The sequence below is a fragment of the Maribacter sp. HS genome (assembly GCF_048059195.1).
Taxonomy (GTDB): Bacteria; Bacteroidota; Bacteroidia; order Flavobacteriales; family Flavobacteriaceae; genus Maribacter; species Maribacter dokdonensis.
The window spans coordinates 1-57671 of sequence record NZ_JAYLVV010000004.1 but is presented as its reverse complement, the minus strand read 5'-3'; the positions used below and the strand labels follow the sequence as shown (position 1 = coordinate 57671).

The window sequence follows — 57671 nt, the reverse complement described above, 5'->3', positions numbered from 1 at the left end:
GGTTTTAGGCACTGCTTTTCCGTTTTTAATTAAAGGAACCTCATGGGCAAATGATTCAGATAGTGTTATTAAACTAACTTCTGGCATTACCGTTATGGGTGGTTTACTGTTGCTAGGACTTGTGCCTAACGGTCCCTATCGGGTAGCAAGTACGTCATTACAGTTCAACGCGGGACCACGACTTTTTAAGAATTATAATTTTAAGAAAGCAGCTTTTGGGTATTTTGGTCACATGTGGGAACTTTATGCCTTTTGGGCATTTACCCCTATTGCCATACAATGGTTTGCCATTGAAACCGGTAGTGATATATCGGTATTTTTATGGACTGGGATCGTGATCGCATTTGGCGGATTGTCTTGTGCGCTAGGCGGTACTATTGCTCATAGCTTAGGAAGCAAAAAAGTAGCATTAACTGCCTTAATTATGTCTGGTGTGTTCTGTTTTATTTCTCCTGTTTTGTTCCTATTGCCCCAATATCTCTTTTTGGCAAGCTGGTGCCTTTGGGGAATAGCCGTTACGGCAGATTCTCCTCAATTTTCCAATTTGGTGGCATCATCGGTAGCTCCGCAATTAAAAGGTACGGCATTAACCATTGTAAATTGTTTAGGTTATGCCATTACTATAATTAGCATTCAACTTCTAGGATTACTTCAAAATAGTATCCCGATAAATTTTTTATACATTCCACTAGGTCTAGGACCATTGCTGGGCGTTTATCACCTCATAAAAAAAAAACGAAATAACCCGTATTAAACAATGCTACAAAACTTTTTAAATACAATCTGGTAAGCTATAGATTTGCACATCAAATTATGGTCGCCCCTATATTTTACTTAATTTTAGAAACCGATTACCCAAACTAACTTTACTCACTCAAAAAAATTGAAATGAAAAAATTTTTACTACTCGCTTTATTCATATCGGCTATTCACCTTTCAGCACAAACGGACCAACGTATTTATGATATTATTGATGCGGTTTCTGCCGAACGTATAGAAAACGACGTTACCAAACTCGCAAATTTTGGAACAAGACATACATTAAGCGATACAGTTTCCAATACTAGGGGAATTGGTGCGGCAAGAAGATGGATCAAAAGTGAATTTGAAAAAACATCTGCAGCTTGTAACAGTTGTCTTTCTGTTTTTTTTCAAAAAGACTTGGTCAAAAAAGGTGCTAACAACCGTATTGTAAAAGATGTTGAAGTAGTAAATGTGCTTGCTATTCAAAAAGGAACAAAATACCCTAATCGTTACATTATTATGAGCGGTGATATTGACTCTCGCGTTAGTGACCCAACCAACTACACTGATGATTCGCCTGGTGCAAATGATAATGCAAGTGGCATGGCAGGTACGTTGGAAGCCGCTCGTGTACTTTCTAAATACACTTTTGAAAATAGTATTATCTACATGGGTCTTTCAGGTGAAGAACAAGGTCTTTTTGGCGGTGGCGGTATAGCACAATATGCCAAAGACCAAGGCTGGGAGGTTATTGGAATATTCAATAATGATATGATCGGAAATATAAAGGGAGTTGACGGCACCATCAGTAACGTTGATTTTAGAATATTCTCTGAACCCGTACCTCCTACAGAAACAGAGGAACAACGCAAAGCCAGAAGGTTTTACGGCGGTGAGGTGGACGGTGTTTCAAGACAACTGGCGCGCTACGTACACAAAAACGTAAAGCAATACATGCCAGAAATGAACCCAATGATGATCTATCGCTTAGATCGTTTTGGTCGTGGCGGTCATCATAGACCTTTTAATGATGCTGGTTTTCCTGGCATACGTATTATGGAAGCTCACGAAAACTATACGCAACAACACCAAGATATTCGTGTAGAGGATGGTATTGCCTATGGTGATGTGTTAGAGCATGTGAATTTTGAGTACGCCGCCAAATTGACCGCGGTAAACGCAATTAACCTGGCATCTATAGCATGGGCCCCACCTGCACCAAAAACGGTTAAAATTGGTGGTATTGTTGAACCTGCAGCTAAATTTCAATGGAGTAAGGTTGATGGTGCAAAAGGCTATAAAATTTACTGGAGAGACACCACATCCCCTACTTGGGATCATAGCAGGTATGTTGGCGATGTAACCGAATTTGTTTTAGACGGCATCGTTATTGATAACTATTTTTTCGGAGTTTCAGCGGTTAGTGAAGACGGATTTGAGAGTCCGGTCGTTTTTCCTAACGGAGTATTCAGATAATTTCTATTCAAACCATACATGAACAAATTCATACTTTTTCTTGCTTTGGGAACTTTGAGTTTCTCACAGGCACAGACATTTACCAAACAAGATACGTTAAGAGGTAGCATTACCCCAGAACGTGAATGGTGGGATCTAAATTACTATCATTTGGATATTGCCGTTGACCCAGATGAGAAATTCATAAGTGGGAGCAACACAATTCGCTATAAGGTGCTAAAACCCCATCAAGTGCTACAAGTAGACCTTCAACCTCCTTTAAGCATTGAAAAGGTTACTCAAGACGGAAAAGAACTTACCGTAACCCATAATGTAAATGCACATTTTGTACAGTTGACCAAACCCCAAGTAAAAGGAGAGTTCAATGAAATTGTTGTTACCTATTCAGGACACCCAAAAGAAGCAGTCAATGCACCATGGGATGGCGGATTTTCTTGGAAAAAGGATAATAATGGTAAAGATTTTGTGGCAACCTCTTGTCAAGGCTTAGGAGCCAGTGTCTGGTGGCCCAACAAAGATCATATGTATGACGAGGTAGATAGTATGCTGATCAGTGTAAAGGCTCCAAAAGGACTTATGAATATTTCTAATGGTAGATTACAAAGTGTACATAAAGAAACCAATACTTATAACTGGTTCGTGGGCAACCCCATCAATAATTATGGTGTAAATGTCAATATTGGTGATTACGTTCATTTTGATGAAGTATACCAAGGAGAGAAGGGTGCCTTGGATATGGATTACTATGTTTTAAAGGATAATCTAGAAAAGGCAAAGGAACATTTTAAAGATGCCCCAAAAATGATGAAGGCGTTTGAGCATTGGTTTGGTCCATATCCATTTTATGAAGATTCGTTTAAACTGGTTGAAGTCCCTTATCTGGGCATGGAACATCAAAGTTCGGTCACTTATGGTAATCAATACTTAAAGGGTTATTTGGGTAGAGATCTTTCACAAACCGGCTGGGGCTTAAAGTTCGATTTTATCATTATCCATGAAGCTGGCCATGAATGGTTTGCAAACAATATCACCTATAAAGATGCTGCAGATATGTGGGTGCACGAAGGTTTTACGTGCTATTCTGAAAGTTTGTTTTTAGATTACCACTATGGTACAGAAGCTGCCAATGCCTACGTTCATGGTATTAGAAACAATATTAGAAACGACAGACCCATAATAGGCATCTATAATGTAAATTATGAAGGCAGTGGAGATATGTATTATAAAGGTTCCAATATGCTACATACGCTACGTCAAATAGTAAATGATGATAAAGAATGGAGAACAATTTTACGTGGACTCAATTCTGAATTCTATCATAAAACGGTTACTACGGCACAGATTGAAGAGTATATCGCAACTAAAATGAAACGTGATCTTGATCCATTTTTTGACCAGTATTTACGAACTGTCAAAATACCCGTATTTGAATATAGGATCAAGGGTAAAAAAATATCTTATCGTTTTACTAATACGGTCAAAGACTTTACAATTCCATTAAAAGTTTTTGTTGATGACCAACCTGTGTGGTTGAACCCGTCTACAACATGGCAAAGCAAAAAGATAAAAGGCAACCTAGAATCCTTACGCGTAGATCCTAATTTTTACGTTGAAACAAAGAGTTGATATTAACACTTTGTCTACGTGAACTTTTAACGTTCATCAAATATTATTTACGGTCAATTGTAGTGCTTTTAAACACCTATTTTTGCTCAGCACCTAGACCAACATGAAAAAGACCCTTGCCAGATATAGAAATAGCGCTTTTAGAAGCTTTATTAGAAAGCACTCTAAGTATGCCCCTATTCTTTTCTTTATTGGTGGTTTTATTTTTGACACCCTAACCTTAGGTCGTATTGACCGTACCTATGATTTAACGGTTTTATGTTTACATATGACATCGTTATCCATCACACTATACTTATATAATTTGGTAGACGATGGCAAATGGCAGGGCACCTTACTAGAACGATATGAAGAATACCTACCGCTGGCCATTCAGTTCTTTTTTGGGGGATTATCAAGTGCCTATGTCATCTATTTTTCAAGAAGTGTGTCTTTATCCAAAACGGCATCATTCTTTATTATCCTTGTTTTATTACTAATTGCCAATGAGTTTCTAAAAAAACGAATCTCCAACAAATATTTACAATTTGGGGTGTACTACTTTATTAGCTTCACTTTTTTTACGTTCATGATTCCCGTATTTCTAAAAGAGCTCAATTCTACGATTTTTTTAATATCAGGTGCAGTTAGCTTAGTAAGCACTTTAGTGTTACTTACGTTCATTTATGGCAAAAGCCCCAGTACGCGTAAAGAAATAAAGCTAGGCAAAATAATCTTCATTATCATTGCCATATACGGTTTGATCAATCTTTTCTATTTTTTAAGATTAATACCACCGGTTCCCTTGGCGTTGGATAAAGGAATAGTAGCCCACAACGTTGTTCAAAAAAATGGCAACTATGAAGTAACCTATGAGTCTGAAGAATCACACATATTTTGGCGCAAACACAAACTAGATTTTAGTTATGCTCCAGACCAACGTGTGTATATCTTTTCTTCCATTTTTGCACCTACAGATTTAAAGAAGTCAATAATTCATCGATGGAGAAAATACAATGAACTTACCAATGAATGGGTAACGGTAGAAGATATTGGCTATGATATTACGGGTGGTAGAGATGGTGGTTTTAGAGGCTATACGTATAAATCAAATATTACTCCCGGTGAATGGGAAGTACAAGTACTGACCGAAGAAGAACAAGTATTAGGCGTTATTGGTTTCAATATAGTCTTGAACACCCATCCAAAACCCCTAAAACTTAAGACTTCAAAATTTTAATTATTTATTTATCAGCAATTTACATTCTTAAAATTACCATCTAACAATAGTTTATTTTTATGATTTTTGTATGAAAACTTAGACTACCTTCGCGCAACTTTTTAAACTACTTGTGAGTATATACCATAAAGTTCGAGCGGTAGACCGTATGTTCTACCAATTGGAAAAGGAGTTGGGCTCCTTTCAAAAATCCACAGGTTTAGGCTGCGTAGCCAATTGCGGAAATTGCTGCTTAAAACCGGATATTAATGCCACAGTGCTAGAATTTTTACCCCTAGCCTATCATCTTTTTAAACAAGGTGTAGCAGAAACTTGGTTGCAAGATCTTGAACAAGATACCTCAACCAAACTATGTCCCGTTTTAAACAAACTAATTGCCCCTGGAGCAAAAGGATTTTGTTCAGAATATGCCCATCGAGGTCTTATTTGCAGACTATTTGGTTTTTCTGCCATGTTGCATAAAAACAATACCCCTACTTTAGTAACCTGTAAACCTATAAAGGAACAAAAGCCGCAAGCCGTAGCAATGGCAGAAATTCATATTTCGTCTAAAAAGAACTATCCGCTTATTAGCAATTACTATATGCAGTTACGTTCAATTGACGAATCATTGGGCGCCGAATTGTTTCCTATACGAATTGCCATAGCAAAAGCGCTGCAAGTTGTTTTAGGTTACTACGCATACCGCAGACCACCGAGATATAGAAAAGTGGCGTAATGGTCTCTTTAAAGAAAGGAGATAAAATGTATCTTTACGATGAACAAGTCTAATATCGAACTATAACTTGGCGATATTAGAAAAGAACAGATTAATGAACGGCGTAAAAGAAATTAAATCAACCATACAATCAGAACTCGAAAAAGACGCCCCTAATTGGGAGCTTCTACTTAAGGTAATCTTGAATCATTTTGATTGTTCTACGGGTACCTTGCATTTTTTGGATGAAAACAAACTATTACAACTTCAGTCCCAAGTTGGTATTCCTGAATTCTTAATACCTAAATTAACTACCATTCCTATTGGTAAAGGCATGGCCGGTATTGCTGCTGAAAGAAGAAAACCTGTTGAAATGTGTAACCTACAAACAGATGATTCCGGTGTTGCCAGACCATCTGCAAAAGACACCAAGGTTGAAGGTTCCTTAGCCGCTCCCTTAATTTATAATGAAACACTTTATGGCACTATTGGTATCGCAAAGCCGATTCCCTATGACTTTACACAAGATGAATCAGATTTGATAATGGAGATAGGAGAACTAATGGGCAAAAGATTGGTTTAGCTTATGCTCTCCTAATATTATAACTAAAAAAAAGCCCGCTATACAGCGGGCTTTTCATTTCAATTAAGTCATTTCTATTTAAATACTGCTCCGGTAAGTGCTACTTGTGCCAGCTCTTTACCTTCTTCGCCTTTAAAGGTTATATAGTATGGACCATCACCCGATACTTTACCTGTTATTGGTATTGTAATCATAGTACCTTGTGACCCCTGTTGTTGTGCCGGCATTTGACCTTTGCCCAACAATGGACCATCAGTAGTATTTTCATGTATTTCAAAATCAAAATACATGTTTGGTGCTTCTTGCCATCCGGCAGTTAAACTAACGGACTTTACTCCTTTTAATGACATGTTCTCCAACATGAACCAACCGGCAGCCTTATTGATCAATAATAGGTCCATTCCACCAAACTGCATTGCTTGCATACCGTCCAATTTCATTTGATCATTGAACTTTACCGTGCTGCTAGGTATTGCAATGGTCTTAGAACCCGTCAAAGGAATAGTACCTTCTGCCCCAGCATCTGTATAACTTGCCGTTATCACTAACATGTTACCTGGTGCAGATGATTCTGCCGTAATTGTACCTTTTGCCGGTAACGACTTTTCTTTCTTTTCATCTCCGTTCAAGGAAAGTATGTAAAGAGCAATCTGTCTAGATTCATCGGTTGTAATATTTGGGTGTGCCGGCATGGTCACTTCTCCCCAAACACCATTTCCACCAGTTTTGATTTTGCCTTGAATATACTTTAACGCATCTCTACGTTCTTTATATTTTGCGGCAACATCTTTGTAGTTTGGTCCAATGGATGCTTCTGCTTCCTTATGACATGTTTTACAATCCATCGCTTGGGTTAAGGCTTTACCAGTTACCGCTGCCGATACTTGTTGGTGCCCCATACTCATAGCAACCTTATCCATACCTTCCAAATAATCCACACTTACAAAAATATTGTTTGGATTAATAGCTGTGCCATCTGGATCGGTAACCGAAACGTCGTATGAAATTTTCTGTCCCGGTAGGTAAAAAGCTGGTGCGCCACCGTCTATAGCTATAGCAACTTCTGGTCTAGAATTACCCGCAATAATACCAGTGATTTCACTTATAACTTCGGCTCCTTTATCGTCCGCTACAGTTACCTTTAGCTTGTAGGCTCCGGCATCCGCATAACTATAACTAACATTTGGCTCTGTAGTTTCTTTAGTATCTCCGTTACCAAAATCCCAGATGTACTTTATAGCGTCATTTTCACGATCACTTGCTTCAACAGTAGCGTTTACCGTTAACGGTGTTTTACCAGCCGTTTCACTTACAGTAATATTGTCTATTAACGGAGGTCTATTTCCGCCATTAAATTGAATATAGCCTAAAGCGGAGTTCGCATTTTGTGAAAACCAACCGCTACCATATTCCAAAAGGTAAATTTTACCATTTGGACCTACTTCCATATCAATTAAGTTGTTGACCTTAATATTTGGAGCAAACGGTTCCATTTTACTGAAATCCCCATTTTCATCTAAATGAACAGCGAACATCCAACCACGCATCCAATCGTAAATAATAACTTTTCCATCGTAATAGCTTGGCAGTTTTTCATCGCCTTGAAACATATCTGAATAATAGGTAGGTCCGGCCATGGCATTTCTACCTCCTGTTGCCGTTTGTGGAAAAGCTTGTGAATCATCATAAGGATAATAAACATAGGCTGGCATTGCCGGTGGCAATTCCGTTAATCCCGTATTGTTGCGTGAGGTATTCATTGGTTTGGCTGGATCATACTCCGGTCCGCTCTCACCTGTTTCGTAATTGTATTCATTATAGGCATAGTTATCGCCAATGAACATGGGCCAACCAAAATTCCCTGCCTTTTTGGCCTGGTTCATTTCGTCATATCCTCTAGGACCTCTTGTGCCTAAACTATCCGCTCTTGCATCTGGACCAACATCTCCCCAGTATACATAACCCCTTTTCATATCTACCGAAATTCTGTACGGGTTTCTATGTCCCATAGTATAGATTTCCGGTCTGGTCTTTTCCGTACCTACAGGAAACAAGTTTCCTTCAGGAATATCATAAGAACCATCTTCTTTTACTTTAATTCTTAAAATCTTACCACGTAGGTCATTGGTGTTACCTGATGAACGGCGAGCATCATACTGTTCATGACCTGGTATATCATTCATTGGTCCAAAACCACTATGAACATATTTGGCTCCTTTTTCGTTAAATGGCGTTGTATTATCCCCTGTAGACAAATAAAGTAAACCATCTGGTCCAAACGCAATAGAACCACCTGTATGGCAGCAAATTTCTCTTTGACTATCTACATCTAAAATAACTTGCTCAGAGTCCGTATCAAACTTACCATCTACAAATTTAAAACGTGATAAACGGTTGACCCACTGATCACCTGTTGGTGCATAGTATAAATAGATCCAGTGATTGTTTGCATAATCTGGATCTTTCTGCAAGCCCATTAAGCCTTCTTCGGCATTTACACCGGGCGTATTCAATGTTTTACTGTAAACATCTAACTTTAGAACCTCTGTAAGCTCTTGCGTTTGATCATTATACAGCATTACCTCTCCCCTACGTTGAGCCACTAAGACATCTCCGTTGGGCAATACCGCCATTTCGGTAGGTTCAAAAAACATACCTTCACTTAAGGTTACCTTAGTAAAACGATCTGCATCTGGTGGTATTTGCGAAGTAGCTTTTCCATAATCCAGTACCAAGTTCTCACCAATGGCATATTGAATACCACCTAATAAATGTTTTAAAAACAAGTCTTCTGAATAGCTGGCATCGGCATGTCCGCCACCCGTGTAAAATGCTCGTCCACCATCATAATCATGATACCAGGCTATGGGGTGAAAATCTCCGTTCTGCCCACCTTCATAAGAAGATTCGTCCAAAGTCATTAATACGTTTACATCTGGATTGATGTTCTTGTAATTATACAATTCATCCGTTCTGTTCCACACAGAGTCGGTAAAAAACTGTGTAGCAACAAAATTCTTGTCCTTGATAATAAAATCCGCATTTGGCATTCCTCTTGGGTGACTCAAAAATTGAGCTCCTGCTAAGTCATTGTACCAACCCCAGTCATATTCAGTATCTGCTGCAGCATGTACACCTACATAACCGCCGCCGGCTTGAATGTAGCGCTCAAAAGCCGCTTCTTGGTATTGGTCCAAGACATTACCCGTTGTACTTAAAAAGATAACAGCTGAATATTGCTTTAAATTTTCATCAGTAAACAGTTCTGCATTTTTGGTAGTATCTACTGCAAATCCATTTTCTGATCCTAGCTTTTGAATTGCTGCAACCCCCGCTGGTATAGATGCATGCTTAAAAGCCGTTGTTTTAGAGAACACCAATACCTTTGGTTCTCCTTCTCGTTTATTGCCACCACATGAGACAATAATAAGCGCAAAGCCCAAAAGCAGCGCATTGAAGATTTTTTTCATACGTTATTCGTTGTTGTTTAGTTGATTTTAGAATGCATAAAAATAGGGCGCGCAGTTGTATTAACCAATACTTTCTATATTAAACATTGTACATTTATGATAAATTAATGCCCTTTTAATAGAATTATGTTAGAAATACCCGAACTATACTTTAAAAATGACACTGAATTCAAAAATTGGTTACATAATAATCATTCCGACTATAAAGGTATTCACCTGATCTTCTACTCCGTTGCCCACGAAAACGAAAGTATGCGCTGGGAAGAAGCTGTTAGGGTAGCACTTTGCTATGGATGGATTGACAGTACGGTAAAAAGTTTAGGTGACGGTAAGCGAAAACAATACTTCTGCCCAAGAAAACCCAAAAGCGTTTGGAGCAAGGTCAATAAAAATCATATTAAAGAATTAAAATCCAACGGCTTAATGCATGAAGCAGGATTGGCTTCTATTAAAATTGCAAAAGAAAACGGATCATGGACTTCTTTAGATGATGTTGAAAACGGAGTCATACCGGAAGCATTACAAATTGCTTTTGAAAAAAATAGCCAGGCACATACCAACTTCAAGAACTTTACCCATAGTCAACGCAAAAGCTACCTATATTGGTTAAACCAAGCTAAGCGAGAAGAAACTAAGGCGAAACGTATAAAGGAAATTATACAACATGCCCATGAGAATATCAAATATAGAAATGGCGGTGGTTGGCAGGCTATTAAAAAATGAAATTAACCCGAGTTTTTTAATCACTTTGGTAATAAATAATACATTCATTACCAATGTCTAAAATGCCATAGGATATAAGGCTTAAACTATAATTTACCGCATATTCTTTTTACCTTACCCTTGCAAAACCGCATATATATGATGAGCGTATTGAAAATGATGAGAGCTATTGCCTTGTGTTTACTCATGGCAATTGTAAGCTGTAATAAAGAGAAAGAGGTTACCTTTGACACTTTGATCAAAAATGGTGCTGTCATCAATCTAGAAGACGGATCGGTCTCAACGGCACATATTTTAATTTCCAATAATAGGATTACCAAAATTACGAAAGACATTGATGCTGATCATCTAAAGGCCAATACGGTAATAGATGCCACAAATAAATTTATAATACCTGGTTTTTGGGATAATCACACCCATTTTAGGGGTGGAGATTCTTTAATTGATACCAATAAGAACTTTCTTAAGCTTTTTATTGCCAACGGAATTACTACGGTGCGTGATGCTGGCGGAGACCTAACCTCATCGGTTTTGAAATGGCGTAAGGCTTTTGAAAACAAAGAACTTGTTGGACCACGCATTTTTACATCTGGACCTAAAATAGACGGACCAAAAGGTACATGGGCAGGTTCATTGGAGGTTGAAACCGATGAAGATATTATCGCTGCCTTAGATTCTTTACAAGCTATACCGTCTGACTTTATAAAAATCTACGATAGCCGAATTTCTGGTGAAAATTATTTAAAGGTGATTCAGGAAAGCGAAAAACGTGGCTTGATCACTTCTGGACATATGCCCTTTACCGTTGAACTAGATGCTACTATTGATGCCGGTATAGATGCTGTAGAGCATTTATATTACATCATGAAAGGATGCTCAAGCAATGAAAAGGAAATCACCCAAAAACTGATAGACAAAGAAATCGGATTTTGGGATGCTATGCCCCTACTCCAGTCTTCATATGCCGACTCCACCGCATTAAAAACATTCGGCAAATTGAAAAGGAACAATGTATTTGTTGTTCCTACACTACACATTGGTAGGGTTCTTAGTTATTTGGATGAAGTTGACCATGCTGATGATGACTACTTAAAATATATGGGTCTTGGAATACAACAAACTTATAAAGGCAGAATTGACCGGGTAAAAAATGCTTCTGCAAAACAGGTTGCCGACAGAAAAGCACTAGATCAATTCTTTGGCGAACTGGCTTTTAACTTGAATAAAAACGGAGTAGCACTTTTGGCGGGATCAGATAGTGGGGCTTACAATAGCTTTACCTACCCAGGCATATCATTACATAAAGAAATGGAAGCTATGGTTGCTACAGGAATTTCTCCGCTAGAAGCCCTGAAATCATCAGCCTATAACGGAGCATTATTTTTAAAACAAGATGCGGACTATGGTTCTATTACCGAAGGTAAAATTGCCGATATTGTTTTACTCAACAGCAATCCGTTAGAAAATATTACAAACACACAAGATATTTATATGGTGCTATCCAACGGAAACCACCATTCCAAATCAGACCTGGACAGCCTTTTAACATCTGCTATTGTTCACTAAACCCACTATTGTTATGAAATCCTTTTTTATCGTACTATTATTCTCTTGTTATCTTGGTTTTTCACAAACACTCTTAAAACCAGACCGAGTATTTGATGGTACGGAAATGCATGAAAATTGGGTGGTTTTAGTAGAGGAAAATCTAATAACATATGCCGGTAAATTATCTGGCATAGATCTACCTGACCATACCACTGAAATTGAATTAAAGGGAACTACTTTAATGCCCGGTATTATTGAAGGGCATTCCCATATTTTACTGCACCCATACAATGAAACCGATTGGAACGACCAAGTTCTCAAAGAGTCTCCGGTTGAACGTGCCGTTAGGGCTACGGTACATGTAAAAAATTCTTTATTGGCAGGTGTAACCACCATGAGAGACCTTGGGGCCGAAGGTGCAGGTTATACAGATGTATACGTAAAGAAAACCATTGAAAACGGCATTATTGACGGACCGCGATTATTGGTTGCGGGACCTGCTATTGTAGCTACGGGAGCATACGGTCCAAAAGGTTTTCATGATGGCGTAACGGTACCCTTAGGTGCAGAAGCTACAAGTGGTGTTGACAATTGTATTACCACCGTTCGTAGGCAAATGGGTAACGGTGCAGATTTGATAAAAATTTATGCCGATTACCGATGGACACCGGGTGCCGGTTCTAAACCTACATTTCTTCAGGAAGAAATCAATGCAATGGTGGCTACAGCTACTACGGCGGGCAAATATGTGGTTGCCCACGCCAGTACCCCAGAAGGCATGAAAAGAGCCATTCTTGGTGGTGTGGAAACCATTGAGCATGGTGACGGTGGTACAGCTGAAATTTTTGAAATGATGAAAGAAAAAGGTGTTGGCCTATGCCCTACCCTTGCCGCAGGTGATGCCATTACACAATATAGAGGTTGGAACAAAAGCACCGATCCTGAGCCGGAACGCATTCAACAGAAACGAAAATCGTTTAAAATGGCGCTCGATTCTGGCGTGCAAATTGTTTTTGGTGGCGATGTAGGTGTTTTTCCTCATGGAGAAAATTATCGAGAGATGGAATTAATGGTGGATTATGGTATGAAACCCTTAGACGTTTTAATTTCCGCCACTTCTAACAATGCCAAAATGTTTCACTTAAATCAATTAGGAAACTTAAAAAAAGGCTTTCTAGCCGATATCATTGCCGTTGAAGGAAATCCAACCAAGGATATTTCCGTAATAAAGAATGTATCTTTTGTAATGAAAGATGGGGTGGTTTATAAGGAATAGTTGTTCGTTGTCCGTTCACTTCGGCTCCGCTCAGTGACCAAAAATCGTTTTTCGTTTTTCGTTGTTGGTTGTTCGCTATAACGAGCGCAACGCAGCTATTTCGAGACTATTAATCGTTGTACTTAATACTAATTACTTTGAACTTGATACTTTGTACTAAGTACTTAATACTATTTTCCCGCATCCTTGGTAATTCTCAACGCACTAGAAACTATAAATACGATGAAACAGGTTTCTATTATACGTTGTAAAATACCTCTATAGCCAGATTCGGGATTTGAGAATAGCGCGAATATGAAAATACCGCTGATGATTCCCGTAACAATCGCTATTTGAGATAAGCGATCGTAGTTCTCAGATTTCTTTAAACCCAACCCGATTCCCATCAAACAAATAGGAAAAAATATATACGTTAAAGATGCCACTGCATTATGTATGAGTTGAGCTAGGCTGGAGTCCATTACATCTGTTGGGCAACCTGCGTCACATGGAAATAATCCTACCAAAGTAGTTCCCAATCCGTAGAAAAGTGCCAAACCAAAAAATCCCGCTACCACTAACTTTGAGCTTAAAATTTTTTTGGGTGCACTAAAACAATATACCGTAAGGAGTATTCCGCTAGGTACATAACCCAAATACTGTAAATAGGTACCATACCTAGTATCAACAGCAAAAGATTCACTGATGTATTGACTTACTACGCTGTAATCTTCAATTAATAACGGCCCTACAATAGCGGCAATCGCAAATAAACTTACTCCTAAAATTCCTATATACGCTACTAGCTTATTGCTCATATTGAAAATTGAATTGGTTGGTTGGTTGTTTATAAGACGATAATCATTCGGTATTGTTACAGCAATTACAATTCCGCATTCTTACTTTCTTCCCATTCCTTCCGTAAATCTGTAGAAAGAATACTAGTGCCATCATGTTTCCAGCCCGGTGGTTTTGTCAAGTATTTGAACCTATTTACCAATGAGGTTTTTGAAGTAAAGAAATCGGTCAACATTTTGTACCACTCTCCAAAAGCAATTTTTATGGGATTATACGTGTTTATGTTCGTTACCAAACCGTATACCGGTTTTTCTACCTCTGGCTCAAAGGTGCCGAACAATCTATCCCAAATAATAAAAATACCGGCATGGTTTCTATCTAAATATTGCGGATTGGTGGCATGGTGTACCCTGTGGTGACTGGGCGTATTAAAAACAGCTTCAAACCATTTGGGCAGTTTGGTAATATACTCGGTATGAATCCAATATTGATAAATAAGACTAACGGACATCTGTACCAAAACCATCACCGGATGAAAACCGATGAGTATGAGCGGAGTCCAAAAAATGAAAGTGTAAAATCCGCCAGACCAAGATTGTCTCAAAGCCGTGCTTAGATTGTAATTTTTAGAGGAATGATGCACCACATGGCTAGCCCAGAAAAACCGACTTACATGACTGGTTCTATGAAACCAATAATAGCAAAGATCTTCTGCAAATAGGAGTACTAACCAAGACCACCACGCAAACGGAATTTCAAAAATATGATAGAAATTATACAGCAAATAAAAGAACCCTAATGCAATGCCTTTGGTTACCAAGCCAATGGCCACATTGCCCAACCCCATTACAATTGAAGTACCCGCATCTTTAAACTCATAATCATGTAGCTTGATTTTTACCGACAGTATTACTTCTAAAATTACCGTGACCGTAAAAAACGGAATGGCATAGTGTATTAAATTAGGTATTTCAGGTATTTGCATGGCGGTTCGTTATCTATATTAACCTTTCTAATTTACGAATCTATTTGGTCAACTACAATTGCTTAAAAAGACAACTTTTATCACTCATAAAAAATGATAGCAGTATAAGAAAATCGTATGGGTTATGTAACATTTGTCACCCATAAACAGGGGCTTTATTCGTAATTTTACATCAAGAAATTAAAACAACATACTTATGGAAACTTTACATAAAAACGTGGGAATAGACCAAGATTACAAAATAGAGATCAGTGATAAATTAAACCTTCTTTTAGCTAATTATCAAGTTCATTATATGAATTTGAGAGGTATGCATTGGAATGTAAAAGGAAGCAATTTCTTTCTTCTACATGAAAAATTTGAAGAGTTATACACCGAAGCTACTGAAACCGTTGATGAGATCGCTGAACGTATTTTGACCCTAGATCAACAACCTTTACATACGTTTGAAGATTATTTGGACAACAAGACTATCAGAATCATCAAAGAAGTGTCTGACGGTGCTACAGGTATATCTTTATTGATAGATAACTTGAACGAGTTATTGATTCAAGAGCGAGAAATTTTGGAATTTTCATCTGACAACAATGATGAAGGTACCGCTACGCTGGTTAGCGATTTAATATCCGGACAGGAAAAGCTAATCTGGATGCTTAAGTCTACCTTACAATAGCACATAGTTTTACCTAAATAAAATGGCAAAAGTCTACTTAGATTTTTGCCATTTTTTTATATCACTTTTCCACTTAAAAGATAGTAAGATTACTATGTATTTGTTGGGGAACGTTTTTCAATTTCCAAAGCGCGACTATAAAAGTCACGAAATTGGACTTTATTATATTTTGCGCGTATGGCGCTCAAAACATCAGATAGGCTAAGACTACACCAATCCCAAAGCATGGTATCAAAATTATAGGCATACATTTGTTTTTTCACTTCGGCTCTTATGGCATCGATTTCAGTGGTGGTAAATCCGTTTTCCAGAAGTCTCTCCAACACCCGTTGCTCGTTCTCCTTGGTAAATTCCGTATCCAAGTATGGTTCTAGAAGCCAATCCCAATTCCAACTATAGGGTATCAATTTTAAATTATGAACTTTGGTGAAATGCGCTAGCTCCTTCTTCTTTTCAGCGGACACAAAAACAATATCATCTTTTACATATACTTTACACACACCAAACTCTAAAGAAATAGCATCAATTTCATGGGCTGCTATGCTTGCTGAAGGATAAACGACCGAGGGTTCAAAAGGGTAATCCGTAATTTCAATACTGCTTTCTCCTATGCTAGATGTTCCAATACCACAGAGTAGCCTTTTAGCGGTTGCGGCATTTCTGGAAATGGTAAAACCGGTGAGCCCGTTTAACTTGAACATATTTTTTAAAAACTTCAGCACTATCTTCTTTGGTTTAAAATGTACCTATAATTAAGAAGCAGGTTCCAATAAATCCCATAGGTTGCCATATAGGTCTTTGAATACGGCTACCATACCATACGGCATCTTTTCTGGTTCTCTAACAAACTTTACACCTCTTTCTACCATGGCATAGTAATCTCGCCAAAAATCATCTGTATACAAAAATAGAAATACCCGTCCGCCTGTTTGGTTTCCTATCCTTGATTCCTGCGCTTCATTGTCCGCCTTTGCTAAAACCAAAGTGCATTGTCCATCACCTGGTGGCGTAACTGTAACCCAACGTTTATCCCCTTCTAACGGGGTATCTTCCACCAGTAGGAAGTCTAATTTTTTAATATAAAATTCAATGGCTTTATCGTAATCATCAACGACCAATGCTATACGTGCTATGGATTGCTTCAATATATTGTTTATTTTATCTGTTAGTTTCCTAAAATATGGGTTTCAAAACCATCTATACTTTTGGTATTCTTATTTTTCCAATATTCTTTGATCTTTTCCTCACCTTGCTTTTTAGACCAATCGTTTAAGGTAGTTCGTTCTTCTTTAAAATCCATGAACGGAACGGCGAATCCGCACGAGGTCTGTACCAAGTCCACTTGCATTTCTATAATTTGCCGGGATCCTGTATTTTCAGGAAAAAGGTTAATGTACTTTGAAAATTCTTGATCTCTTCTATGGTATATTTTAGCTACACCGTACAATCTCAAAATTATAGGTTTACCCTCAAAGGCACAGAACATAATGGTCATTCTATTATTCTTGATCAGGTGTGCAGCCGTTTCGTTACCACTACCGGTTAGGTTCAACCAAACAATTTTATTCTTGTTAATGACCCGAAAGGAGTCCGTACCCTTTGGCGATACATTTACATTGCCCTCTGCAGCCGCAGTACCCACAAAAAATATGTTCTGATGTTCTATAAATTCCTGTAATTGGGGTGTAATGGATTCTAATTTCTTTCCCATGGTTATTTGTTTGGTGGGTTTAGATTATATTTTATTTGACCAAAGTCAAACTATAAAATTCTAAAACAATATTAGAGATAATTCAAATCTATAAACATCCAAGCATATAATAGCAACTTCAAGGTCATTACTACAGCGAAAGAAGCTAGTAAACTATATAAAAACTTCTTCCTGTGATTTTTAAATTTACGGTTTATATAGTACACTTGAACAGGAATGAACAGTAACAAAGCAACAATAGCCAAGCCTATAGCTGTATATAAATAGAACACCATAACCATACCTTCAAGGATGTTAAATACTACATTGAGCGCTTCTAAAACATCGTCTACGGATTCAAATCCGCTACCGCTTGTAAAACCATCATTCGTAGTGAACAACACACTTACTTCAATAAAAAATAGCACTGCATTGAACAGTAGGTAAAGAATGAACCAGGATAGCTTTTTTAGTATTTTTCTTATCATTGATTTTATCTAAAAACCGACTAATATTTAAAGGAAGTTGTAGTACGATTTCGCCTTTAGATTTTATGAAACTAGAATAGTTCAATAAAAACTACATGTTATTCGTTTAACAACTTCTCTTCAATCATCATTTTCCTAGCCTTTTCAGTCTCATTCTGCCCATTGCCCATTATACCCGGCAACATAATTATACGCTTTTTAATAGCCCCATCCTCTTCAAAAACAACTTCAAATCTAGACCGGGTAATTACCAAAATCGCTTTCTTAAATTTTACACTTTTAATTTTATCTCTTTGGATAATTGGTGTGGCGGAATTATTCAGACTTTTAAAAATTCCATATACCAAAAACAGACCAACTATGCTATACACCACGGCAATAGGTATCTCTCCTTTTTGAAAACTTTGAAATGCCGAAAACAATAAAAATGCAGCTATACCACCGTAAATAATTAAAACTCCAGTGATACTTTTACCAACAGCAGCATTTGCAACATTACCTTTAACTCCATCCCTAGTAAGCAAAATTCTGTCCGGTAAAATATGGCAAAATCCAGTTTTGGTTCTAAATACTTTTTCGTTTTTCATTAATTCTAATTAACGCTTATGGTGACAAAATACATTTCATTGCTACTATTTTGCAACGAAGTTTATTGATGATTTAATGCGGTACTCCCTGTTCCCTCTTATTTTTAAAAAATAGAATGGTGATCAATGATGAAATCCCTATACCGATACAATTGGATATTTGAATATCCAATCCCAACCCAACATTTGGGTCATAAAATATGTAAGAACCCACAACACTGGTAATAAAAAATGCGGGCACCAAGGCTATTAAATAATACGTCTTCTTTTGATATAAATAAACTGCTCCGATCCACAGGGCAATAGCAGCCGTAACTTGGTTTGCCCATGAAAAATACCTCCACAATAGCTGAAAATCCATGTTAGTTAAAATGAACGAAATGATAAACAACGGAATTGCCACCATAAACCGATTCTTCAATACTTTTTGGTCTATCTTCAAATAATCGGCAATAATCATACGTGCAGCCCTGAACGAGGTATCTCCCGATGTTATGGGTAGCACAATAACGCCCAATACAGCTATGGTACCGCCAATGCTTCCTAATGAAATAATGGCAATTTTGTTTACCACGGCTGTAGGCCCTCCGTTTTGTAACAGCTCATTTAACTGGTCTCCATCTAAAATACTCATTGATGCCGCTGCCCACACCATGGCAATGGCAGCCTCAAGAATCATCATGCCATAAAACACTTTTCTTCCGTCTTTCTCATTATTGATGGTGCGCGAAATAATGGGCGATTGCGTGGCATGAAAACCCGACAAGGCGCCACATGAAATAGTCAAGAAAATAACCGGAAAGTAAGGAATGTTCTGCGGATGCATATTTTGAAACGTAAGCTCTGGAATAGGATTTCCAATAACGAACATACCTATGCAAATACCAATCGCACTCAGTATAAGTAACAAACCCAGCACGGGATAAATTTTACCTATGATTTTATCTATAGGCAACAAGGTTGCGACTATGTAATAAAAGAATATGGCAAAAAGAACTATGGTCAAATAATTGGTTTCCGAACCAATAACATCATTGATCATATTTGCGGGTGCGGTTACAAAAACGGTGCCCACCAATATTAAAAGTAATAAGGCAAAGAAATTTACAACGTGACTAAATGATTTCCCCAAAAACCGCGATGCCAATGCCGGCAAGTGTGCACCGCCAAAACGTAAGGAAATCATACCGGTAAGGTAATCATGAACGGCACCTGCAAAGATGGATCCAAGCACAATCCAAATAAAGGCTATGGGACCGTACAAAGCACCCAATATGGGACCAAAAATAGGACCTACCCCTGCAATATTCAAAATCTGAATAAATGCATTTCTATTACTGTTCATGGGCACAAAGTCTACCCCGTCTTCCATAGTGTGTGCAGGAGTATCTTTGGTTTCATTGGGCTGAAAGGTTTTATCCACGAACTTGCCGTAGAACATATACCCCAATACCAATAAAATCATTGACGTAATAAATGTAATCATGAGGTTATTTTAGACTTGGTATAAAATGAATTGAATGTTTGCTTTTACTAGTGACCGGTATAGGAATAAGAAGAATTTTCTAGCCTTAAGTCGAAGCAAATTTAATCCTATTTTTTTACCCTATCAATCCCAAACATTATAACCACAGACAAAATGGCCACAACAATTGCTTTTACCCAGTCAATTTCATCTTTTGCAAAGGCATCATAAATAATAAATCCGGTTGCGAAACCTAATACGAATTTTAATTATGAAGGGTGAATAGTTTTTTCATTTTGTGGTGGATTAGATAAAATAATGATGTTAACAATTACAACGGATACCATCGTAGTCCAATTTGCTCTAGCTGCGTAAAACGTTATTGGCAATAGTATTTTTTACTATTATCTCATTCAGTTTTTGAGAATCAGCTTCCTTAATTTCATTTAGGTCAAACGTAATTGTTTCTCCATTGTTCTTTGTAATTATTAATGTATTCTGAATTAATTCGGTCTTTTTAATTTGGTCAAAATTCAATGATTTTGAAATCCAAGAATTTATCCGAACAACAGCTCCTTTTTTGTTCCATTGAACATAATTCTTATACCAAAACATTTTACTGAAATAAACCAGTTGTAGAAAAAACCCAATAGCACTTATTCTTTTGTTCAGTTTTGGATTTTCAAATTCAAATAATTCAAAAAAACCCACCAAAATAAAAATTAGAGAAAGGAATAGAATGAATATCCAAATCCAGCTTTTCATATGGTCAAAATGTATCTTTTTCTTTTCCATTTGCGTTCAAATGCTATTATTGCTAACGGCTTCGTAAGAAAAGCAAGGCAATTGTGAGTGTTACTTTTCTAATGAAACACAAGACAAATTACTACATTTTATTAGTTGTTCTGTTATTCAAATCCAACAATTTTAATGCTTTGTGGTAGTTTTCTATTCTTGACAGTGCATTTCCGTCAATGAATAAAATGACCATTAACATGGAAAGAGTTGTAATACAGATTGCTCTCCAAGTTAGAGTATTCACATATAGTATTAATAATGCCGCAATGATGATTAGTATTGGAACAATTTTAAATACCGCCACAAATTGCTTAATAGTGGATTCAGAACGTTCAATTTCGGACTGATAAAAGGCAATTTCATCGGAATTAAAATCCTTTTCAAATTGTTTAATTCTTTTATTATTGGCATAGTTAGTGCCGCTACCAATTATTAAGAGTAAGATACCTACTACTAGCGTTGGAATGATATATGCCTTTGCTAAATCTGTTTTTCCCAATTGCCAAAATCCTACACTTGCTATAAAAAAGCCAATTGCAAAGAAAATAAAGAAACGTGTTGACAATACTTCGGCTTTTGCCCATTCTATTGCTAGTTTTAATACGTCCATAATTTCATTTTTTAATACTTATAATAGCTTGGCTAAACATCATATGAAGGTAAACAAACCTATTGTTTCCGTCTTCGTACAAATTATTTTTTCAATATTTCGTTGATGTATATGGAACGATATTTTTCTGGATATTCTACCTGTACTCCGTGTGTGCCATTCTCAAATAAAAACCTTTTTTTTTGAAGGTGCCCTAATGGAATCAAAATACATCTTTGTGAAAGAGGTTTCGGTAAAATGGTCATTGTCTCCTTGCAATATATACACGGGCACTTTAAATTCTGGGATATCACGCATTAAATTCATATCTATTGCAGTAGGTTGTAAAATCTTAGCTGCAGGATAATAAGATTCTGGACTATTGATCATATCCGTAAATTTTTACGCTAAACGTTAGTCCATTATCCAAAAACATACTTTTAATAAAACTGAAGTACAATCTTATGTTTTTTAACTTTATTCAATGATTTTTTAAATGTGTTACAACGCTTTTCCTGGAAGGTAATGTTAGGCTCGGTTTTATTCCACACCATATTTTTTAGCGATTTCCGTTCTTGTTTTTTTATCCGCTAAATCTACTCCCGACTGACTTCCAAATATTTGATACCCATTATTAATCCAATAAACCCTATCTATTAACATTTTAAATGGAACTACAGATAATTCTTCTTCTGTAACTGCATTTTGAATTATTGGTAGATATTTTTCCATCATTTCTATATTCGAATGCTGAATCACAGCCCACATCGCACTTTTGTATTTATCTCCAACTAAGGATTTTCCAATATAGGTTTTATAATTATGAAATAGAGAATCAATAATTTTTTGATTTTTAAAATCAATTTCATGTTGCTTTCCCATATCTACACTTCGAAACTTTTGGTCGTTTTCGGACACATTTTTTATAAGTTTAACAAGCTCCAAATCCAGTTGGTTTTTTTTTACATATTCAAAAAGGTTAAACTCTATTTCTTTTTGGTTAAAAAATGAACTACAATTCAGAATCAAATTGTCATAAAGTTCCTTAGAATCATTATAAAATTTTGCTTGTTCTTTAAATGACTCAAGATATTCACATCCATCTTTTGATTCTCCTAATTTTTTCAAAGAAATTTCCCAAATCTCTTTTTTTTCATTTAGAGCATATAAAGCATTAGTAACATTCCAATAATGTGCATAATTGAAATTTTCAGGTTTGTTGTTAATATTCTTTTTTGTTTCTACAACCACAAATTCTCCGTATGAAAAGTTTTTGTTTGAAACGTGCTCCTTTTTTGTCGGAACATACGATATGAATTTTGATTCAAAATTTTCATATGTCCAATCATTACCTTGTCCAATGCAATTGATTGAGATTACTAAAAATAGGATTGTAAATATTTTCGCTTTTATCATTTCATATCACTTAAATTGCGTCTAACGGTCTCGTATTACCATCACTTACGGATTAAATTAACGATTATTTTCGGTTTACCACGGGCGTAAGCAATTCCGAGTGGATTAGGACGAAGTCAAATCTGCCGTAATTGTGGTTATACATTTTTGTGTATAGCTTGATTATATATTTTCAAATTCATATTTAAACCAATCTTCTAAGTCTAATCGATTTATCACTGCTAAACAGTTTTTTCATAAAGGAAAATTCGTTTTTTAATGAAATTCCGATTATAGAACTATAATGATATTTTCTATAGTCTTAGTCTTTGGTTGATTTCAATCTTACTAACGTTTAAATTAGCATGATTTTAAAAAGAATAATTGAAATATCTTTTTAAGCTAAATAATCAGTATTAGAATTAGGCATTATGAAATTTAAAATAGTATAAATTATAAGTCCTGAAGCTCCTAATAATGTTGCGATTAAGAAAATTGTTCTTACGTGGTAGGTTTTCCAATCAAGATACTCAGCGATTCCGGAGCAAATTCCGGCTATCATTTTATCATTAGATTTTTTAAATCTTTTGTTATTCATATTCTTATTTTAGGTTAGGTCATTTAGTTGCACACAACGGTCTCGCATAACAGTTAGTTACGGATTAAATTAGCGATTATTTTCGATTTATCAAGGGCGTAAGCAATTCCGAGTGGATTAGCACAGCCTGTCCCAATCTTGTTTCAAGATAGTTGAATCTGTCTAAATTTCAATTACCTTGTTCTGCTGTCGTACTTTTTATTCCGATTTATGTACTTCGAGTTCTATTTCAACCATAAATTCAGGAAGTGCCAATCCTTTTACTTCTAGCCAAGAGCCAGTTGGAAATCCATTTTTATAAATTTCAGCACGATATGCTGATTTTTCCAACATTTGTGCCATATCAGTAGTAAAAACATCTTCTTTTACAACATCGTCAAATGTGCAACCAAAGTGTTTCAATATTTTTTCCAAATCAGCATAACAATTCTTCATCTGCTGTTCCATATTGCCAATAGCAGTTGGATTACCTTCATCATCCATACTTACAGCACCAGAAATTTTAATGCTATTCCCAATTTTCACAGCGTGAGAATATCCGTAAGCTTTTTCTACTTCTGGGCGCAATAGAAAATATTCAGGTTTCTCTGGTTCAACAATAACCTCTTCTTCCACTTCTCTAGTTTCCTCCTTTTGTTTTTGTTCACAACTTTGGAATACAAAAGCCATTGCAAAAAGTGTTGCCATTAATGCTAATCGGTTAGTTGGTATTTTCATATTTCTGATTGTTTAGTGCCTACAGTGGTCGGTTTTCGGCTTTCCCGTTTATATTATCCGTTTCGTTTTTCAGTATGAAGCACGTGACCTGTACTATGCGTAGTGGGGAAGTAAGGAAACTTTTCGTTTCCGCCTGCCTACCGGCAGGCAGGTCTACGCATGACGCTAAATTTTATAGTTTTGCTTTATTTTTTCTTATCTAAAGCTAAATCTATTCCCAATAGCTATCGGAATAGCGACTTTATAAATATACGCAGACTTTTGGACTTTACCTGTTAGTCTGCATTAGGTTTAGGCTTGGTTATCTAATGTATTTTATGTCGTAGTTGGCATTCATTAAAGACAGGAATATATCCGTACTATATTAGAACGTTATTTACTTAATACTTTTAATTCCTTTTCTTGGTCTAAAAACAAGTATATAAAACTAATCATCCAAGCTATATAACCAAATCCAACATAAACCTCCATATTTTTACCTCCAGCATTTTCAGGGAGTTCTCTTATTCCAATCGCAAACAATCCTAAAATTATTGCCGCACCAGACAATTTAATTTGAGTTTTCAAATTCAGTTTCGTAGCTAGTAAGCTAATTAAGTACAAAAAATTCGATATCCAAGACAGACTTATAAATAGGCTACCTACTAATATGCCTGCCCAGCCTAAAAATAATCCCATGATACCTAATAATAAACCTGCATTAAAAAAAATTGGCAATACCATTGAAACTAGATAATTTATAAAAGATGGATGTATTTCTTTATTGGCAATTTTCATATGTTTGGTATCGGTCTCGGTTATGATTACGATGTGGAATCATCCGCAGGGTTATAGCCATTATTGTAGCCAGTAATTATTTATTTCATTGACATCCATTTCTCCAAACTTATTTCCCTAATGGGATAAGCAGGGTTCTTAAAAGTCCATTCGTTGTCAATCCATTTCTTTACGGTGCTAAACAGAATTGAGTCAAGTCCGTTTGCAACCTCACTTTGTCGTACCCACATATAAATTTCCGCATCAAAATCAGCCTTTTTAGTAGGTTCAATATATAAGCAGCCAAGCACTTGACTTTCATCAAGACTTACAACAGTATACGCAAACGAACTTCGCATTTGGAACTCTTTTTGATGCCATCCCAAATCAATTAAATCCTGTTCAAATGATAAATTCTCTGTTGGCCAGTTCCATACTGGATAGAACATTTCTTGTAAATGGCTAATACTTGTCATTACGGCGTCATAGTCTTTTACAACGTCATTAACGGTCAGCATTCTAATTCTGAATTGTTGATTCTCAAGTGTATCTGGGACTTTAAAATCCGCAGGTACAAATGACTTGCTTTGAGAGGTTACTATTTGTGGAAGAACAAATAAAATAATTGTTGTTAGAATAAGTATTGATTTTTTCATATAGTTGGTATTATTGGCTTCAACGGTCTGTGCTAAGCGTAGTGGGGAAGTAAGGAAACTTTTTGTTTCCGCCTGCCGGCAGGCAGGTCTATGCATGGACGCTAAATCTTATTGTTTTGCTTTATTTTTTCTTATCTAAAGCTAAATCTATTCCCAATAGCTATCGGGATAGCGACTTTATAAATATACGCAGACTTTTTGGTTTTACCTATTAGCCCGCATTAGGTTTAAGTTTTGTTGTGCACAGGTTTTATTCGGTCAAACTTAGATTCTTGAACTTCATCCGTTTTCCAAATTTCAATTTCATAATAGTCTTCTCCATCAAGTCCATCTTCTGAAAGTTTATCTTCTGAAAGTTTATCTTCTGAAAGTTTATCTAAGTTGGAATAGTATATTCTAACTCTATAGATTCCGTTGTCGATTTCAATATGTTTTGCATCAGGATTATATTCCGTAGATCCAATTACAACTAGCTTTTCCGAAATAATGGTTAAATCAGATTCATTAATTTGAAAAACTTGATTTAAGTTTTCTTTTAGTTTTGGTTCTGAATCACATATTTTAATAGTAACTGGAACGTCCATATTTCGAGCGGTTCCAATTCCTATTCCTTCAGGCGTAATGGCAAGAAAATTATCAACGGAAAATTGGTCCCATGCATTACCAAAATTTGGGTTCATATTTTCATCATGAAGATGAAATTGAAAATAATCTGCAAAAATTTCTAATTGATATTCTTTCATTTTTTCAACTTATGCCCAACGGTTTGGCTATGTTTAGTAAGGGCTTAATATACTTTTACATTCCGCCACGCACTAAGTAAAAACTTTTTGTTTTGAATTAATTTTTAACAATGCAAAATCCTAAAGATTTTGCGACACTATAAATATATATAAACTATGAATAAATTACTGAAACCCTTATTAAGTATAGGTTTTGTCAGTAAATGTTTTATTTTTTTTCGCTCTCTATGGAATCGGGTAGTATTAACCCCAGAGAATCTAGCGTCTTGGCTTTATGATAATGGATTTCTTTCGAGTCCGTTGAATTTTTTTCTTGTGACTTTTCCATTATTGGCTCTTGTTTTGACTCCTTTGATTTGGTATTTTCTAAATTTTCTTTTTTGGGTTTTAAATCCGATTCTTTTATGAAATTAGACCATATTAAAATACCTAAAGTAATAGCTGGAATTATGAATTTTGCCACTTCAAACACTCTTTTTTTAAGTCGAGAGTTGTATATTGAAATAAAACCACCACTTCTAAGGAAATCATTTATTGATTCATCGTTAGTGTGTAATAAGTTTGTTCCGTCAAAAAGTTTTGGTCTATTAGACTGTTCTAGCCTTATGATGTACAATAGGTCTTTGATTTCTTCTTTAGAAAGGTCTTTAAGTCCATCCACTTTTTTACAAACCTTTCTAACATCAACAGTTCTTGTCCATTCCTTATTTTCTGGAATTACAAGATACTTTAGAAGTAAGTCAAGTTGCTTAGCTTGTAATTTAGTCATTTTAAATATTTGCTAACGGTTAGTATATGAAGCGTAGCATCCCGAAGGGTGCTACGCTTCATATACAGCTTAAGTTTGATTCTCAGTAAATTGTTGTGCTTTCGTTATTTTTTATCTAATTCTTTTGTAATAGCAATCAAAATATCTTTCGCTTGCTCTTTCAAATTCTCATTTCCTATTTTTTGTAAGGAAGCCAACTCATATCTAATAACCACTTTATTTATAAGTTCGAGACTCAATTTTGGGTCATTGAAAGTTTGAATTAAACCATTTTTTAGATTATTGTTTTTTAAATATGTTATGTTTTCACGACCTCCATTTTTTTCTAGAAAATTGTTCATCCCATTAGTATAGCCAAAGGTAGCATAATTACTATTTTTTGCGAGTGTCGGAACTATAAGTTGGTCTATAAGATTTGTGTTATTGTTTTGGGTAGTATTCATAAAAGTTAAAACAGATTGGTTAAATTCTAATAGTTTTCTTTTAAGAACTTTATTTTTCAGTATGTTTATTTCTGAAGAATTTATTATTTCTGATAGGCTTATGTTTTTATTTATAAAAGTAGTTCTAACAATTAAATCATTTAACATTGGATAGATGCTGTCCATCTTATTAAAACCACCAATATTTTCGTAATGATGAATAATATTTTTTGAATCTTCGATTATCAAATTCTGAAACTCTATATAATTATCTAGAGTTTTAATTTGTGCTTTAAGGTCATTTTTAATATTCTGTAAATGAGTCGTTTCCTGTTTTAATTGATTTTGATTATCGTTCCAATTATTAATTGACAGGGCTATCAAAATTCCAATTACTACTAAAATGATTTCTCCGACAGCATATTTTAAATACTTTCCAATTTTACCTGTTGAAAGTAAATCTTGCCTAATTTTTCTAAAGAATTTTATCATTTGTTATTGGTTGGTCATAATGAATGCTAACGTTATTGTGCTTTCGTTATTTTTTAATTTCGGTTTCCAAGAGATTAATTATTTCCTTATTCAGTTCTATACATTTTTGGTGTCTATCAAGTAATAATGATTTATATACAATTAGGTTTTCAACGATATTTTCGAATTCAATGTTTTTGAGTAGATCATTATTGTTTATTTCAAATCCTGATTTAGGAAATCTTATTTTAGTAATTTCTTCGTCATTGGTTTTTTCATCAGAATTTAACCAACTGCCATTTTTAATAATGTATCTAATAAAGCCATCAGAAAAATCAACTACAGATTTTTCTCTGTCTTTTAATGTTTCAAGTGTTGGTAACCAAGAAGAAAGTTTATTTCGTAAAATATCGTTTTTTATTATACCGAGATTACCCGAGTTAATCAAATCCAATAAAAAACCATTTTGAGGATAGTATTTTGGAACGTTACCAACCGATTGCAGTAAACTATCAATATCGAATGAAGCTTGATATTTACTACCTGTATTATCAAGGATTATAAAACTATTTTTTTTAATTTCTTTTAATTCTACAATAGATTTATTTAATTCTGATTGATTATACTCAAAATCCAGTTTAAGATTACGAAGTGCCTTTCGTTCAAAATGATTTTTATTTAAGGCATCGTTATAATTATTCAATTGCAATGCAATCAAAATTCCGATAACCACAAGAATTATTTCTCCAATAGCATAAATCAAATACTTACTGAATTTGTTTTCAGTCAGCATTTTTTGGCGGATTTTTCTAAAGAACTTTATCATTGGTTAGTGGTTGGTTATAATGAAGCCCAACTATCGTATATGTACACAATTGTACATATCCCTAAATATAAAAATATATGTACAATTGTAATTTACTCTTATGTACTAAATTCAGCGCTACTCCACCTCTTTCATTAACACCTCTATTGACTTCTCCAGTTGCTGATCAATGCCGTTTGCAATAACACCGGGTTGGTTTTTAACAATGAACTCTGGATCGGTCTCGTTGTTTTCCATCCACTCGCCTGCTTTGTTTTTGGCACTTACGGGCACTACCCCCCAAACACCTCCATTGGGCAAACGTTCCCAACCGGCAAAGCTACAGGTACCCGGTACGGGCATTCCCACGGTCTTTCCTATCTTTAAATCTACATAACCGCTCGCAAAGCAAGAGCCGTCACTGTACATAGATTCATTGAACATGGCCAAGGTTGGCTTTGTCCACCTAGAGGTTGGCTCGCCACCCACTACCCTATCCTCGGTTTCGTAAGATAAAAATGGTATACCAGTAAAGAACATGGCCAGGTCTGCTACTAAATCGCCACCACCATTAAAACGGGTATCTATAATGACTGCTTTTTTATCATTGAACTTGCCCAGCATTTCTTCATAAATGGTACGGTAAGGTCCGTCTGCCATGCCAGGTATATGCACATAGCCCAAGGTTCCGTTGCTTTTTTTTAGTACTTCTTTTTCATTGGTTTTCACCCAACGGTCATACAACAAACCTCCTTCTTCCCTTAGCGAAATTGGCTTTACGGTCAGCTGTTTCTTTTTGCCTTTTTCATCCACAATATCAAGCAGGGTAAAATCTCCGGCAATGCGGTTTAAATAGCGCGCCACATCTGTGTCTGCACCAATGGTCTCACCGTTTATTTTCTGTATGATCATGCCGGGTGAAATGTCAAAACCAGCCTTATCCAACGGACCGCCTTTTATAACTTCGGTGATTTTTATTCCGTCGCCTTTATAATCATAATCCATAAAAATACCCAACGATGCGGTTTCATCACCATTTTCAATGACACCGTAAAAGCGTCCGCCGGCGTGACTCACGTTCAGCTCGCCCAACATTTCCGATACCATTTCCATAAACTCAAAGTCATTGCCAATATGCGGCAGGTACTTTTCATATTCGGTACGCATAGCTTGCCAATCAATTCCATGAAAGGTAGACGTATAAAATATGCCATTGGTCTTTAGCCAAATGTGATCGAACATAAACTTACGTTCGGCATCGGCATCCAATACCATTTCGGCATTCAGTTTTACCGGTTCTTTTTTACCGCCCGCAACATCTACTTTAGAAATGCTACCATCGGATAATAGAAATAAGTTTTCCTTTTTGGCATCCCACTGTAAACTTGCCGATTTTGCACCTAGTGCCACCAGCATTTTGGTGCTTTTGGTACGTATTTCGGTTTCCCAAAGATTATAGTCCTTTTCAAATTTGGTCAGGTAGTACAGTTTTTCCCCATCTTTTGAGAGTACAGCATCAGACAATTTAGAGGAGTGTATGGTTAATCGCGCTTTTCTTCGGTCTACATCCTCCAAATCGAATTTTAAGGTATTTATTTTTGGTTTCTCTTCCTTCTTACCCTTCTTCTTTTTATCGTCCTTATCTTCGCCTTCTTTTTCTTTTTTAGTCTCCTCTATCATTTTCAACAGATCATACTCTTCTTTGGTATTGTTGAATTTATCCCAAGACTCTTGGGTCAAGAACATGGTATATACATCGGTCTCAAAAGAACCACTGGTGGCATAACTTTTTAGACCGTTACGGTTTGTGAAATACATGATCTGACTACCATCGTTCACCCATTTTGGGTAGTACTCATAGTAGCCACTTTGGGTCAGGTTTTTACGCTTTTTCCCATCCTTGGATATCAAAAGCACCTCCGTGTTGTTCAGTGAAACACTCCAGTCTACCAATAGCCATTTGCTATCCGGACTCCACTGGTAATACTGGTCTCCGTCCCTCATATGTATGATTTCATCTGGAGTCAATAATGTGGTTACCTCTTTTGTTTTTAAATTTTTGACCTTTAAGGTCTTTCTATCTTCTATATATGCCACATAGGTACTATCCGGAGAAAACTCAGGCAAGTAAATATCATTTTTAGACGTCACCAAAGTATCTTCTTTGATCAGGGTAGCCGCAAAGAAATAAGGCTCTTCCGATCGCACTTTTGAAGATTTAAAAATGCTCCACTTGCCATTGCGTTCACTGCTGTACGCTACAGATGTGCCATCTGGCATAAACTTTACAAAGCGTTCCTGTTCCGGGGTGTTGGTGATACGCTTGGTCAACGAACCATCTACAGAGGTCACAAATACTTCTCCCCTGCTTATGAAAGCAATTTCCTTGCCGTTAGGGGCTACATCCATTTCTTGCACACCACCGTTGACCGATTTATAGGTGATAGCATTACTATCTTCTTGCGTTCTTACTATTATTTCTACCTTCTTAGCACCTTCTCCGGCTTTTAGCGTATAAATTTCGCCATCATAACCAAATGCCAAGATATCGTCCCCAATACTTAATGAGCGTACCGGGTGGGTCTTAAAACTGGTATGTGCAGTAATTTCAGATGCTCCCGTCAACGACATGGAATAGACATTAAAAGAGCCTTCTTGCTCGCTTAAATAGTAAATGGCACTGCCGTCTTTTGAAAATACCGGATTACGGTCTTCCCCCTTAAAATTGGTTAATTTAGTATGTTTTCCCGTTGCTGGTTCATACGACCAAATATCTCTGGTAATAGCAGATGTGTGATGCTTTCTAAGGGCATCTTCATAGCCTTTTTTATCATGGTACACCATTTTTGTACCATCGGCATTTACTTGTACATCTTCTGCTGGAACGGTCAACACCTGATCTACCCTGCCCCCATTTGCGGGAACACTGTACAGTTCTGGTTGTGATGCTGTTGGGTATTGGCGATGCTCGGCAACATCCAATCGCATGGCACCAAATAAAACTGCGGTATCGTCAGCAGAAAAACTGAACGCCTTTTCATCGTTACTATGATAGGTCAACCTGGTTGACGGTCCGCCTTTGGCATCCATGATATACACATCAAAATTGCCGTATCTGTCCGAAGAGAAAGCAATTTTTTCTCCGTTCTTGCTCCAAACCGGAGCATAATCATTAGCAACGTGGTACGTTAGCTGTTTTGCCACGCCACCATCTACGGGCACTGTAAAGATGTTTCCTTTGTACGTAAACGCAATAGTTTCACCGTTGGGAGAAATGGCCGGGTAACGTGCCCATTGTGGATTTGTCTGCGCTGAACATACGTACGTTAGGCAAATTGCCATTACCGATAAATAAGAGTATTTCATGTATTTAAGTAGTTGGTATTTAGTAGATACGAAAGATAGGTATTTGATTTATCTACGGCAATGAAACTATGATCAATGGTATTCAATTCTACATAGTTGGTAGAAATTGGCTAATTCTGATTAAATTTACTGTACCGACAAATACTATATTATCTTGAAAGAAGAAGAGCATTATTGGACAGAAAGGTATATGAATAAAGATATGGGTTGGGACATTGGCTACCCTTCTACGCCCATTAAAGAATATGCCGATCAATTAACCGATAAATCGATTCAGTTTTTAATTCCTGGTGCCGGAAATGCTTACGAAGCCGAATACCTTTGGAAACAAGGATTCTCCAACGTCCATATTCTAGATATTTCTGAAATTCCGTTAAAAGAATTCAAAAAAAGAAATCCCGATTTCCCCGATGCAAACATGCACCAATCTGATTTTTTTGAGTTCAAAGGCCAATACGATTTAATTTTAGAGCAAACCTTTTTCTGCTCCTTTGTACCTACCGATGCTAATAGAAATGCCTATGCCAAACAAATGGCAAGCCTATTGAAACCTAATGGGAAATTAGTGGGACTCTGGTTCACTTTCCCTCTTACCGGTGATATGGAAAAACGACCTTTTGGCGGAAACAAAGATCTGTACACCAATTATTTATCGCCCTATTTTAAAACGATCACTTTCGATCCTTGCTATAACTCTATAAAGCCTAGGCAAGGGAAAGAGTTGTTTGGGATTTTTGAGGTTTGTTGACGGTTGTTGGTTCTCCGTTGTCCGTTGTCCGTTGTCCGTTGTCCGTTGTCCGTTGTCCGTTGTCCGTTGTCCGTTGTCCGTTGTCCGTTGTCCGTTGTCCGGTCACTTCGGCTACGCTCAGTGACCTTATTTACAATGTGGTAAAACAAGAATGAAAAACTCATAGCGAAACTGGTTTTTGAAAACTGCTACTATTAACTGAATACTGATACTACCAACTGAACAAACTATCACTTCGGCTACGCTCAGTGACCTTGGTTTAAGAGAAACGCATGGCTCAACTATTGGTGGAAACTGAAAATTGATACTGCCTACTGAATACTGATACTGAACACTGAACACTGAACACTGTGTACCAACAACGAAAAACGAACAACCATCAACGAATAACGAGCAACGAGCAACCAAAAACTGTTAAAGGATTACGGATTCTTCAAAACTACATACTGTTAACATCCTTTTAAGAATACTTCCTTTTCTTTTCCGCTATTTTTAGAAACATAACTAACAAACCACTCAAATGACAAGAAGATTACTCTCCCTGTTGATGCTTTTCGCATCTATTTTCGTTTCTGCACAAGATTTTAAAATGGACCTGGTTCAAGACTTAAAGCCCCGTAATATTGGTCCCGGTGGTATGAGCGGCCGTGTAACCGCCATTGATGTTGTCAATGACAATCCGGATATTATGTATGTAGGTACCGCTTCTGGCGGATTATGGAAATCTACATCCGGTGGCGTAAAATGGGAACCTATTTTTGATAAAGAAGTGACCGCATCTATTGGTGCGCTTGCTATTCAACAAAGTAATCCGTCCGTAATTTGGGCCGGTACAGGTGAAGGTAATCCAAGAAATAGCTTAAACGGTGGTTACGGAGTGTACAAATCCCTTGATGGTGGAAAGACCTGGAAATCTATGGGTCTTGAAAAAACTAGACATATTCATAGAATCAAAATAGACCCCATGAACCCTAACACCGTTTATGTAGGTGCTATTGGATCTCCTTGGGGAGAACACCCAGAACGCGGCGTTTTTAAGACTACCGATGGTGGCGAGACTTGGGAAAAGGTGTTGTTCGTAAATAACAAAACAGGGGTAGCAGATCTTATTATGGATCCTACCAATCCTAATAAGCTGATCGCCGCCATGTGGGAACACAAGCGCGAACCTTGGTTCTTTAACTCCGGTGGTGCAGGTAGTGGACTTTACATGACCCACGATGGTGGTAAAAACTGGAAAAAATTAAGTGAGGAAGATGGCTTACCAGCTGGTGACCTGGGTAGAATTGGTGTAGCCATTGCTCCGGGAAAACCTGAGGTTATTTATGCCTTGGTTGAAGCTAAAAAGAATGCGTTGTACAAATCTGAAGATGGCGGCTTTAAATGGAAAAAAGTAAACGATAAGAGCGATATAGGTAACAGACCTTTCTATTACTCTGAAATTTACGTAGACCCAGAAAATGAGAACAGGGTATTCTCCGTATTCACGTATGTGAACGTTTCGCAAGATGGCGGCAAAAACTTTACGCAACTGATGCCTGCATACCGTGCGGACAACGGGGTACACCCCGATCATCACGCCTTTTGGATCCACCCAGAAAACGGACAGTTTATGATGGACGGTAATGATGGCGGACTCAATATCTCTAAAGATGGCGGAAAAACATGGCGATTTGTGGGCAACCTTCCCGTTGCGCAATTCTACCATATTGCGGTAGATAATGAATATCCATATAATGTCTATGGTGGTATGCAAGATAACGGTTCTTGGAGAGGACCTGCCTATGTTTGGAAAGTACAGGGAATTCGTAATAGCTACTGGCAAGAAATTAGTTTTGGTGATGGTTTTGATGTTGTTCCCGATCCTGTAGATTCCAGATATGGGTATACCATGAGCCAACAAGGTAACGTGCAACGTTTTGATCATGTAACTGGTGATAACTACATTGTGCGCCCTACTCCACCAGATGCGGAAACCGAACTACGTTTCAATTGGAACTCGGCCATTAGTCAAGATCCTTTTGATACCAGTACCGTTTATTTTGGTAGTCAGTTTGTACATAAGAGTACGGATAAGGCATTGACTTGGAAAGTGATTTCCCCAGACCTAACTACGAACGATCCAGAAAAACAAAAACAAAGTGAAAGTGGTGGTTTATCCATGGATGCTACGGGTGCCGAAAACCATACCACAATTTTAGTTATTGAACCCTCTGCAGTTGAAAAGGATATGCTTTGGGTAGGCTCCGATGACGGTCGTGTGCACTATACCCAAAACGGAGGTGGAACCTGGACAGAAGTAACCGCAAACATCAAAGGCTTACCTAAAGGAAGTTGGATTCCGCAAATAAAGGCATCTACCCGTAATAAGGGTGAAGCATTGTTGATCGCCAACGATTACAGAAGATTCAATTATACGCCATATGCATATAGAACTAAAGATTACGGTAAAACTTGGACAAGAATTGTTGATGCTACAGATGTAGAAAGCTATACCTTATCTATTATTGAAGATCCTGAAAACCCTAATTTATTATTCTTGGGTACCGATGACGGATTGTATGTTTCTTTCAATGCAGGGGACAAATGGCAAAAATGGACAGAAGGTTTCCCTACGGTTTCTACCAAAGATTTAGCCATTCACCCAAGAGAGCAGGATTTGGTTATCGGTACATTTGGTCGTGCTGCGTGGGTTTTGGATGATATTCGTCCGTTACGAGCTCTAGCCGCAGATGCTACCATTTTAAACAAGGAAATAGAATTATTTACTCCGCCAACGGCATATCAGGCATCCTACCAACAACCTACAGGCAGTCGTTTTGGTGCTGATGGTCTTTACCAAGGTGAAAATAGAAAGTCCGGTGCTATGATTACCTATTATTTAAAGGAAGGTAAAAAAGCTGCCAAAAAGGGCAAGGGCATGAAGGGTAAAAAAGAGGATTCATCCGAAGAAAAAACAGAAGAAAAAACAGATAGCGTTGCGTTGACCGGAGTTCAAAAGAAAGATTCCGTTCAGTTCGATTTTTACGATGGCGATAGACTGATCCGTACTTTAAAATACAAGACTCCAGAAAAAGCAGGATTTCACAGAATTTACTGGGGAATGGATGAAAAAGGCGCGGATAGGCCTTCTAGAAAAGTACAGACCAAAAAGAAAGAGTCTGGCGGTTTAGACGTAAAACCAGGCACCTATACCATAAAAATGTTATACGGTGATCTGGAAGAAGAAACTACGATTACGGTAAAATCAGACCCACGTTTAGAAGTTTCTCAAACAGGGATCAATGAAGCCTATGCAAACGGAAAAGAATTGGAATCATACATGCAGACAGCAGCAGATGCGGTACAGCAATTGGCAAAAAGTAAAGAGGTTGCAGAGAAATTGCAAAAAGACCTGAAAAAAGAGGACGATAAAAAGTATAAGGATCAAATAGACGCCTCTAAAAACATCATTAAACAAATAGATTCTATCACCGCTATATATTTAGGCAAGGTCGATAAAAGGCAAGGAATAACCCGTAGCAAAGAAATGACGGTAATGCAACGTATTCAAATTGCAAGGCGCTACGTAGGATCTAGAAAAACCGGCATGACGGCAACGGAAAAACAATTAATGCAATTTGCCAAAGATGATCTGCAGAGCGCGCTACAAAAAACAAATGCTTTCTTCGCCAAAGAATGGGTAGAATACCAAACTAATATGAAAAGCTTAGATATATCACCTTTTAAAGAAACAGAAGTATTTAATTTGAATTAATATGTAGAAGTCTAACAATCTAAAAACCACTACTATGAAGTACCTAATGGCTTGCTTTGTGTTTACGCTTATCTTAAGCTGTAAAGAAGAACCTAAAAAACCTTCTATTGCAGAAACGATGAAGACCTATACCATCAAACAAATGATGGATAACGAAGCCATAGGTGGCGGTAGTTTTTCCCCTGATAATTCTAAATTACTTATCTCAAGTAATAGATCTGGTATTTACAACATGTACACAGTGCCTACAAGCGGCGGTGAGTTGACTCCCGTTACTATGTCTGACAGTGCATCTGTATTCGCCATATCCTATTTTCCAAAAGATGAACGCATGTTGTTTAGAATGGATGGAAATGGTGATGAGATATTTCATATTTACGTCAGAGATCTAGACGGTACGCAGACCGACCTTACACCGGCAGAAGGTGCCCGTGCATCGTTCTACGGGTGGGCAGAAGATGATATGAGTTTTTACTATACTTCTAATGAGAGAAACCCTAGAAATGATGATATCTATGAAATGGACCTAGAAACTCTAGAGCCTACCCTGATCTATGAAAATACGGAAGGCTATAGCATTGACGGAATTTCCGAGGACAAGAAATATATAACCTTGGGCAAGCCGATCAATACCAATGATTCCGATTTGTTTATTTACACTTTATCGGATAAGAAACTGACCAAAATCAATGAAAATCAAAGCGCCAACAGTAGCTCTGGATTTTCCAATGATGGTTCTTCCTTGTATTATACCACAGATGATGGAGAGGAATTCTCTTATTTAATGAAGTACGATATTGCCACTGGCAACAGAGAAAAGGTGATGCAGAAAAATTGGGATATATGGGGTTCCTATTTTACGGAAAACGGTACCTATCAAGTGACTTATATTAACGAAGATGCCAAGAATGTCATTGAAATAAAGAATGTTAGCACCGGTGAAAATGTTGCTCTTCCTTCTTTGGATGGTTTGGACGTAACCAGTGTAGATTTCTCAGATGATGAAAAACTAATGCGTTTTTATGCCGGTGGGTCACACACCCCTTCTAATTTGTTCGTTTATAATTTAGAAACCAAAGAACAGACCCAGTTGACCAATGTTCTAAATAGCGAAATAAATGGTGAAGACTTGGTGAACGCAGAAGTAATACGTTACAAGTCTTTTGATGGGGTTGAAATTCCTGCCATTTATTACAAGCCCCACCAGGCAAGTGCGGACACCAAAGTACCTGCATTGGTTTGGGTTCATGGCGGACCGGGCGGACAAAGTAGACAGAACTTTAGCTCATTTATTCAATATTTGACCAATCACGGGTATGCCGTGCTAGCCGTTAACAACAGAGGTAGTAGCGGCTATGGCAAAACTTTTTATCAAATGGATGATTTAAACCATGGCGATAAGGATTTAAAAGATTGTGTAGAAGGCAAAAATTGGCTTGCCCAACAGCCAGAAATAGATGCTAATAAAATTGGAATCATTGGCGGCTCTTACGGTGGTTATATGACTATGGCGGCATTGACCTATACCCCAGAAGAGTTTGCCGTTGGGGTAAATTTGTTTGGCGTAACCAATTGGGTACGAACATTAAAAAGTATACCGCCATGGTGGGAGTCTTTTAAAGATGCCTTATATAAAGAATTAGGAGACCCATACAGTGCAGATTCCGTAAGGTTAAAAGAGATTTCCCCTTTGTTTCATACCGATAAGGTAACCAAACCTTTAATTGTTTTACAAGGTTCGCAAGACCCTAGAGTATTACAAGTAGAATCTGACGAAATTGTTGCAGGTGTAAAAAAGAACGGTGTTCCCGTAGAATACGTGCTCTTTGAAGATGAAGGTCATGGTTTTGTAAAAAAAGAAAATCAGATTGAAGCGTATAGTAGGGTTTTAGATTTTTTAGATTTGTATTTGAAGAAGGATAAAGCAACACCCATTGAAGAAGGCGATAAGTAAAGCCAAAATTTTAAGTTTCATATTAAATTAAAGAATGAAGAAAGTTTTTACGTTACTAGTATTATTAGCAACTATTAATCAAATAAATGCTCAAAGTGGCGGTACAGGAGAAGACGATTTTGGTAGTTGGTTCATGTATTTTGGAACCAATAAAATTGCCGATAAATGGAGTATACATACCGAAGCACAATTTAGATATTATGAAATGGCTTCGAACTTTAACCAGTTGTTGCTGCGTACGGGTATCAACTATCACATTAACCCTGATGCTATCGCTACTTTAGGCTACGGCTTTATTGAAACCGACCCAACGTTCAGTGAATTTGACGTTATTGGGGGTGATGCTCTCATCAATAATAACTCTATTTCTGAACATCGAATATTTGAGCAGTTCATTCTTAAAAATAAAGTGTGGGAATTTAATTTTGAACATCGTTACCGCCTAGAGCAGCGGTTTGTCCAAAACAATTTTACAGGTGAAAGCAACACATTGCACAGAGCCCGTTATAGAATTCAAATGACCTTGCCCCTAACCGATATCTTTTTCTTGAATTTCTATGATGAGATTTTCATAAATCTACAAGACAGTGCATTTGGTCAAAACCGTGCCTATGCCGCACTTGGGGTTAATGTTACCGAAGATTTAAGCATGCAATTTGGCTACTTAAAAAATCACTTTACAGGTGCTAATTACGATCGCCTACAAATTGGTGTTTTTTATAACACCGATCTGCGTGGCATTTTTAAAAAGAAGAAGTAAATTTATACCATAAACAAACTACATTATTATGAAAAAAATAGCATTGACTTTCGCGAGTGCCTTATTGATCATTTTCGCAAGTTGCAAGGACGCTAAAAAAAGTGAAGATTCTAAAAATGTTGAAGCCACAGCAGAAACTACTGATATGTATAGCTTGGTTCAAGACTCTACCAAGGTAAGTTTTACCGCATACAAAACAACTGATAAAGTGCCAGTTGGCGGTATGTTCAAAAAGATAAACTTTACTAATACAACAAGTGGAGCAACTGCTATGGAAGCTTTAAACGGAACTGAATTTAGCATTCCCGTAAGCAGTTTGTTTACCAATGACCCTACCGGTACTAGAGACCCAAAGCTTTTAGAATTCTTTTTTGGAGTATTAAAAGATACCGAGCTTATTTCTGGTGTGGTTAAGGTAGAAGGCGAAAATAGCTCTATAGAAGTTACCTTAAATGGTGAAACCCAAAATATACCCCTTACCTATGAAATGGATGGCGACAACAAAATTACTTTTAGTGGTGTAATGGATTTGGAAAACTGGAACGCTTTAGATGCCGTTGCCTCTATAAACAAGGCTTGTGAAATTTTACATACCGGTAAAGATGGTGTGAGCAAAACTTGGAGCGAAGTTGCCGTTAAAGCAGAAGTGCTTTTGGATAAAAAATAATACCTATTATATATGTATAGATAAAGAGGAGCGTTAACGCTCCTCTTTTTTTATCACTAAAGATTAAAAGTATTGCTCTATGCACTTAACTACTTGATATTACATTATTTATTGGCTAATTTGTTGCTTCACACTAAAATAGATTAACATGAAAATATTAAAAGTTGAATTAGCACTGTTGGCACTATTGGCTGTCTTCAGTTGCAAAGAAGTAAAAAAAGAAGCATCAGAGGCTAAAGAGGAAATGGAAGAATTAATGGATGAGGCAGAAAATGAAATGACAGAACAAGATACTGTTGTGAAGTTTATGCTTGAACCAAAAAGTGATAGCAATGTTAAAGGTGAAGTCATTTTTACTGAAGATGATGGCGAAGTTGATATGGTAGCCATGTTATCTGGCTTGAGCGAAGGCGAACATGCCATACACATTCACCAAACGGCAGACTGTACTGCAGCCGATGGTTCTTCTGCTGGAGGACACTGGAACCCAACAAATGAGCCACATGGTAAATGGGGAGCAAGTGAAGGATATCATAAAGGTGATATAGGTAACTTTAACGCAGATGCCGAGGGTAACGCCAAAGTTGAGTTTTCAACAGACGAATGGTGTATTGGCTGTGATGATGAAAATAAGAACATTTTAGGAAAAGGGGTTATTGTACACCAAGGTGTTGATGATTACACTTCTCAACCTAGTGGTGATGCAGGTGCACGTGTTAGTTGTGCCGGTATTATTGAATAGGGTTAATAATATTTCGGATAAAAGCTGTTCTTAGAACAGCTTTTTCTATTTTTAACCGTTACAAAATATTTAATATGCAATTAGACCTATTGGTTGATCAATTTAAAAAGAAAGACCCTTTGGCTTTCGAAAAGCTATATGGCATGTATAGTGAAAATATCTGTGGTGTTATCCATACCATAGTAAAAAACGATGCCTTGGCCCAAGAAATCTGTCAAGACGTATTTATAAAGATTTGGAATAACTGTGAAAGTTATAATTCTTCTAAAGGTAGATTTTTCACATGGATCCTTAACATAGCCAGAAATGCAGCTATCGATGAAATACGCAGTAGGTCGTATAAAAATGATAAAAAGAATCTTTCCGCAGATTACTTCGTAGGTATTTTACAGCACAGGGAAGAAGAAGAAAGTTCATCTGTAGATACTAAAGGTCTAAGAAAACTTGTTAATAATTTAAAGGAAAAATGTGTTCAGATCATTGAACTGTTATACTTTAGAGGTTATACACAAAAAGATGCTGCAGAAGAATTGGAAATTCCCTTAGGCACTGTAAAAACAAGAAATAGAAGTTGCATTTCCCAATTAAGGGAGAATATGGAGGTAAGATAGTATGGATGTAGAAAAATACATAGCATCGGGAATTTTGGAGCTTTACGTAGCCGGTACACTCTCAGAGAAAGAAAATCTTGAGATTGCCAACTATGCCAAGGAGTATCCAGAAATAAAAAAGGAGATCGAGGAAATTGAGGCTTCAATATTAGAATTGTCCAGAAAAGCTTCACCAGGATATCATTATTCATTTAAAGCATTGATGAATAGAATTAATGGTGAGGTCAAGGTAGTTGATATGAATGAAAAACGTAGTACTCCATTCTTATCTTATATGGGTTGGGCTGCATCTATTTTATTGGCTGTAGGACTCTTCTGGATGTATCAGCAAAATCAAGATTTGAAATCTAACATTGAAGTAGTAGAAAAGCAGAATTTAGATTTGGAGCAGCAAATTGCCGATACCGATTCTTCTTTAGAACAGACCCAAGAATTATTGAATACACTTAGAGATAAGAATATTAGTGTTATCCCTTTAGGAGGGCAAGACGTTTCACCTAATTCATACGCCAAGGCGTATTGGAACAAACAAGAAGAAAAAGTATTTATAGATGCCAAAGGGCTGCCAGAACCGCCAGATGGTTTTGTTTACCAGGTTTGGTCTCTTAAACTTTCACCGCTTACACCAACCAGTATGGGTCTTCTTGAAGATTTTGCAACAGATGAAAACAAAGTCTTTGCATTAAATAATCCTAATGAGTCAGAGGCATTTGGTATTACCTTAGAACCTGCTGGTGGTAGCGAATCACCAACCCTTGAACAATTGTATACCCTTGGGGTCGTCAATGCTTCATAAGAAGTAAAACACCTCCGGGCAAGCCCATGAGGCATATAAAGGAAATAAACGTTTAAACTAGAAGGCAAGCCTAAGGGGTGTTAAACCCTTTGGCGGTGCCAATAAAAAATCATGTATTAATGGGCAGTTTATAAAAACTGCCCATTTTTTTTATTATTTTTCCACCATGGATTTAAAGAAAATTTTTGGAACGGTGCTTACCTTATTAGGAATCGGTGGGCTGGTTTATACTGCAATATTATTCGCTAATAGCAGCGGAACAACAAAACAACTTATTGTCTATGGTGTTTTAGGTGCCATTTTCTTCTTTTCGGGTATAGGACTCATAAGAAATACCAGCCAAAATTAGCCCATAGAATCAACGGTCTGTATTAACCCTGTGTAGGGCAAGGCTCTTTACTAGCCATTTAGGTAAGGTCTTATTTGGATTTCTTTTCTTTAGGTTTAGATACAAACCTAGCGCTTTTAAGATAGGTACCTTATGGGTCTCTACCAATTCTATCAACGTGCCATCTGGGTCTTCCATATAACTAAAATGACCGGCGGCGTCGCCCATATCAAAACTGTTGGCACTGTCTACCGTAAAAGGAGAGTTGTTCTTGATCGCCTTTTCCCTTATCACAGCCATACCTGATACATCAAAACATAGGTGAATGTAACCCAAATCGCCCCATAGCCTATTTTTAAATATCTTGTTTGGCCTTTCATCTAGCAGCTGAACAAGTTCTAGTTGCGTAGGTCCCAAAAGGTCTCCAAAACCACCAACAGACGTACGTTCTTGCTGTAATATTACTCTTCTGCACTTTTTCTTATCGGTGGATAAAACTGTATCTATTGCATCGTACACCACTTTAGTATACCCCAGCATAGTAGAGTAAAACGCCATAGATTTCGTAATATCACTTACCCCTATAACAGCACCTAGCACCCCCCCATTTAATGAAGACTGCTTAGAGAAGGAATACATATCTTCTACCAGCTGAACACGGTTTCCAAAGGGGTCGTTAAAATAGAAATTTGGCTTATGGGTATGGCTTATCTGCGATAAATTAAGTACCCCTAATTCTTTTAAGTACGTGTGCATTTTCATAAGATTACCACATCTTATCTTCATAGCGTATATACCTAAATCGCCGAATTTTATAGGATTTTCAGATGCTACTGGAATTCGGTCTTTAAATTGCCAAATTTCCAAACCACCACCACCGGTCATGTTGAGCGATAGGTACGCTTCCCTTTTCTCAACCTTATTATTGGTATATTGAGACATCAATGACGCAACTGCCTCATCTTCAAATAATAAAATATCAAAACCTAAATGGTTTCTATACCAATTAAATACTTTTTTGACATCTGATACTCCAATGCCTATTTGTTGAATACCGTTAATTATTTCAACCATTATATGGGGTGCGTATCAATTTATTATGAAGCGATTTTAATTTATTTCCTGGATATCCCAACTTAAAAAGTACCACTAAGATGAAATTGGACAAATTGACCCGTAAATACGAATTAGATTCATATTTACGTGCCGAAACTACCAAATCGTTCTTTATTATGGTGTAAGATATCCGCTCTTTCTTCATCCTTGCAAAAAATTCAAAATCTTCCATAAGCACCTGTTGCTCATTAAAACGGCCTAGCTGTTCAAATGCTTCTTTCCTAATGAATAGGCATTGATCACCGCCACCTGTAAACAAGCCGTCTTTAGCCGTAAAGGCTGCATTTATTCGTAAATACCATTTATCCTTATCAAATCGGTAAGAGAAAAATCCTGCATCATAGCCATCTTCTAAACTTTGCAATATGTTATCTATAAATTCAGCAGGCGGTACTACATCTGCATGTAAAAAAACCAGAGTATTGCCCAATGCCATACTAGCCGCTTCATTCATTTGAGAAGCCCTACCCTTATTCTTGCAACGCAGTATTTTTACCTTGCTACTACATTCAAGCAATTCAATATCGTCAGAATTACCGGGTGACAAGGCTACAATTACTTCTACTAATTTATTATGCTCTAAAAAACATGCAATACTAAAAAGTCGCTGTAGATTATCATATTCATTATGGGCAGGTATAATTATACTGATCATATAACTGGTTGATTCGTAGAAATTTGGTTAATTACTATTGTTTTGATTGACACCAACTTTTGTTTATTTACGTAAGTTGATCAAAATAGTTTTAATACTGGCTTTATAATTTTAAAAAAATTAACGTAAACAATTAAATATATACTCGACCAAGGTATAACAAACCTTTCAAATACATTTACGTAAGTAAGGTGACCTAAAACTACATTATGAAATTAAGACTATATTTTTTAGCTGCTCTATTTGCATTATCATGTACGGCTAAAACCAATTTACAGGCACAAACGGAAGCTGGTGACAATAGCGTTGACTTCAATGAGCTATCAGAATCTTTCCTACATAAAATAAAAGCCGAAGAAGATACTCAGGAAATACAAAATATTTTAGCAAATACCACCATTAAGGAATTGGATGCCGCTCTTGACACCAATGATAAACGTTTGGCGTTTTGGTTGAATATTTACAATGCTTATATACAGGTTATTTTGCAGAATAATCCTGAATTATATGATGACCGTGGCAGTTTTTTTAAATTGGAGCAAATTAAGATTGCCGGTGAAATGGTTTCGTTTGCAAAAATTGAACATGGTCTTATTAGAAAATCTCAATGGGAATATGGTTTAGGCTATATACGCAAATGGTTCCCTAACAAATTTGAACGAAAACTAAGAGTTGACAAACCTGTGTACAATATACATTTTGCGTTGAACTGTGGCGCCAAAGATTGTCCGCCAGTAGCCATATATGAATGGGAACGCCTACCAGAACAGTTAGAAATAGGCACAAAAAAACATCTAGAAAAAACAAGTGAGTTTAATACAGAAACCAATGTAGTTAAGGTTACATCATTATTCAATTGGTTTAGGGGAGATTTTGGCGGAAAAAACGGTGTTAAAAAAATCTTGAAAAAAAACGATATCATACCTTCTACAAAAGATGTAGATATTGAATACACCAACTATGACTGGACCCTTTATTTGGACAATTTTATAGAATTGTAGCCATAGTATGTTGTTTTGGGTTCTTTAGTTATTAGTTACCCCAACATAAGAAATATTCTTATTTGGTTCTTAGTACGTTGATTAGCTTATAGAGTGTTAAATTTGCACCCGAAATAGATTTATACTTTTCTATGAAGGTTGACTTTGGTTTCCTTAAAAAGTTTTTTGTTGTACTGTTCATACTACTAGGCGTATTGGCGGTCTCTAAATTGGATGAGCTCCAATTTTCATTCGATTTTAGTCAGTTTTTTCCTGAAGAAGATCCTGATTTGGCTTTTTATGATAAGTATGTTGAAGAATTTGGTACTGATGACAATTTTTTACTCATTGCCGTAAAGAACCCTACAGACGTATTTCAAGAAGACTTTCTAAAAAAGTTCCAGGCAATTTCCAAAGAAAGCAAGGATTTTGAATTTGTATTGGAAAGTAGCTCTATCACCTCGTTATCCTACCCTCTAAAGACATCTTTTGGTTATACCACGTTGCCCATTATCCATATCAACGACCCCAGTTTATATGAACAAGATTGGGACAAAATAAAATCTGATTCCTTATTCATTAATACGCTTATTGCTAAGGACAGAAAATCAATGGTACTGGCCTTACAAACCGTAGACAACCTCAATTACCAGCAGTCTAAACAACTTTTAAATCAAATTAGGGCATCTTTAAAGGCGAATAATCTGCCCAATTACCATATTCTTGGTAGAGCCTTCTTTTATGAAGCTATTGTAGAAATGCAAAAGAGCGAAGTATTGACAACCACTATAGTAGCTTCTATTTTGGTGTTTATTATTCTTCTATTGGTGTACAGAAGTATGCCCGTAGTTTTAATTTCGGTCTTCTCGATAGCCATGTCACTCTTATTGTTTATGGGGCTTTTGGGCTGGCTAGGCAAAGAATTGAACGCCATGGCAGCATTTTACCCAGTATTAATGCTCATTGTAGGTACTTCTGATGTTATACACCTAACCGATAGTTATATACGAAAACTACAAAGTAGTATTCCACGATATGCGGCCATAACCTCATCTTTAAAAGAAGTGGGTATGACTACCTTACTTACCTCTGTAACTACTGCCGTTGGTTTTGTGACGCTTTTATCATCTAGATTAGTGAGCATTCAAGAATTTGGAATCAATGCCGCCATTGGTGTTTTGGTAGCTTATATTACGGTAATATTCCTAACAGGATCATTGCTAATAAGTTTACCGGAAAAATCGTTGGTGGGGCGTAAAAGCATATCAGAAAATTGGGTCAATTACTTATTAAAGATCAATACGTTCACCAAAAATTTTCCTAAAACCATTATTGCCGGTACTGTACTTTTTACCGCACTCTGTATTTTAGGTATATATATGGTGCAGACCAACCAAGAACTTAAACAGACCTTACCTTCTGAAAGTAAAATTGCCTTAGATTTTGAATATTTTCAGGACAATTATGCAGGATTTAGACCCTTGGAAATTGCTGTAATGGGTGTTGATGACCATAAGGTAACCGAATATGAAGTGGCTTTGGAAATTGAAAAATTGCTTACGTACCTTAAAACAATTGAAAGTATAGGGAGCTTACAATCTTCTAACCTTGCCTATAAAATATTGAACAAGGCCAATAACCTAAACAACTCGGCTTTCTTTAAACTTCCACAAGACAAAAAAACGTTCTTAAAATATCAAAAAGATACGCGTAAACTTGCACGTAAACAGCTTGCAAAATTTGTAAATGCAGATGAATCTATTGCACGTATCAATGGCCGGTTACAAGATATTGGAACAGACAACTTAAAAGTGGTTTATGAAAACATTGATGCTTTTGCCAAAACCCAATTAGACACCTCACTGGTTAAAATAAAAGTAACGGGTAAGAGTATTTTGTTGGATAAAAATTCCGAATACATAAGAAGTAGTCTTCTTGAAGGATTACTCTATGGTTTATTATTGATTGGGGTCATCATGGCTTTTGTTTTCAAGGATATTAAAATATTCTTGATTTCATTGGTGCCCAATATCCTACCTATTTTATTTGCAGGTGGCATGTTGGGTTTTCTGGGTATTCCGTTAGAAGCATCGTTATCTGTGGTATTCGCCATAGTATTTGGAATTGCGGTAGACGACACCATTCACTTTTTAGGAAAATACAAGTTAGGAATTACCCAAGGGCTGGAAAAAGAGGCGGCCATTGAAAAAACCTTTGCACAAACAGGTAGAGCCCTGGTCATTACAACCATTATATTGTTCTTCGGATTTATGGTAATGCTGTTTTCTATTCATCAGCCCAGTGTTACCATTGGGTTGATCATTAGTGTAACCTTGGTAACAGCGTTGATATTAGATTTACTATTATTACCGGTGCTGCTAAGAAAATTGATTTAGATAGAGCTATTGGTACGATTTAATGTCTTTTGCAAAGACCTGTAGGCAACTATAGTTTTGCCGACCAATAAAATCATTAAGCTGATCCATAATGTAAAGAGTAGGTATTCCATAACACTAATTGGTTTACTTGGTTACTTTTAGTTCACATTTTAAGGTCGTGGGGCGCACATTAAAATGTATTTGGTCGATAAATATATGTATTTCATCTATGCGCCTGTTAAAAAAAACAAAAAATTCGACGAAATGCATAATAATAACAACGCCACGACTTTACATCGTGGCGTTGAAAAAAAAACAATCCAACCTAAAACAAACATGAAATGAAAATAATTGGGCTATCAATTACAGATCATGGACTTGCTTTTCCATACCAGGACCCAGTTCATAAATGGCTCCTATTAATTCTCCTTTAATTTTCTTAACTCTGTCTTCTTTTCCGTTTGCCTTGTATACCTCGGCAGCTTGGTAAAGCAGCGCAGGTTCAAATGTTTTTCCGTATACGTAGGTATCCATAATCTTCATAGCCTGTTCTTTGTCCCCATTTTTAAGGTGACTATAGCCCAGCCAACTATAAGATTCTGGTGTAGGCCTATTATCTACCTCCCTTTGTGCCAAAATCAAGGCACTGTCATATTGTTTGGTTTCACCAATGTACAAGCCCAGGTTATAGGCATTATACATATCACCATATGCTTTATCTTTTACGCGGGTAAAGTACTCGTCCAAATTCTTTGTACGAATTAAGTCATCACCGGAATAGTCGGCAATTTCTGCTTTTAACAGAAAATAATCTGGTGCATCATAAGTTTTAGTAACGGAGTCCAAAATGCGAATGGCCTCTTTAGAGTTCTTATCATTGGAAAATACGATCCATGCAATACCTTTTTTAGCGTATGCATTGTTGTTGTCAATTTCCAGCGCTTTTAAATAATGATTGTATGAATCCTCAATTCTACCGGCATGCCCGTAGTAATCGCCCAAATTGGTGTAGCTCCATAACATTAAATCATTATTTTTAGACAATTCGGCCTTCGTTCTAGCCTTTTCCATAAAATTTATGGTCGTATCTAAATCTCCCTTGTAATCGTTCCATTTTGCCACACGGATCATGTATCCAAAATCTGACATGTTCTTTAAACTATCTAAATAGCTTTCTGCTACATCATAGTTTCCTAGTTCCATATGAACATCAAAGTACAAACTTTGGGTTTCTGTTTTATCACCACCTATTGCCGCTGCAGAATCTGCTAACTGAAGGGCTTCTTTAAAACGATGCTGGGAAATATAATTTCTGGCCAGCGACCTGTAAAAACCGGGTTTACCTATATTGGCAATATCAACGGCTTTTTTTAAACTTTTTTCAGCCTTCTTTAAAAACGCTATATCACCAGTTTGTTGAAAATACCTACTGTACTCCCCGCCTACTACACCAAAACTGGTTAGCTGCATACTGTCTGATCTAATTTTAGAATTCCAAAGATCAAAATATTTTGATGTGGTCTTGACCTCGTTAGCAACTAAATATTTATCGTAATCTTTTTTGTTTGCAATTGCATCATGATTCTTAGTATCACAAGATGATACCAGTAACACTACTATTAAAAGCTTTATTAATTTCATAAGGTTGTTTTTTTGTGGATCGTTTAAAATAGGGAGGGCCTTTCAACCCTCCCTTCCCTTCTCTTTCATAAACAATTTAGGGATGTGCCAATCTTACCTACCGTTAACAATAAGTAAGGTGAAGGCAACTTCTTATTCTGGTGCTCCCAAATATGGGAACGTAGTACCTACAGTGGCCGTTAGCCCAACGCCATCTGAGGTCAATCTTGGTAAATCTGCCATACCATCATCATCGGTATCTTGACCACTAAAACGGTCTCCTTCCATACCACCGAACAATAAAATCAATGACACATCAATAACATCATCTTGTGGAGTTCTACCTGTCAAAGCAACCTCATCACCATCTGGAACCAAAATTCTTCCATCATTATCAAAATCGGTACCCGGATTAAAGTATGTGGTAGGTAAGTTAGGAGCAACCTCTAAAACATCGGCAGCCAAGTAACCTGTTAATGTAGGTGCATCTAAACCTAATATGTTGTTTTCATAGTTTACATCTGCAGGATCAGCTCCTAAAATGTTAGCATACACATCATGATATGCCTCTAACCTTGCTTCAAAATCTGCTTGAAATGTTGCAGCCATTTCTGAAGGAATAGACATGTTATGAGCATCTTTAATATCACCATCTGCACTTAATACCGTATTGATACCTGGTCTACCCATAAAATCTACTTGGGCATAAGTACCTGTAAAGTCTGGCTCCATTGGTTCCATAGCATCTTCACATGGGGTACATGTACCACCACAATCTACTCCGGTTTCGTCACCGTTCATAATACCATCATCACATGTTGGTGTAACCACTACTGGTGTATTGTCATCATCATCGCTACAAGAAGCTAATGCGGCTACTGCCAAAAGAGACAAAAACGTATATTTTATATTTTTAAATTTCATCTTACTATTTTTTAAAAAGTTATTATTGCTTAACATTTGTAGTTACCCAAGTCTTATATACTTCTAGACCCAAGGCATTTTGTCCCGTTGTAGTTCCTAAAAGACTATTAGGAATTTCAACAACTATGGCCATTGTATTGGCGCCATCAAAAGTATCGACTGCAGTTTCATCGTCATCATCTGTAGAATCTGGATCACCCGCTGGTTTAAAACCTAGTGGGGCCGTACCACCAATTACTTCATTGAACTGAAAAAAGTCAAAGAAAAAAGCATCTTGTCTAGGACCTGCAAATAAAGAAACTCCACTATCCGTAGTTTCTACAATAGCAGTTTCAGCAGAAATGTCAACTGAACCTAATGGTGCATCTACCATTACTGAACCGTTCAAACCTGTTTCGCTTGGTGCAACCGGACCAAAAAAGTACATTTTACCATCTCTTGGTATAGCTTGTATTACCAAATCTTCTACCAAATCATTATCGGTATCAATATTTATTTCCAGTAATACATTTTCATCGAACGTACCATAAGCCAAATCTGGCAATACATTAGATTGAAGATCTACCGCAAAAACGGTATTGTCTGAACCTTCAGTTGGTTCAAAAGCATAAAAATCGGCAATATCTGCCGTGGTTCCCATAGAGCTAGGCGCATCAATATGATCTGCCGCTACTAAAAGACCTCCTACTAGGGCCAAAGCCCCAAGTCCCATAAATAATTTTGATTTTTTCATTATCTCTTTTTTTAGATTAGAATCACCCTTACTTACGCAGTAAAAAAGAGAAGGTTCATTTTTTCTTAAAAAAAATTTAATTTTATTCCAAATCCTTAAAATTCAAATCATCAAAAAAACCATTTATAGTGTAGAAGTACTTATTTATAAAAAGGTTTGAATTAATAATTAGCTAACTTTGCTGTGTTAAATTATTAAGATTATGAACCCGTCTTCCTCTGGTTGGATCGAGAAATATGGTTCGTTGGTGCAAAAACACCAAGATGCATTCCCCACTTTTGAAGCGCTATACACTACCCTAAAGAAAAGCGGTTTTGTATACGGGCTAAATGCCAGCATACCAGATTTTATTGTATTGGAGCATACCCTTTCTGAAGATGAGAAGGCTAAAATCAACCTACTACATGCCTTGTATTTTACCTACCGTATTGAAGGTGGCGAAGATTATTCCATATTTATAGAACGGGTATTCAAATTTTATGAAATTTTAAAAATCAACAACGAGAGTTTTTTTGATAAGTGGTTTACCGGTAATAAAACTTCTGCCAAACTAGAAAAGTTGATGACCTCTAGAATATATATTGAGGATAATATTATCAGTAAAACTTTTAATAGTCTTATTACAAATTCATTACTGTTTATAGATGTACTACTTTTTAAGCATTTTTTAAACGACTACCCCGCTTTAAAGGAAAAGGCGGAAGAAATTGAATATTTGGCCATAAATATTAGCTACCATGCTTTAAGTTCTAAGGAATTGGACAGAAAAGACAATAAGCTTTCGCAATTATTGGCATCATCATTAACCTATATTAACTGTGCCGAAAACAATTTTGATGGTTCTTACAGGGAAAGACTATTGAACAATAAGGATAATTGGGAAAACAGGTATTTACTTGATATGGCCTGTTTAACCGTTTGGGAAGACCATTCTTTAGATTATACGGAGTCCGATTTTATTTTTGGCATTGGTAAAGACCTTGGTTTTGACAATACTATTATCTCAACCTCCATTACCGACGTTACCGAATTTTTTAAACTTAATTTTGATACCATTCCTTATTTAAAGGAAAAGAATTTAGCCAAGCAATTTTACGACAGCATGGGTAAAATTGTCAAGAAACTTATTTTACGCAATAGCAAAAGATTACATAAAGAGCTTTCTCAAAGTGCAGAATTGGTAGCCCTTTTATCTAAATCTACCGTAAGAGATTTAAGTGATGAAGAAAAGAGGAAGGTTCAAAATCAACTGTTGGATATTTTTAAGAGCATACCTTCTTTAGCGATTTTTATATTACCGGGCGGGGCAATTCTGCTTCCTATATTTATTAAGTTAATTCCAAAGCTGTTACCATCGGCCTTTGATGAAAACAGAATTGACGAAGAAGAAGACCTTTATCGCAAATAGTTCACTTTCAAATAATTGAAAATTCTATTCTAACCAAAGCTTAAAGTCCTTAACTTTTTCCCTGCTCACAATAATCTCATGGTCGTTATTATTCTTTAGCTTGATCTGTAACCTAGAGTTCGTATAGGATACTATATCCTTTATATGGTCAATATTCACAAAGAACTTTCTACTTACCCTAAAGAATACCTGTGGTTTAAGTTCATCCTCTAACTGCTCTAAAGTAGTATCCAATAAATAATTACGACCATCTTTTGTTGCCGCGTAAGTGCCTTTGTTCTCACTATAAAAACACTCTACATCTTCTGAATTTATAATCTTTAAATGCTGTCCTACCTTTGCGGTAAAACGTTTTTTATACTCGCGCTCTAACGGATTAACCAATAACTTTTTAATATCCTCAAAATCTAAGGCAATTTTATTAGGCTCACTTTCTACCTTAAAGCGTTTTCTATATTTCTTGACCGCCTGCTCCAAATCTTCATCATCTATTGGTTTTAACAAGTAGTCAATACTATTTAATTTAAAGGCCTTAAGCGCATACTCATCAAAAGCAGTAGTAAATATAATGGCACTGTGCACTTCAATAACATCAAAAATCTCAAATGAGAGTCCGTCAGATAGTTGAATGTCCAAGAATATCAAATCTGGATGTTCATTCTCTTGAAACCATTGTATAGCCTCATCAACAGAATGTAACATTGTAGAAACTTCAAGCTCTAAACTTTCTAACATTCTGCCCAATCTACGCGCTGCAGGCTTTTCATCTTCTATTATAATGGTTCTCATAGGTAATTTGGTTTGGTGGGTATATGTAAGATAATTGAAAATTATAATTCTTGGTTAATGATCATTGCGCCCTAAAATTTCATTGATTCTTTCTTGCTCCCAATTTTTTAAAAATTTGGGTTTGAACACAGACCAATCTTTATACTTTAATACATAAACATAAAGTGCATGAAAGGCTACAACAACACCCCAAATAATAGGTATACTGTAAATGTTCCACTCTAACCAATACACAAATTTGGCGTCTAGATCCATATCACCTATAAATCTATCGAACACTTGAATTTTAAATAATAGCACTAGAAAATTCAATTTTAAAAATGTACCTAGGTGCTTATAAAAATTCTTGATTTCAAGTACTCTTTGCTTGGCATAAGCCAGTTTATGATTGTTTTCAATTGCTGTGGTTTCCATATTACCTGTATTTATCCGCTTCTTTTTTATCTTTTTCCATCAATTTCTTGATCTGTCTTTCTTCCCAATCCCTACTGAACAACATATTTTTGTTGTAAACTTTGGCGGCATGGAATGCCAAACCTATTCCCCAGAAGAATGGTGTGGAAAACGTAGCAAAATGAAAGAACGCTTCTGAAAAAGACTCACCACCGGACATTCTTGCCGAAACCGTAATTATAATAATAAATATGTTGACCAATACGTACACCGTAGCATGTCTATAAAATGCCTTTATATCATTGACCTTTTTACGGGCCCTTGCCAATTTGTCCGCGTATTCAAATTCGTTGAGTTCCATTACTTCCATCTTTTTGCGTTTTCTTCTTCCTGTAGAAATTCATCCATCTTTCTCTCTTCCCAATCGCGATCCATAAACGGATTCAAGTTAAAGATTTTATTTGCTTTAAAAAACAAGCTTATGCTTAAACCTAATACCACCCAAAGAAACCAGGCATATTCCCATTCGTTCAAATAATAATTAATACTTGCTACTATGATAATTGTTCCTATGGCAGAGAGCACCTTGTTGTAAAATTCCTTGATTTCCTCTACCCTATTTTTTGCTCTATTATATTTTGCGTTTTCCATGATCTTCAATTTGTTAGGTTACGATTTTTGCATAAATTCTTTGATCTTTCTCTCTTCCCAATCTTTACTGAAAAGTGGGTTATACCCATAGGCATAAAGACCGTTCATAACCAACCCGAAACCCCAACCCAATGCCGGAAAAATTGCCCAAGGGAAACTGGTGGTTGAATAATTGATATAGACCAAAATTGGAATAACAATGCAGTATGCCAATAAATTACCGTAAAAGCCTTTGATCGCCTGTACTTTCTCTTTAGCCTTTTGGTATCTGTAATTTTGATCGTTTGTGAAGTTTGATTCCATCTTTAAAGGTTTTAGGTTAATCCTGTTTTAATTTCTATACTTCAAATTTCGGCAGATAACCCAGGTTTTTAAAAAATGAAATACCCAATTGTAATTTTTGATGACTGAATTGTAGTTTAAGAAGATTTAAGATTGAACAGGGACTATAAACCGTATGTTTTCCTGGCACTTTCTACTTGCTCTTGCTCCGTAGTTTCAGGATATAGCACATATTTTGGGGCTATAATAGGCTTGGCGCTATGAACATTAATTTTGGTAATGGTTGCAAACGGAAAGTTTCCTTTGGTAAGTTCTAAAAGCACTTCTTCCATTTTAGCAAAGACTGGGTGGTCTCTCTGAATAATTTCAGCAGTTCCTTTAAGCTGAAAACCTTTCTGCTTTAAAATATCTATAAAACTGATACAAACATTCTTGTTCTGCCTAATATTCTTTACCGTTTGTGGAGATGCTATATTGGCAACGATGATCACATCATCTTTAAGAAAACTAAAAATCTCTTTTGGGGATACATTGGGTACCAGATCAATAGATGCTGTTGCCAACCAACATAATACACTCTCATTCATAGAATCTTTTATGTGATCTGTGATTTTCATGATATGTTACTTTTGGTCGTATTAGAACCTATCATCTTCCATATACTGTTTAATTTTCCTTTCTTCCCAATCTTTACCCAGTATGGGGTTAATGCCATAAGCCTTAAGCCCATGTACCAGTAGACCAATACCCCAACCAATGGCAGGAAAAATAAACCAGATAAAACTGGTGGTCCTATAATTTATAAAGGCCAAGATCGGAATTACAATACAATATGATGTAAGGTTACCATAGAAGCCTTTAATTTCTTCTACCTGACGTTTAGCCTTCTCATATCGTTTAGCGCTTATATGCTCATCTTGTGTCTCTTTAAAAGATATGGTATTGGTCAACATAGGTAAACGTACCTTAAACTCGGTGCCGGTCTTAAAGATTTGCATTTCTTTTTTGGTAAGAATGGCATACCGTTGGCGAATGTTCTGCAAGCCCACACCACTACTCTTTTTAACCACTTGCTTTTCTTGCAGGTTATTGGTAACGTACAAGTAACCATCTTCCTCATAAATCTTAATATGCAATGGTTTGGCCGAAGTAACCACATTATGCTTTACCGCATTCTCTAACAACAGCTGAAGTGACAGCGGTACTATTTTAGCCTCTGGGTTTGTTGCCTCATCTGGAATTTCAAAAACGATACTATCTTCAAAACGCATTTTCAATAGACGTACATAGGTTCTGGCGAACTTAAGCTCTTCATCTACAGATATTAAATTCTTGCTCTTTTGCTCCAGCACATAGCGGTACACTTTTGATAACGAAGTAGTAAACTTTTGGGCCTGCATAGGGTCTTCTTCTATGAGACTGGTAAGTACGTTCAGACTATTAAAGAGGAAGTGTGGATCAAGTTGATTCTTTAAAGCATCGAATTTTGCCGATGCCGAACCTGCAATAATTTTCTGCTCCTTTACCTTGGTATCTTGTAGCGCTTTGTAAAAGTAAAAGGCATGTAGAAATAAGGAAACTACTAATGTTACCACTAAGGCATAGAAATAATACTCTACTCTTTCTCCTGCTATATACTCCTTAAAGCTATGCCCAAAAATATATACCTCGGTAAATGCACGTACCAGACCAAATGCCAAGACCGTTAGTATAATAGAGCCCGCGGCACCGTACCATAAGCGTTTTTTGGTATCATTCTCCCAACTATATTTTTTTGAAATAAAGTCGCTGAAATACATATTGACCATAGAAAGTGCAAAAGAGTAGAGAAAGGCTATTCCCGTAAATTCCAATTCACGATATAAGGTTATGCTTTCCCAATCAGTTAAAAGCAACCGAACTAGTTCCATAACCAGCGCTATGATAATTGCCGTTCTTACCACCTTTAAAAAACTACCCATGCACCTTTTTGTTTATTGCTTTCTAATTTTTAAAATTAGGGATTTCATTTTAGAAGTATACCTCTTTCTAATAATACCCCTGTCAAAAGCAAACATGAAGCCTTTTCTACCCAATTAAAAGAAATAAGGATCCAATTGTAGATTTTTGATACTGAACTGTCATGAAAACCAGTTATACATTTTGTATTAAACTATAGTACAATATTATAAACAGATATTTTTTGATGGATTTTTCTTTCCGTAATTATTAAAATCCTCTAGATTTAGGCAATGATATATATGATATATGTGCAATTGTGCATATATACAATTGTTGTAACACATTTTGCAAAAAAAGGAGATTTAGGAAAAACCAATGAGATACAGATTATTAACAGATTTTGGAGGGTTTCTTTGGTGGCTGCTTATAAAGCTTGGCAAAACTAGCCTTGAAGTAGAGCAAACTAAAGAAAAATGGGCTCGTAATCTTTTCTTTCTCATAGTTCTATTATTAAGTATTACCATTATTTCCATAAATTTATTTTAGTTGAAGGGCATTTTAAAAAATATCAGCTTGAACAAACTATTCTCTATTTTGGTTTTACTATTTATCTCTTGTGGAACTCAAAAAAATGTGCTAGAATCAAAAACTATACCCTTTGAATTGGGATTAGAAATGACCGCGAGAGTTGTAAAAATAGACTCGATAGAAAACTATTATGTCATTAACATCGAAGATAAAAACAAGCAGTTTAGAATAGTATCCAAAAAATCTTCAACTAAACCTTTTAAAGGGACTAAGCTTGAAAATGGAAATTCTTATTTCATTAAAGTAAAACAATTAACGGACAGACAGCCGCCTGAAAACGAGAATTACACTATTCCCAAACCAGTTAACTATCTGGACATTGCTGCGTGTCGTAATTTTGAAAATACCGAAATATGTACGGAATCTGGATTTGAATTAGCAACCGCATATAATGTAGTTGGACTTTATGTAAAACCTCTATAAATGCGAAAAAAAACGTGTTACAACAATACCTAAACGTAATGCGGACTTTAGGGCAAAAACGAAAGGTCTGTGTATATTTATAAAGTCGCTAAATCTTTGGGATTTAGCTTAAGACAAGAAAAAATAAAACTAAACCAAAAGCTTTAGCTTCGTGCGTAGGCGGAAACGAAAAGTTTCCTTACCTCCGCACTACGCTTAGGTACTGTGTCAAAAAACAAGTTTTTTCTTTAATAATTTAGGAAACAGATTGATTTATCAAGTTGTTATCCCGCGCAGCAAGGGCTTCATGCTTTTGCTGCTTTTTTATTTCAAATT

Annotated in this window: 58 protein-coding genes (1 of these 58 running past the window's edge); 23 read left to right on the top strand and 35 right to left on the bottom strand. The window is 36.5% G+C overall.

Annotated elements, in window-relative coordinates; genetic code table 11:
* The 6 genes from VBZ51_RS09610 to VBZ51_RS09585 form a co-directional block, all read left to right on the top strand.
* Positions 1-754, top strand: the 3' portion of a protein-coding gene (locus VBZ51_RS09610; RefSeq protein ID WP_416576786.1) for an MFS transporter. It extends 422 nt beyond the left edge of the window; only the last 754 of its 1176 coding nucleotides appear in the window; its start codon lies off the left edge, out of view; its stop codon occupies positions 752-754.
* Positions 755-888: 134 nt separating this feature from the next.
* Positions 889-2220: a M28 family metallopeptidase gene (locus VBZ51_RS09605; RefSeq protein WP_416576785.1), complete on the top strand. Its 1332-nt coding sequence runs from the start codon at positions 889-891 to the stop codon at positions 2218-2220.
* 18 nt (positions 2221-2238) lie between these two features.
* Positions 2239-3846 (top strand): M1 family metallopeptidase, encoded by a 1608-nt coding sequence (locus tag VBZ51_RS09600; protein ID WP_416576784.1) that lies wholly within the window; start codon positions 2239-2241, stop codon positions 3844-3846.
* A 103-nt stretch (positions 3847-3949) separates the two neighbouring features.
* Positions 3950-5065, top strand: coding sequence for a DUF2914 domain-containing protein (locus VBZ51_RS09595; RefSeq protein WP_416576783.1), 1116 nt, complete (start codon positions 3950-3952; stop codon positions 5063-5065).
* 112 nt (positions 5066-5177) lie between these two features.
* Complete coding sequence (locus tag VBZ51_RS09590; RefSeq protein WP_071339639.1) at positions 5178-5783, top strand: YkgJ family cysteine cluster protein; 606 nt, start codon at positions 5178-5180, stop codon at positions 5781-5783.
* A 67-nt stretch (positions 5784-5850) separates the two neighbouring features.
* Entirely contained in the window at positions 5851-6345 is a 495-nt protein-coding gene (locus VBZ51_RS09585) for a GAF domain-containing protein (RefSeq protein WP_416576782.1), read from the top strand.
* Between the two features lie 74 nt (positions 6346-6419).
* Here the strand turns inward: VBZ51_RS09585 and VBZ51_RS09580 are convergent, their stop codons facing one another.
* The gene (locus VBZ51_RS09580; protein WP_416576781.1) at positions 6420-9815 is read right to left on the bottom strand and encodes a ThuA domain-containing protein; all 3396 of its coding nucleotides are present in this window, start codon (positions 9813-9815) and stop codon (positions 6420-6422) included.
* A gap of 126 nt (positions 9816-9941) precedes the next feature.
* Between VBZ51_RS09580 and VBZ51_RS09575 the strand changes: the two genes are divergently transcribed.
* The 3 genes from VBZ51_RS09575 to VBZ51_RS09565 all read left to right on the top strand — a co-directional run bounded on the left by VBZ51_RS09575 (position 9942) and on the right by VBZ51_RS09565 (position 13362).
* Entirely contained in the window at positions 9942-10538 is a 597-nt protein-coding gene (locus tag VBZ51_RS09575) for a YdeI/OmpD-associated family protein (RefSeq protein ID WP_416576780.1), read from the top strand.
* Between the two features lie 138 nt (positions 10539-10676).
* Positions 10677-12104, top strand: a complete 1428-nt coding sequence (locus VBZ51_RS09570) for an amidohydrolase family protein (protein WP_416576779.1) — start codon at positions 10677-10679, stop codon at positions 12102-12104.
* A gap of 13 nt (positions 12105-12117) precedes the next feature.
* Positions 12118-13362, top strand: a complete 1245-nt coding sequence (locus VBZ51_RS09565) for an amidohydrolase family protein (protein WP_416576778.1) — start codon at positions 12118-12120, stop codon at positions 13360-13362.
* A 170-nt stretch (positions 13363-13532) separates the two neighbouring features.
* Here the strand turns inward: VBZ51_RS09565 and VBZ51_RS09560 are convergent, their stop codons facing one another.
* Positions 13533-14159 carry a DUF998 domain-containing protein gene (locus tag VBZ51_RS09560; protein WP_416576777.1) on the bottom strand — a complete coding sequence of 209 codons (627 nt, stop codon included), beginning with the start codon at positions 14157-14159 and terminating at the stop codon, positions 13533-13535.
* A gap of 65 nt (positions 14160-14224) precedes the next feature.
* Positions 14225-15124 (bottom strand): sterol desaturase family protein, encoded by a 900-nt coding sequence (locus tag VBZ51_RS09555; RefSeq protein ID WP_416576776.1) that lies wholly within the window; start codon positions 15122-15124, stop codon positions 14225-14227.
* A 196-nt stretch (positions 15125-15320) separates the two neighbouring features.
* Here VBZ51_RS09555 and VBZ51_RS09550 point away from each other — a divergent pair, with 196 nt between their 5' ends.
* On the top strand, positions 15321-15797 hold the full coding sequence (locus VBZ51_RS09550; protein WP_071339646.1) for a Dps family protein: 477 nt from the start codon (positions 15321-15323) through the stop codon (positions 15795-15797).
* 92 nt (positions 15798-15889) lie between these two features.
* On the opposite strand, the gene VBZ51_RS09545 is transcribed toward VBZ51_RS09550, so the two are convergent.
* From VBZ51_RS09545 to VBZ51_RS09455, 19 genes are all read right to left on the bottom strand, one after another.
* The gene (locus VBZ51_RS09545) at positions 15890-16498 is read right to left on the bottom strand and encodes a hypothetical protein (protein ID WP_416576775.1); all 609 of its coding nucleotides are present in this window, start codon (positions 16496-16498) and stop codon (positions 15890-15892) included.
* A 51-nt stretch (positions 16499-16549) separates the two neighbouring features.
* Positions 16550-16942, bottom strand: a complete 393-nt coding sequence (locus VBZ51_RS09540) for a VOC family protein (protein WP_416576774.1) — start codon at positions 16940-16942, stop codon at positions 16550-16552.
* A gap of 20 nt (positions 16943-16962) precedes the next feature.
* Entirely contained in the window at positions 16963-17508 is a 546-nt protein-coding gene (locus tag VBZ51_RS09535) for a pyridoxamine 5'-phosphate oxidase family protein (protein ID WP_210707442.1), read from the bottom strand.
* 71 nt (positions 17509-17579) lie between these two features.
* Complete coding sequence (locus VBZ51_RS09530; RefSeq protein WP_416576773.1) at positions 17580-17975, bottom strand: hypothetical protein; 396 nt, start codon at positions 17973-17975, stop codon at positions 17580-17582.
* Positions 17976-18073: 98 nt separating this feature from the next.
* Positions 18074-18562: a phosphoribosylaminoimidazolesuccinocarboxamide synthase gene (locus VBZ51_RS09525; protein ID WP_416576772.1), complete on the bottom strand. Its 489-nt coding sequence runs from the start codon at positions 18560-18562 to the stop codon at positions 18074-18076.
* A gap of 73 nt (positions 18563-18635) precedes the next feature.
* On the bottom strand, positions 18636-20048 hold the full coding sequence (locus VBZ51_RS09520) for a carbon starvation protein A (RefSeq protein WP_416576771.1): 1413 nt from the start codon (positions 20046-20048) through the stop codon (positions 18636-18638).
* A 342-nt stretch (positions 20049-20390) separates the two neighbouring features.
* Entirely contained in the window at positions 20391-20822 is a 432-nt protein-coding gene (locus VBZ51_RS09515; RefSeq protein WP_416576770.1) for a hypothetical protein, read from the bottom strand.
* A gap of 91 nt (positions 20823-20913) precedes the next feature.
* Entirely contained in the window at positions 20914-21435 is a 522-nt protein-coding gene (locus VBZ51_RS09510; protein ID WP_416576769.1) for a hypothetical protein, read from the bottom strand.
* 162 nt (positions 21436-21597) lie between these two features.
* Positions 21598-21804, bottom strand: a complete 207-nt coding sequence (locus VBZ51_RS09505) for a hypothetical protein (protein WP_416576768.1) — start codon at positions 21802-21804, stop codon at positions 21598-21600.
* Between the two features lie 150 nt (positions 21805-21954).
* A complete protein-coding gene (locus VBZ51_RS09500; protein ID WP_416576767.1) occupies positions 21955-22830 on the bottom strand; it encodes a hypothetical protein in 876 nt (291 codons plus the stop codon).
* A gap of 376 nt (positions 22831-23206) precedes the next feature.
* Positions 23207-23407: a PspC domain-containing protein gene (locus tag VBZ51_RS09495; RefSeq protein WP_416576766.1), complete on the bottom strand. Its 201-nt coding sequence runs from the start codon at positions 23405-23407 to the stop codon at positions 23207-23209.
* A 198-nt stretch (positions 23408-23605) separates the two neighbouring features.
* Positions 23606-24124, bottom strand: a complete 519-nt coding sequence (locus tag VBZ51_RS09490; protein ID WP_416576765.1) for a RidA family protein — start codon at positions 24122-24124, stop codon at positions 23606-23608.
* Positions 24125-24496: 372 nt separating this feature from the next.
* The gene (locus tag VBZ51_RS09485; RefSeq protein WP_416576764.1) at positions 24497-24901 is read right to left on the bottom strand and encodes a hypothetical protein; all 405 of its coding nucleotides are present in this window, start codon (positions 24899-24901) and stop codon (positions 24497-24499) included.
* Between the two features lie 80 nt (positions 24902-24981).
* Positions 24982-25536 carry a GNAT family N-acetyltransferase gene (locus tag VBZ51_RS09480; protein WP_416576763.1) on the bottom strand — a complete coding sequence of 185 codons (555 nt, stop codon included), beginning with the start codon at positions 25534-25536 and terminating at the stop codon, positions 24982-24984.
* 227 nt (positions 25537-25763) lie between these two features.
* Positions 25764-26279 carry a hypothetical protein gene (locus VBZ51_RS09475; protein WP_416576762.1) on the bottom strand — a complete coding sequence of 172 codons (516 nt, stop codon included), beginning with the start codon at positions 26277-26279 and terminating at the stop codon, positions 25764-25766.
* A 208-nt stretch (positions 26280-26487) separates the two neighbouring features.
* On the bottom strand, positions 26488-27048 hold the full coding sequence (locus tag VBZ51_RS09470) for a hypothetical protein (RefSeq protein WP_416576761.1): 561 nt from the start codon (positions 27046-27048) through the stop codon (positions 26488-26490).
* A gap of 104 nt (positions 27049-27152) precedes the next feature.
* Positions 27153-27962 carry a DUF6090 family protein gene (locus tag VBZ51_RS09465; RefSeq protein ID WP_416576760.1) on the bottom strand — a complete coding sequence of 270 codons (810 nt, stop codon included), beginning with the start codon at positions 27960-27962 and terminating at the stop codon, positions 27153-27155.
* Positions 27963-28008: 46 nt separating this feature from the next.
* Entirely contained in the window at positions 28009-28767 is a 759-nt protein-coding gene (locus VBZ51_RS09460) for a hypothetical protein (RefSeq protein ID WP_416576759.1), read from the bottom strand.
* A 117-nt stretch (positions 28768-28884) separates the two neighbouring features.
* Positions 28885-32112, bottom strand: coding sequence for a S41 family peptidase (locus tag VBZ51_RS09455; RefSeq protein ID WP_416576758.1), 3228 nt, complete (start codon positions 32110-32112; stop codon positions 28885-28887).
* A gap of 154 nt (positions 32113-32266) precedes the next feature.
* Here VBZ51_RS09455 and VBZ51_RS09450 point away from each other — a divergent pair, with 154 nt between their 5' ends.
* Complete coding sequence (locus tag VBZ51_RS09450) at positions 32267-32860, top strand: methyltransferase domain-containing protein (protein WP_416576757.1); 594 nt, start codon at positions 32267-32269, stop codon at positions 32858-32860.
* On the opposite strand, the gene VBZ51_RS09445 is transcribed toward VBZ51_RS09450, so the two are convergent.
* Entirely contained in the window at positions 32800-33024 is a 225-nt protein-coding gene (locus VBZ51_RS09445; RefSeq protein WP_416576756.1) for a hypothetical protein, read from the bottom strand. The genes VBZ51_RS09450 and VBZ51_RS09445 overlap by 61 nt on opposite strands.
* Before the next feature lie 356 nt (positions 33025-33380).
* On the opposite strand from VBZ51_RS09445, the gene VBZ51_RS09440 reads away from it, so the two are divergent.
* The 8 genes from VBZ51_RS09440 (at position 33381) to VBZ51_RS09405 (ending at position 42496) form a co-directional block, all read left to right on the top strand.
* Positions 33381-36617, top strand: a complete 3237-nt coding sequence (locus tag VBZ51_RS09440; protein WP_416576755.1) for a VPS10 domain-containing protein — start codon at positions 33381-33383, stop codon at positions 36615-36617.
* Positions 36618-36651: 34 nt separating this feature from the next.
* Positions 36652-38571 (top strand): S9 family peptidase, encoded by a 1920-nt coding sequence (locus VBZ51_RS09435; protein WP_416576754.1) that lies wholly within the window; start codon positions 36652-36654, stop codon positions 38569-38571.
* Positions 38572-38605: 34 nt separating this feature from the next.
* Positions 38606-39331, top strand: a complete 726-nt coding sequence (locus tag VBZ51_RS09430; protein ID WP_340158416.1) for a DUF2490 domain-containing protein — start codon at positions 38606-38608, stop codon at positions 39329-39331.
* 28 nt (positions 39332-39359) lie between these two features.
* Positions 39360-39998: a YceI family protein gene (locus VBZ51_RS09425; RefSeq protein ID WP_416576753.1), complete on the top strand. Its 639-nt coding sequence runs from the start codon at positions 39360-39362 to the stop codon at positions 39996-39998.
* A gap of 148 nt (positions 39999-40146) precedes the next feature.
* Positions 40147-40740 carry a superoxide dismutase family protein gene (locus VBZ51_RS09420; RefSeq protein WP_058103111.1) on the top strand — a complete coding sequence of 198 codons (594 nt, stop codon included), beginning with the start codon at positions 40147-40149 and terminating at the stop codon, positions 40738-40740.
* Positions 40741-40814: 74 nt separating this feature from the next.
* Positions 40815-41351 (top strand): RNA polymerase sigma factor, encoded by a 537-nt coding sequence (locus VBZ51_RS09415; protein WP_416576752.1) that lies wholly within the window; start codon positions 40815-40817, stop codon positions 41349-41351.
* Between the two features lies 1 nt (position 41352).
* Positions 41353-42147: an anti-sigma factor domain-containing protein gene (locus VBZ51_RS09410; protein ID WP_416576751.1), complete on the top strand. Its 795-nt coding sequence runs from the start codon at positions 41353-41355 to the stop codon at positions 42145-42147.
* 166 nt (positions 42148-42313) lie between these two features.
* Positions 42314-42496, top strand: coding sequence for a hypothetical protein (locus VBZ51_RS09405; RefSeq protein WP_058103114.1), 183 nt, complete (start codon positions 42314-42316; stop codon positions 42494-42496).
* A 9-nt stretch (positions 42497-42505) separates the two neighbouring features.
* Here the strand turns inward: VBZ51_RS09405 and VBZ51_RS09400 are convergent, their stop codons facing one another.
* Together VBZ51_RS09400 and VBZ51_RS09395 are read right to left on the bottom strand one after the other, a co-directional pair.
* Positions 42506-43549: a VOC family protein gene (locus VBZ51_RS09400; protein WP_416576750.1), complete on the bottom strand. Its 1044-nt coding sequence runs from the start codon at positions 43547-43549 to the stop codon at positions 42506-42508.
* Positions 43542-44246, bottom strand: coding sequence for a glycosyltransferase (locus VBZ51_RS09395; RefSeq protein WP_074674271.1), 705 nt, complete (start codon positions 44244-44246; stop codon positions 43542-43544). Before VBZ51_RS09395 ends, VBZ51_RS09400 begins: the two co-directional genes overlap by 8 nt.
* A gap of 209 nt (positions 44247-44455) precedes the next feature.
* On the opposite strand from VBZ51_RS09395, the gene VBZ51_RS09390 reads away from it, so the two are divergent.
* Together VBZ51_RS09390 and VBZ51_RS09385 are read left to right on the top strand one after the other, a co-directional pair.
* A complete protein-coding gene (locus VBZ51_RS09390; protein WP_416576749.1) occupies positions 44456-45247 on the top strand; it encodes a DUF547 domain-containing protein in 792 nt (263 codons plus the stop codon).
* A gap of 131 nt (positions 45248-45378) precedes the next feature.
* On the top strand, positions 45379-47622 hold the full coding sequence (locus VBZ51_RS09385; protein ID WP_416576748.1) for an efflux RND transporter permease subunit: 2244 nt from the start codon (positions 45379-45381) through the stop codon (positions 47620-47622).
* Between the two features lie 345 nt (positions 47623-47967).
* On the opposite strand, the gene VBZ51_RS09380 is transcribed toward VBZ51_RS09385, so the two are convergent.
* The 3 genes from VBZ51_RS09380 to VBZ51_RS09370 all read right to left on the bottom strand — a co-directional run bounded on the left by VBZ51_RS09380 (position 47968) and on the right by VBZ51_RS09370 (position 50881).
* The gene (locus tag VBZ51_RS09380; RefSeq protein WP_416576747.1) at positions 47968-49245 is read right to left on the bottom strand and encodes a tetratricopeptide repeat protein; all 1278 of its coding nucleotides are present in this window, start codon (positions 49243-49245) and stop codon (positions 47968-47970) included.
* A gap of 132 nt (positions 49246-49377) precedes the next feature.
* Positions 49378-50148 (bottom strand): DUF4331 family protein, encoded by a 771-nt coding sequence (locus VBZ51_RS09375; protein WP_071339670.1) that lies wholly within the window; start codon positions 50146-50148, stop codon positions 49378-49380.
* A 22-nt stretch (positions 50149-50170) separates the two neighbouring features.
* Positions 50171-50881, bottom strand: coding sequence for a DUF4331 family protein (locus VBZ51_RS09370; protein ID WP_058103121.1), 711 nt, complete (start codon positions 50879-50881; stop codon positions 50171-50173).
* Positions 50882-51083: 202 nt separating this feature from the next.
* Between VBZ51_RS09370 and VBZ51_RS09365 the strand changes: the two genes are divergently transcribed.
* A complete protein-coding gene (locus tag VBZ51_RS09365; protein ID WP_416576746.1) occupies positions 51084-52289 on the top strand; it encodes an LETM1-related biofilm-associated protein in 1206 nt (401 codons plus the stop codon).
* A gap of 24 nt (positions 52290-52313) precedes the next feature.
* On the opposite strand, the gene VBZ51_RS09360 is transcribed toward VBZ51_RS09365, so the two are convergent.
* The 7 genes from VBZ51_RS09360 to VBZ51_RS09330 all read right to left on the bottom strand — a co-directional run bounded on the left by VBZ51_RS09360 (position 52314) and on the right by VBZ51_RS09330 (position 56365).
* Positions 52314-53078, bottom strand: a complete 765-nt coding sequence (locus tag VBZ51_RS09360) for a LytR/AlgR family response regulator transcription factor (RefSeq protein WP_071339673.1) — start codon at positions 53076-53078, stop codon at positions 52314-52316.
* Between the two features lie 54 nt (positions 53079-53132).
* Complete coding sequence (locus VBZ51_RS09355; protein ID WP_416576745.1) at positions 53133-53492, bottom strand: 2TM domain-containing protein; 360 nt, start codon at positions 53490-53492, stop codon at positions 53133-53135.
* A 1-nt stretch (position 53493) separates the two neighbouring features.
* Positions 53494-53841 (bottom strand): 2TM domain-containing protein, encoded by a 348-nt coding sequence (locus VBZ51_RS09350; RefSeq protein ID WP_083365675.1) that lies wholly within the window; start codon positions 53839-53841, stop codon positions 53494-53496.
* On the bottom strand, positions 53832-54122 hold the full coding sequence (locus VBZ51_RS09345; protein WP_416576744.1) for a 2TM domain-containing protein: 291 nt from the start codon (positions 54120-54122) through the stop codon (positions 53832-53834). Before VBZ51_RS09345 ends, VBZ51_RS09350 begins: the two co-directional genes overlap by 10 nt.
* Before the next feature lie 18 nt (positions 54123-54140).
* Positions 54141-54425 carry a 2TM domain-containing protein gene (locus VBZ51_RS09340; protein ID WP_416576743.1) on the bottom strand — a complete coding sequence of 95 codons (285 nt, stop codon included), beginning with the start codon at positions 54423-54425 and terminating at the stop codon, positions 54141-54143.
* Positions 54426-54568: 143 nt separating this feature from the next.
* Positions 54569-55021: a pyridoxamine 5'-phosphate oxidase family protein gene (locus VBZ51_RS09335; protein WP_416576742.1), complete on the bottom strand. Its 453-nt coding sequence runs from the start codon at positions 55019-55021 to the stop codon at positions 54569-54571.
* 21 nt (positions 55022-55042) lie between these two features.
* Positions 55043-56365 (bottom strand): 2TM domain-containing protein, encoded by a 1323-nt coding sequence (locus VBZ51_RS09330; protein WP_416576741.1) that lies wholly within the window; start codon positions 56363-56365, stop codon positions 55043-55045.
* 553 nt (positions 56366-56918) lie between these two features.
* Between VBZ51_RS09330 and VBZ51_RS09325 the strand changes: the two genes are divergently transcribed.
* Positions 56919-57356: a hypothetical protein gene (locus tag VBZ51_RS09325; protein WP_416576740.1), complete on the top strand. Its 438-nt coding sequence runs from the start codon at positions 56919-56921 to the stop codon at positions 57354-57356.
* Positions 57357-57671 lie beyond the last annotated feature (315 nt).

Bases quoted from the DNA above. Each gene is read 5' to 3' on its own strand.
- VBZ51_RS09415 (WP_416576752.1), top strand. From the start codon at position 40,815: ATGCAATTAGACCTATTGGTTGATCAATTTAAAAAGAAAGACCCTTTG.
- VBZ51_RS09485 (WP_416576764.1), bottom strand. From the start codon at position 24,901: ATGAAAATTGCCAATAAAGAAATACATCCATCTTTTATAAATTATCTA.
- VBZ51_RS09600 (WP_416576784.1), top strand. From the start codon at position 2,239: ATGAACAAATTCATACTTTTTCTTGCTTTGGGAACTTTGAGTTTCTCA.
- VBZ51_RS09340 (WP_416576743.1), bottom strand. From the start codon at position 54,425: ATGGAATCAAACTTCACAAACGATCAAAATTACAGATACCAAAAGGCT.
- VBZ51_RS09400 (WP_416576750.1), bottom strand. From the start codon at position 43,549: ATGGTTGAAATAATTAACGGTATTCAACAAATAGGCATTGGAGTATCA.
- VBZ51_RS09460 (WP_416576759.1), bottom strand. From the start codon at position 28,767: ATGATAAAGTTCTTTAGAAAAATCCGCCAAAAAATGCTGACTGAAAAC.
- VBZ51_RS09575 (WP_416576780.1), top strand. From the start codon at position 9,942: ATGTTAGAAATACCCGAACTATACTTTAAAAATGACACTGAATTCAAA.
- VBZ51_RS09395 (WP_074674271.1), bottom strand. From the start codon at position 44,246: ATGATCAGTATAATTATACCTGCCCATAATGAATATGATAATCTACAG.
- VBZ51_RS09565 (WP_416576778.1), top strand. From the start codon at position 12,118: ATGAAATCCTTTTTTATCGTACTATTATTCTCTTGTTATCTTGGTTTT.
- VBZ51_RS09385 (WP_416576748.1), top strand. From the start codon at position 45,379: ATGAAGGTTGACTTTGGTTTCCTTAAAAAGTTTTTTGTTGTACTGTTC.
- VBZ51_RS09335 (WP_416576742.1), bottom strand. From the start codon at position 55,021: ATGAAAATCACAGATCACATAAAAGATTCTATGAATGAGAGTGTATTA.
- VBZ51_RS09530 (WP_416576773.1), bottom strand. From the start codon at position 17,975: ATGATAAGAAAAATACTAAAAAAGCTATCCTGGTTCATTCTTTACCTA.
- VBZ51_RS09375 (WP_071339670.1), bottom strand. From the start codon at position 50,148: ATGAAATTTAAAAATATAAAATATACGTTTTTGTCTCTTTTGGCAGTA.
- VBZ51_RS09435 (WP_416576754.1), top strand. From the start codon at position 36,652: ATGAAGTACCTAATGGCTTGCTTTGTGTTTACGCTTATCTTAAGCTGT.
- VBZ51_RS09595 (WP_416576783.1), top strand. From the start codon at position 3,950: ATGAAAAAGACCCTTGCCAGATATAGAAATAGCGCTTTTAGAAGCTTT.
- VBZ51_RS09430 (WP_340158416.1), top strand. From the start codon at position 38,606: ATGAAGAAAGTTTTTACGTTACTAGTATTATTAGCAACTATTAATCAA.
- VBZ51_RS09580 (WP_416576781.1), bottom strand. From the start codon at position 9,815: ATGAAAAAAATCTTCAATGCGCTGCTTTTGGGCTTTGCGCTTATTATT.
- VBZ51_RS09390 (WP_416576749.1), top strand. From the start codon at position 44,456: ATGAAATTAAGACTATATTTTTTAGCTGCTCTATTTGCATTATCATGT.
- VBZ51_RS09365 (WP_416576746.1), top strand. From the start codon at position 51,084: ATGAACCCGTCTTCCTCTGGTTGGATCGAGAAATATGGTTCGTTGGTG.
- VBZ51_RS09495 (WP_416576766.1), bottom strand. From the start codon at position 23,407: ATGAATAACAAAAGATTTAAAAAATCTAATGATAAAATGATAGCCGGA.
- VBZ51_RS09345 (WP_416576744.1), bottom strand. From the start codon at position 54,122: ATGGAAAACGCAAAATATAATAGAGCAAAAAATAGGGTAGAGGAAATC.
- VBZ51_RS09465 (WP_416576760.1), bottom strand. From the start codon at position 27,962: ATGATAAAATTCTTTAGAAAAATTAGGCAAGATTTACTTTCAACAGGT.
- VBZ51_RS09545 (WP_416576775.1), bottom strand. From the start codon at position 16,498: ATGTTCAAGTTAAACGGGCTCACCGGTTTTACCATTTCCAGAAATGCC.
- VBZ51_RS09410 (WP_416576751.1), top strand. From the start codon at position 41,353: ATGGATGTAGAAAAATACATAGCATCGGGAATTTTGGAGCTTTACGTA.
- VBZ51_RS09425 (WP_416576753.1), top strand. From the start codon at position 39,360: ATGAAAAAAATAGCATTGACTTTCGCGAGTGCCTTATTGATCATTTTC.
- VBZ51_RS09505 (WP_416576768.1), bottom strand. From the start codon at position 21,804: ATGATCAATAGTCCAGAATCTTATTATCCTGCAGCTAAGATTTTACAA.
- VBZ51_RS09440 (WP_416576755.1), top strand. From the start codon at position 33,381: ATGACAAGAAGATTACTCTCCCTGTTGATGCTTTTCGCATCTATTTTC.
- VBZ51_RS09525 (WP_416576772.1), bottom strand. From the start codon at position 18,562: ATGAAAAACGAAAAAGTATTTAGAACCAAAACTGGATTTTGCCATATT.
- VBZ51_RS09475 (WP_416576762.1), bottom strand. From the start codon at position 26,279: ATGAAAGAATATCAATTAGAAATTTTTGCAGATTATTTTCAATTTCAT.
- VBZ51_RS09330 (WP_416576741.1), bottom strand. From the start codon at position 56,365: ATGGGTAGTTTTTTAAAGGTGGTAAGAACGGCAATTATCATAGCGCTG.
- VBZ51_RS09520 (WP_416576771.1), bottom strand. From the start codon at position 20,048: ATGATTACATTTATTACGTCAATGATTTTATTGGTATTGGGGTATATG.
- VBZ51_RS09420 (WP_058103111.1), top strand. From the start codon at position 40,147: ATGAAAATATTAAAAGTTGAATTAGCACTGTTGGCACTATTGGCTGTC.
- VBZ51_RS09480 (WP_416576763.1), bottom strand. From the start codon at position 25,536: ATGAAAAAATCAATACTTATTCTAACAACAATTATTTTATTTGTTCTT.
- VBZ51_RS09490 (WP_416576765.1), bottom strand. From the start codon at position 24,124: ATGAAAATACCAACTAACCGATTAGCATTAATGGCAACACTTTTTGCA.
- VBZ51_RS09405 (WP_058103114.1), top strand. From the start codon at position 42,314: ATGGATTTAAAGAAAATTTTTGGAACGGTGCTTACCTTATTAGGAATC.
- VBZ51_RS09350 (WP_083365675.1), bottom strand. From the start codon at position 53,841: ATGGAAGTAATGGAACTCAACGAATTTGAATACGCGGACAAATTGGCA.
- VBZ51_RS09470 (WP_416576761.1), bottom strand. From the start codon at position 27,048: ATGACTAAATTACAAGCTAAGCAACTTGACTTACTTCTAAAGTATCTT.
- VBZ51_RS09550 (WP_071339646.1), top strand. From the start codon at position 15,321: ATGGAAACTTTACATAAAAACGTGGGAATAGACCAAGATTACAAAATA.
- VBZ51_RS09605 (WP_416576785.1), top strand. From the start codon at position 889: ATGAAAAAATTTTTACTACTCGCTTTATTCATATCGGCTATTCACCTT.
- VBZ51_RS09555 (WP_416576776.1), bottom strand. From the start codon at position 15,124: ATGCAAATACCTGAAATACCTAATTTAATACACTATGCCATTCCGTTT.
- VBZ51_RS09515 (WP_416576770.1), bottom strand. From the start codon at position 20,822: ATGGAAAAGAAAAAGATACATTTTGACCATATGAAAAGCTGGATTTGG.
- VBZ51_RS09500 (WP_416576767.1), bottom strand. From the start codon at position 22,830: ATGATAAAAGCGAAAATATTTACAATCCTATTTTTAGTAATCTCAATC.
- VBZ51_RS09560 (WP_416576777.1), bottom strand. From the start codon at position 14,159: ATGAGCAATAAGCTAGTAGCGTATATAGGAATTTTAGGAGTAAGTTTA.
- VBZ51_RS09380 (WP_416576747.1), bottom strand. From the start codon at position 49,245: ATGAAATTAATAAAGCTTTTAATAGTAGTGTTACTGGTATCATCTTGT.
- VBZ51_RS09355 (WP_416576745.1), bottom strand. From the start codon at position 53,492: ATGGAAACCACAGCAATTGAAAACAATCATAAACTGGCTTATGCCAAG.
- VBZ51_RS09570 (WP_416576779.1), top strand. From the start codon at position 10,677: ATGATGAGCGTATTGAAAATGATGAGAGCTATTGCCTTGTGTTTACTC.
- VBZ51_RS09535 (WP_210707442.1), bottom strand. From the start codon at position 17,508: ATGGGAAAGAAATTAGAATCCATTACACCCCAATTACAGGAATTTATA.
- VBZ51_RS09445 (WP_416576756.1), bottom strand. From the start codon at position 33,024: ATGAGTTTTTCATTCTTGTTTTACCACATTGTAAATAAGGTCACTGAG.
- VBZ51_RS09360 (WP_071339673.1), bottom strand. From the start codon at position 53,078: ATGAGAACCATTATAATAGAAGATGAAAAGCCTGCAGCGCGTAGATTG.
- VBZ51_RS09455 (WP_416576758.1), bottom strand. From the start codon at position 32,112: ATGAAATACTCTTATTTATCGGTAATGGCAATTTGCCTAACGTACGTA.
- VBZ51_RS09370 (WP_058103121.1), bottom strand. From the start codon at position 50,881: ATGAAAAAATCAAAATTATTTATGGGACTTGGGGCTTTGGCCCTAGTA.
- VBZ51_RS09510 (WP_416576769.1), bottom strand. From the start codon at position 21,435: ATGGACGTATTAAAACTAGCAATAGAATGGGCAAAAGCCGAAGTATTG.